This window comes from Citrobacter enshiensis, from assembly GCF_029338175.1.
In the GTDB taxonomy this organism is placed as follows: domain Bacteria; phylum Pseudomonadota; class Gammaproteobacteria; order Enterobacterales; family Enterobacteriaceae; genus Citrobacter_D; species Citrobacter_D enshiensis.
Window position 1 is genome coordinate 1,956,594 of the sequence record NZ_CP119862.1, and the last position, 57,671, is coordinate 2,014,264.

Consider the following 57,671-nt stretch of genomic DNA (forward strand, 5'->3'; position numbering starts at 1 on the left):
CACGTTCGACCAGCGCGGGCAATTTGGCGAAGACGGAAGGGGGATAGCCTTTCGTCGCGGGCGGTTCACCGATTGCCAGCGCGATTTCACGCTGCGCCATCGCATAGCGGGTTAATGAATCCATAATCAGCAGCACATGCTGCCCGCGATCGCGAAAATCCTCTGCGATACGGGTGGCGTAGGCCGCCCCTTGCATCCGCAGCAGCGGCGAAACATCCGCAGGCGCGGCGATCACCACTGAGCGTGCACGTCCGTCGGTGCCGAGAATATTTTCGATAAAATCTTTCACTTCACGGCCACGTTCGCCCAATCAGACCCACGACGAATCACGTCTGCGCGGGTATAGCGGCGCCATCACTGCGAGCAGGACGCTTTTCCCGGACCCCGGAACCGGCAAACAGTCCCATACGTTGACCGCGTCCAACGGTTAACAGGGCGTTGATCGGACGCACGCCGGTGTCCAGCACATGCTCAATCGCTGTACGCTGAAGTGGGTTAAACGGCGGGGTAATGAGCGCGCCCGTTTCGGTGGTTTCCGGAGAGGGGAGGGCACCGTCCAGCGGCTTACCGGCACCGTCCAGTACACGTCCAAGCAGCGCCGGGCCCAGCGGCAATTGCTTACCACTTTGCAGCCCGTCGCCGTGACCATTTCTGGCATAGACGCGGGCGCCCGGCAAAATGCCTTCGACTTCTTCCAGCGGCATTAAAAACAGGCGCTGGCCGTTAAAGCCGACAACTTCGCACTCGACTTCGTTGGTTTCAGTCCCATCCTGACGCTCAAATAATGCAGGTTGCGCCGAGCGGGAGTTGCAGTCCTGTTGCCTCCAGCACCAGTCCGGTGGCGCGGGTCAGCCGACCGTAGCGACGCACGGCAGGCAGTTGTGTCATTTTGGCTTCCGAAGTTGTCCAGCGTGTTCAGCCAGCGGGTCAGGCGGGTAGTCATCAGACGACTCCGGGCGCTGCCAGACGGCAGAGTTCTTGCCAGCGCGTGGCGACGCTGGCGTCAAGGTCGCCTTCATCTGCGGAGACTTTACATCCGCCATGATGCAGGGTGGGATCGCCGCGCAGACGCCAGCCGTGCAGACTGAGGGTCGCGCCGAGCATCTCTTCCACGCGTTTGTAAATCATCGGGATGGACGCGCAGCTGAGGCTTGCCGCTGAACAGCGGCTCCTGTTGTAACAACTGCTGGATCTGCTTAATCAACGCGGCGTTATCTACCACTGGCGTCTGGCCAATCACCTGACGCGCCGCTTCCAGCGCCATCTGCATCAGGCGTGAAGCAATGACGCTGTCCAGCGCATCCAGCGTGTTCTGAAACTCGCTGACCAGTTGCTGCATGCGGGCGTGATATCGGCGCCTGCTGGGAACGGGTCTGCGCCTGGCCCTGTTCCAGACCCTGCGCCATACCTTCCTGATATCCCTGCTCGTGGCCGGACTTTCGACCTTCCGCCAGACCGGCATTATAACCCTGCTCATGTGCCTGGATTTTCAACTGCGCCAGCTGGTGTTCGAGCTGCTGTTCGGCGCTCAGCGCGGGTTCGTCCTCGACAGCAGCAGAGAGCGCATCGTCGTCCTGCTGTGCAGGAACAAATTCCGCAAGCGGCGGGGCAAGATCGTCCGGGGTCCAGATCTTCCACGGCAGTTCGTTAGACATAGGTATCCCTCGCCGCTGCCAATCACCATCTCGCCGGTTTCCGCCAGACGACGCACAATCAGCAGAATCGCTTTTTGTTCGTTCTCTACCTGAGACAGGCGTACCGGACCACGGTTGGCGAGATCGTCGCGCAGGATGTCTGCCGCACGTTGCGACATATTGCGCAGGAACTTCTCGCGCAGCGGCTGTTCTGCACCTTTCAGCGCGATCAGCAACGACTCGGAATCCACTTCCTGCAGCAAACGCTGGATGCTGCGGTCGTCGACATCCACCAGATTTTCGAACAGGAACATTTCGTCGATAATTTTCTGCGCCAGCTCGCCGTCGAATTCGCGTACGGCGGTAATAACCGCTTCTTCTTGCTGGGTTTTCATCAGGTTGATGATTTCTGCCGCCGTTCTCACGCCGCCCATCTTGCTGCGCTTGAGATTCTGACCGTCGAGCAGGCCGTTCAGCACTTCCGTCAGCTCCGCGAGTGCCGCAGGCTGTACGCCGCCGAAGGTGGCGATACGCAGCATCACATCGTGGCGCAGACGTTCGTCGAACAACGCCAGAATATCCGCCGCCTGGCCGCGTTTGAGGTGTACCAGGATGGTGGCGATAATTTGCGGGTGTTCGTCGCGGATGAGGTCGGCGGCGCTTTGTGGCTCCATAAAGTTGAGCGTTTCAATGCCGCTGGCGGTATCGCGGGTTTCGAGAATATCTTCCAGCAGGCTGGCGGCACGTTCTTCGCCCAGCGCTTTTACCAGCACCGAACGCAGGTATTCGTTGGCGTTAATATTCAGCGCCGCAAACTGTTCGGCTTCCTGCTCAAACTCCGCCAGTACGTCCGTCAGCTGGTTTGTTGGAGATCTGGCGGACATTCGCCATTGCCGCACTCAGGGTTTGTACCTCGCGTTGGGAGAGGTGTTTGAACACCTCCGCCGCGCGATCCTCACCAATGGTCATCAGCAAAATGACGCTTTTATCGGTGCCGGAAAGGGTATTATTCATGATCGTTATTCATCCACTGGCGAATGACCAGCGCCACGACGCGCGGATCGTTGTCTGACATTTCGCGAATACGCTGGCTCATCACTTCGGGCGCCCAGGCGCTGATTTGCCCGACGCTGCTGCGTTTGCTCGTCTTTGCTGAGGCGAACCTCGACCGCTTCTTCGGTTTCCTGACGAACCTGCGCCTGTTCCTGCGCCGCTTTGGCTTCTTCAGCCCGGCGGGTCAGTTGCGGACGCACCGCTTTGCGCCACAGGATCCAGGCAACCAACAGTACTAACAGCCAGCGACCGCCAGAGATCAGTTGTTCGATAAAGACCTGCTGTTTCCAGAATGGCAGTTCGCCCGCGTTTTCATCCGTCGCGCTAAACGGCGAGTTCACCACATTCAGCGTATCGCCACGCTTGTCGGAGAATCCCATCGCTTCACGGGTTAACGCCTCAATCTGTTTCATCTGATCGGCTGTCAGCGGCAACGGCTTACCGTCGGGCAACGTTTTATAGTTGACCACCACCGCCACCGAGAGACGCTGTACATCACCGACGTTCATCTTCGTGTGGCTAATGGTACGGTCTACTTCATAGTTGCTGGTTTCATTACGCTGTGTACTGCGCGGCCCCGCAGTGCTGCTATTGCTGGTCTGCTGGGCGTTTTGACCATTCTGCGGATTGGCTGGCGGCGTGCTGATCGGCCCTGAATTTGCCGGCGCCGGCTGATTAGACAGTGCACCCGGAACGCCGCCGGGATACCCGGAACCGACCTGTTCACTGACGTTAAGCTGGCGTGAACGCAGCACCGCTTGCGAATCATCGCCATTCGGACGGTACTGTTCTTCCGTCTGTTCTTTGTTGGCGAAGTCCAGTTGTGCCGTGACCTGCGCGTGTACGTTGCCGTTACCGACGATCGGTGCGAGGATCGATTCGATACGGCGCTGCACGCGGCCTTCCACATCGCTGGCGTATTTCAGCTGCGCGTCGTTGAGATCGCGGCTGCTGGTATTCGACTGGGTTAACAGATGACCCGCCTGATCGACCAGCGTGACATTACCTGGCGGCAGACCGGCGACGGCACTGGAAACCAGATGTACCACGGCGCTAATTTGCCCTTCATCCAGCGCGCGTCCCGGCTCCAGATTCACCGTGACAGAGGCTGAAGGGGATTTTTGTTCACGAACAAACAGCGATGGCTTAGGCATCGCAAGGTGGACGCGTGCGCGTTTCACCGGTCCCAGCGTTTCGATGGTCCGGGCCAGTTCGCCCTCCAGAGCACGCTGATAGTTGACCTGCTCGCTAAACTGGCTGATACCGAACTTCTCCTGATCCAGCAACTCGAAGCCGACGGAACCGCCTTTCGGTAATCCTTGCTGAGCAAGGCGCAGACGCAGTTCATGCACCTTTTCCGCCGGAACTTCAATTCGCACCGCTGCCTTCCGTAAAACGGTAGGGGATGTTCATCTGGGTCAGTTGCGTGACGATGGCGCCGCCATCCTGATCGGACAGATTGCTGAACAGCGTGCGGTAATCGGGTGCTTTTGCCCACAGCACCATCGCAACCACAATGGCAATAGCGGCAGCTCCCGCAACAATCAGGGGAATTCTGGGATTCGCGCGTAGACGGTTAAGCCACTCGAGAGGTTTAGGTAGGGTTGCAGTCGATTGCAGTCGCACTCATCTCGCACCTCGTGACTGATCGTGGACGGCGTTTTTTGCAAAGTGGAACAAGACTCACTCCCGGGTCAGCAAACTCGAAAAATTGACGGTCTCATTATTTGCGGTTTCGAATTTTTCTATGCGCCAAAAACCGAGGTTTTTTATCGTTATTTAGCGCCTTTATCTTATTGACAAGCTGGTAATCTCTGCTGCGTAAAAAATCATCCAGGGGAACAGAATGTCAGCAATACAGGGGATTGAAGGGGTCATCAGCCAGTTACAGGCAACGGCGATGTCCGCGAAAGCGCAAGATGCGCTCCCACAGCCGACCGTGAGTTTTGCCGGTCAGTTACATGCGGCGTTGGACCGTATCAGTGATACATCCACTGCGGCTCGCGCGCAGGCAGAAAAATTCACGCTGGGTGAGCCAGGGATTGCGCTGAACGATGTGATGGCCGATATGCAAAAAGCCTCCGTCTCTATGCAGATGGGTATCCAGGTGCGTAACAAACTGGTGTCAGCATATCAGGAAGTGATGAGCATGCAGGTGTAGCGCAGCGACACTATTATCCCTCTCTTTACAGTGACATTGTTTTTAAGCGCAATAACGGTAGCGTCGATCGGTCTTGATGGACTGACGTCGACGCTCCCGCATCTTCAGGTTGCAGAGATGTCGTGCAACGTCATTCTTTGTTTTGGTATTTCGCATTCGCCGCGTTAATTTTCCCTCTATAGCTCATGTTTTTATTATTTAATATTCATTAAAGTTATGCTTTGGTGAAATATTATCAGAAAAAGTAAAGCCCCGTCAGTGAGTTCAATGACGTGAAGGGTAATGATTTTTCAACTAAAGATGCGAAATGATAAAGGCGAGTTTGAATTAGTGTATTAATGATGTTGTGGAATACGCTAAAGGATAGTTTATTATTATCAAATTAATTTAATCTTCTAATTTAGACCCTCTTCCTAATGTTATCTTAATATAAGCAAGTTAAACATATCATAAACGAATTTACGTCCCTGCCTGTTTCGGGGCGGGTACACCTCTGTTTAGTGGAATAACTATGAATTTGGATAACTTGTTTGCGGAAGAAAAAGCGGCCGGCGATTTTTGCTTCGATGGCCAGGTGGCAGGGTGTTTGACAATATGGTCGAGTCGATTCTGTGCCATTTTATCAGGAGATCCAGCGGATGACCGGGGAGATGGCGGCAAGCTATGCCGTGCCGGGAACTCAGCTGTATGACCTGGGATGTGCCACAGGCACGACACTGGCTTTGCTGGACACCCTGATGCCGAACAGCGTCTCCTTTACCGGGATTGATAACTCTCCGGAGATGCTGGACAAATGCCGGGATAAATTCGAACAGCTGGGATCTTCCCGCGATGCGCGCTTCCTTTGTCATGATCTCAGAGAGATGTCGGCGCTGGATAACGCCTCCGTGGTGACCATGCTGTTGACGTTGATGTTTGTCCGTCCTCTGCATCGCAAAATGCTGCTCTCTTCCATCTGTCAGGGAATGAATTCAGGTGGCGCATTAATTCTGGTCGAAAAAGTGGTTTGTGAATCACCGGAGCTTAATCGTCAGTACATCAATTATTACTACAACATGAAACGTCGCCACGGTTACAGCGAACTGGAAATCAGCCAGAAACGCGAAGCGCTGGAAAATGTCCTCATCCCCTTTACTGAAGCTGAAAATCGACAAATGTTACACGACGCCGGATTCCGTAGCGTCGAGGTATTTTTCCGCTGGTATAACTTCTGTGGAATGGTGGCCATTAAATGATGGTATCTGTTGGTAATTTTCTATTTCGCACCCGCAACACGTTATTTCCTTTTTTATATTTAACGCTGTTTCTTGGTCATACGAGCGCCGTTGATGCACCCACCGCGATGTTGGTTATCGGGGGGACTGATTGTGTTGGCCGGACAAGGAATACGCATTCTGACCGTGTGGGGCTGGATTACATTGTACGCGGGGGGGCGTAATCGTCAGGTGTATGCCGATAATCTGGTGCAGAGCGGATTATTTGAGCACTGCCGCAACCCATTGTACCTCGGCAATCTTTTGCTAATCATTGGGTTTGGCGTGATGGCCAATAACCTGTGGTATCTGACGGTAACGTATGCCGGTCTTTTTCCTGGCGTACGCCTGTATTATTGCTGCGGAAGAACGCTACCTCGAAGGGCGTTTCGGGTGAAACATATCGGCAGTATTGCGCCCGGCCGCCGCGCTTGTTGCCACGTCTGACAGGGTTGCCCCAGACATTGCGCACCTTTTCCTTTCACTGGCGTCGGGGTGATAGTGAAAGAATACAGCACGCTGTGCATTACATTACTGATGCTGGTGGCGCTGAGCGGCAGAGTGTTGAACTCGGATCCGAAAGACTGGATGATTTCAGGGGCGCTTGCGCTGGCCGTGCTGCTGGGTTGCGTGGGGATCCGTACGCTGAAAAAATCCGGGAAACTCAGCGCGAGTTCTGCACGCTGACGGATGATAGAGAGACTCCCGTTGCACGGCGCAACGGGAGAACGTTTTTACTTCTGAATCAAATAGCGAATCGTTGGGCCGTCCTGCTGAATATCGAGCACCGTATAGCCGTGGTTGCGCGCATCTAACGGAATGTTATTAATGGATTGCGGGCAATCGCTGACCACTTCCAGTATTTCCCCTTTTTTCAGCTGTGGCATGGCTTCCAGCGTGGCGACTGCCGGATAGGGACACGGTTCGCCGACCATATCGAGGCGATAATCCGGTACGATGTCTTTCATACAGATTCCTTAGCAGGCGTTAGCCCGGCACGACGGAAAAAACGTTTTTCCCAACCCACGATCAGCATCAGGGCGGCAAACAGCAGCAGGTAAGTGACCAACAATCCGCCCAACGGACCAAAGGTGTTGAGTAAGTTCACTTTATCCCAGTTGGTGGCCAGCGCCGGTGCGAAGTCATCCCAGTAATAAGCCAGCAGGGTGGAACCTATCACGTTGCCTAAACCGACCCACCAGTAGTGCACCTGGCCTTCGACCGCGCGGTACATCCAGCCGGTTTCACAACCGCCCGCCAGCACGATGCCAAAACCAAACAGCAGGCCGCCGATGACCGCGTTTGGACCCGCCCACATGATCTTCGCCTCTACGCCCAACTGTACGTAGCTGAAAATGCCGATAGCGCTGACCGCCATGCCGAAGATGATCGCTTTCGCCATATGGGTACGTCCGGTGATCCACAGATCGCGAAACGCCGAGGTGAAACAGATTTGCGCGCGTTCAATCAGCAGACCGAATCCGACGCCGAACAGCATCGCCAGCCCCAGTTTCGGTTTATCCACTGCCGTCAGCAGCGCCCATCCGATCATCCCGATAAAAACCAGCATGCCCAGACGGAAGCGGCGACGGGCCTGATCCGGCTTTTGCGTCAACGGAGAGGCCGCAGAGACTTTCTGCATTTTTACCGGGATACGAAAAATTGGCAGCAGGGTGAAGCGGGCGCCGAACCAGGAACCTATCGCCGTGGCCAGTGCAAAGAACCAGGCGTGGCAGGAAAACTGCGGAATGCCGGTGAAGAATGCGGCCAGGTTACAGCCCATTGCCAGGCGGGCACCGAAGCCGGCGATGATTCCGCCTATAATTGCTTGCATGATGCGAATACGGCTGCGGGGCATGCGCAATTTGACGTTGTTGGCCCATAACGCTGCGGCAAAACAGCCGCCGAACATGCCGAGGATCATCATACCGTCGATGCGGGTAAGGGGAGAGCCTTCCAGATGAATGATTTTGTAGTAACCCCACTCTTCGGCGTGAACGCCAAACAATTGCAGGATTTGACCGCCCCAACGGGTAAATTCCCCCGTCACTGCCCAGAACGTGCCGGTGATGCCGAAATAATAGGTAGAGAGAATACCTGCTGCGATGACCGCAGGGGCCGGGGCCCAGAATTTAATCAGATACGCGTGCTTGAAGTGTTGCCATGACATGCTTTTTAGCCTCTGAACTCAGAAGGAATATAAAGAAGTGCGGATAGTACACCGATCAGATTTTTTTCCCACGACTAAAAAGAAGTAATACCGACCGGATCAAAGTACGCCGTGTTCCCGGAAAGGCTGGCGACATCAGGGCTTTAATGCCACAATCCCATTTTCTTCGCATGCAGGATGAATGATGAAAAAATTAGCAATCGTTGGTGCACTACTGGTTCTTTCCGGGTGTGCCGAGGTGGAAAATTATAACGACGTGGTGAAGACGCCAGCGCCAGCCGGTCTGGAAGGGTACTGGCAGTCGAAGGGGCCACAGCGCAAGATGATGAGCCCGGAAGCCATTGCCAGCCTGGTGGTGACGAAAGAGGGTGATACGCTGGATTGCCGCCAGTGGCAGCGTGTAATTGCCGTGCCGGGGAAACTGACTATGCTTTCCGGCGAGTTGACCAACGTGACGACCAAACGTGAGATCTACCCGATTGAACGTAGCGGGAGCACGCTGACGTATGATGGCATGACGCTGCAACGTGTGGATCGTCCGACCGCTGAGTGCGCCGAGGAATTACAAAAATCGCCGCTGGCGACGCCGTTGCCCTGACAGGCCAACCCCGGCGGTACCGTGCTGCCGGGGTGGTATTTTATATGGCCTCTTCAATCACCCACACGCTGACGCTTCCCCCGTTGCAGTAAAACGTCGCTGCGCCGTTTTCATCGGTGAGCACGCTTTCCTCACGATTACCGAGAAAATCTCGCCAGGTTTTATTGCCGTAATTCGCCCCTAAGGCGATCGTCTTCTCGCCGTCGTCGCCATTTGAGAGTACCACCACACATCCGGGGTCTTCCTGGGTTCCGCTACGGCTGAACGCGATACAGTTAGGGTGATCAAACCAGAGTGTCTGGATGCCGTGGGCGAAACGCTGACGGGCAAGAATCAGCTCATCAAGTTGCTCAATGACCGGCATATCAATGGGGTAAATTTCCCCGTCGCCGCCCTCGTCTTCATAGTGGGCACCGTATAAGTCGGGATAGAAAACAGACGGTACGCCGTTTTCCCGTAGCAGGATCAGCGCATAGGCCAGCGGCTTAAACCACGGTTCGACGGGGGCTTCCAGCGCCTGCAAGGGTTGAGTGTCGTGGTTGGCGACCAGCGTCACGGCGTGAAACGGATCGGCTTCGACCAGCGTTCCGGTAAAAATCTGGCTCATGTCGTACTCGCGCCCCTGACGCGACGCCTCGTGAAACTTCATTTGCAACGGGGCGTCGAACAGCATGGTTTTCCCATCAACCTGGTTGATATAGGTTTGCAGTTTGTCCACCTCATGCGACCAGTATTCCGCGACGATAAAAAGCGGTTTTGGCGCCACTTCCTGGACGTGCTCGATCCACTCTTTGTAAAACCAGGCGGGAATGTGTTTGACGGCGTCCAGGCGGAAGCCATCGCAATGGGTTTGTTCCATCACCCAGCGCGCCCAGTATTTGATCTCTTCTGTTACCGCGTGATTGCGAAAGTCGATATTTTCGCCCATCAGATAGTCGAAGTTACCCAGTTCGTCATCGACCTGGTCGTTCCAGCCTTCGCCGGTGTAGTCGTTGACGATTTTAAAAATGCCGTCTTCGGTGGGGTTTTCGATATGGTCGATGCCGCTAAAACATTTGAAGTCCCAGATGAACTGCGAATACTGACCGGAGCGGGCAGGGAAGGTGTAGCGCGTCCAGCCTTCACATTCGATGATCTCGTCATCAATCTGCGTGCGATCCTGCTCGTTGACGCGCTGTACGCGGATGGCTTCTTTCTCATCCGCCCCCATTTTGTGGTTGACCACCACATCCAGCAGGACGGCAATGTCATTGTGCTTTAGCGCATCAATCGCGCCCAAAAGCTGGGCTTTGTCGCCGTATTTGGTGGCAATGGTGCCTTTCTGATCAAACTCACCGAGATCGAACATGTCATAGGAGTCATAACCCACGGAATAACCGCCAGAAGCGCCTTTGTAGGCCGGGGGCAGCCAGACCATATTGATACCGATATCGTTGAGTCCGCCAGCGCGTTCAGCCAGTTCAAGCCAGAGCTTGCCGCCCTCAGGGTAATACCAGTGGAAGTACTGCAATAACGTGGGGTTTTTCATCTTCCGTGCTCCAGAAGTCGTTTAGCCGACTTCTGGAGTATGGAAGATAATTGATGCGTGACGAGATTTTATTGTGGCGCGGCAGGGGCGTCGGGAACCAGCAGCATGCCCGAGAGACGTCCATAGGTATGGTTGAGCGATTGCTGGCGCGTCGACTGGCCAATCAGGTTGCTCAGCTCATCCAGGCGCTGTTGCAGCAGGACTTTCAGACGCTGTTCGTTATCCAGCGTCTGTTTGATATAGCCCGCAATCAACTCCTGAACGCTTCGCGTAATCCCCGGTGGAGTTTGTGTTTCCACAACCGTTTCAATGCTTTGTAGATAGGAAACTTCCTGTTCCAGTAACAGATCCCATTCACCCCGCTGCGCAAGTTCCAGCAGCGATTGACTGAGCAGCGCAATGCGCTGCCAACGGTTGATAAACTCCACGGCTAAGGTCATTAACGAGACTCCTGGGAAGATACTTTCGGTGAGATCTGCTTCCAGGCTTCTGCAATATTGCCGAGTAACCCTTCCACTTCTTCAATGGCCTGACTGTCATTACGTAAGTTTGCTTGCAGCAAACGCCGGATCATATAGTCGTACAGTGACGACAGGTTAGTGGCGACGTCGCCGCCGTTCTCCTCATCCAGCCCGGCTTTAAGCCCATTATCGATAATGTTGATGGCTTTGCTTAATGCTTCGCCTTTGGCGACAGTGTCACCCTGTTGCATAAACAAGCGCGCGCGCACCAGCGCGCTGTTGGCGCCGTCAAACAACATTTCGATCAGCTGATGCGGACTGGCGCTCATTACGGCGCTCTCCACGCCGATTTGTGCATAGGCTTTCGTACCGCTGGCGGTATACATGGTTACCTCGTGTTATCAGGAGCTGCTCATGGCAGAAAACTGCTGGCCCAGGTAGTTACTTGTGCCATTGAGTTTGCTCATCATGGTATCCAGCTGCGTAAACTGCGCCTTATAACGGGCGACGGTGTCGTCGATACTGGCGCTTACCGCAAGATACTGTTTGGTCAGCTTTTTCAGTGTCGCATTAATACTGTCCTCGGCGCTGTCGATAATGCCGTCATCGGCGAGGTAGGCTTTCACTTCGGTGGCAATTTTGGTGGTAATACCGGTTTCTTTACCGTCACCGACCAGCAACTGACGCGTTGCCGTCGTATTCTCTTTCAGCGCTTTGTCCAGTTTCTCGTCGTCAATCTTCAGCTTGCCGGTCGTCCCGTCAGTGGTAATGCCGATTTCACTTAAGGTTTTGAACGGACCGTCGCTGCCGCTGTTGGTAAACTGCGCGCGAATACCGGTCTGGATCGTGCGTACCACGCTGTCGCCAATCAGCGCACCGTTGCTCTGATCCTGCGCTTCCGCGCCCGGGTCCACTTCCGTGTATTTCGTCAGGGAGGTAAAGGTATCCATCAGCGAGTTGTACGCATCCACCCAACCTTTAATCGCTTCTGTCGCTTTGTCATTACTTTTGGTAACGGTAAGGCGTGCGTCAGTCACCTCTCTTGGTCAGATTGAGTGTGACGCCCTGCGGCGCATCGGGTGATGGTGTTGCTCGGGCGTTCAATATCGATGCCGTTAACGGTCAATTGCGCATTCTGCGCGCTGACCAGTTGTTTCATATTGGCCGGTGCCGGTTGTGCTGTCGTAGGCCAGCAAATCGTTCAGCTTGCTGTCGCCTTCCACGGAAACGGTCATTTGGTTGTCGGTACCGGTGTCGGACGTCAGCACCAGCTGATAATCGCCTTCTTTCACTTTAACGATGCTCGCGGAAATACCGCTATCGGCATCATTAATCGCATCACGAATACCTTCCAGCGAGGTTTGGTCTTTCGTGAGTTTAATTTCCAGCGGTTCTTTGCGGCCTTTTTGTTCGATTTTGAGGGTGCGGCTTTCTGCGGAGGTATCGCCCAGCGCATCTTTTGTTGAACTGATATCAATACTGGTACTTAACGATTGCGCCTGCGCCAGCTTATTGACGCTGATGGTGTAGATGCCAGGTGCTGCGCCTGCGGTGGTGGTGGCGGTCAGGTCTTCGGTGCTACTGGTCACGGTGGTGCTCTTAAACAGATCGGCATTATTCAGCGTGGTATTGGCGGTCTGGAATTTTTCCAGCGCGCTTTTCAGCGTGCCGTACGCCGTCAGGCGCGCAGTGTTAGCGCTCTGCTGTTGCGTGATCGGCGTTAAACGTCCTTTTTCTGCAGTGGTCAGGTTCGTCAACAATGCATCCAGCGGTAAATTTGAGCCGACGCCCAGTGATGAAATCGAAGCCATGCCTTATTCCTTGTGATTGCAAACAGTAGTTAACCGCGTTATCGGCAATCTGTTGGCAAAGTTTAATAATAGTTTTATGAAAATAATGCGCGGAATAATGGTGAATAAAGAGGGTATTTCGAGGACTAAGAAAAAAGAGGGCAGAAATTAAAATTTTCTAAAGTTCGAATTTAAGGTGCCGATACAAGGGTTACGGTAAGAAACCGTGGGCAACAGAACAGCCCAATAAACATCAAGTTGTAATTGATAAGGAAAAGATCATGGCACAAGTCATTAATACAAACAGCCTGTCGCTGTTGACCCAGAATAACCTGAACAAATCTCAGTCTACTCTGAGCTCCGCTATTGAGCGTCTGTCTTCCGGTCTGCGTATCAACAGCGCGAAAGACGATGCGGCTGGCCAGGCGATCGCTAACCGTTTCACCTCTAACATCAAAGGTCTGACTCAGGCTTCCCGTAACGCTAACGACGGTATCTCCATTGCGCAGACCACCGAAGGCGCGCTGAACGAAATCAACAACAACCTGCAGCGTGTACGTGAACTGACTGTTCAGGCAACTAACGGAACCAACTCCGACAGCGACCTGACCTCCATCCAGAACGAAATCACCCAGCGCCTGAGCGAAATCGACCGCGTATCCGGTCAGACTCAGTTCAACGGCGTGAAAGTCCTGGCTCAGGACAACACGATGAAAATCCAGGTTGGCGCGAACGACGGCGAAACCATCGATATCGAATCTAAAAAAAATCGATACCCAGAGCCTGGGTGTGGCTGACTTCCGCGTGAACGGCGCGCAGAAAGCCACTGGCAGCGACCTGATCTCCAAATTTGGCGCGACCGGTACTGATAACTACACTGCAATGGTTAGTGACGGAACCAAAAAACCTGCTGATGCAGGCTATTCAACTGAATCTAAAAAAATTACTGTTGACGTTAAAAGTCAAACAGTTATGAATGATGGTAAGGCACTGTATGTAAGCGCTACAGATGGTAGCCTGATCGATACCGCTACTGTTGATAACACGAAGTCTGCTTCATATATTAAGGCCGGTTCCACGGCTCCTGATACGAAGGCATCTGGTCTTGCTGCATTGGGTGCCAGCGCTAAAGTTGGTGACAAATTCAGCTTTGATGGTATGGAATTTACCAAAACGGTTGATGGTACTAACCCAGAAAATGGTAATGGTACATTACTGCAAAAGTTGATGGCAAAACGGTTACCTTCACAGTCGATTCTTCTACTGACGCAACAGGTAAAGATGCTGTAGTTAAAACAGACGTTGATTTGTATACCTCCCAGTCTGGTGCTTTAACGACGAATGCAACAACCGCTAACAAAGCGGCTACCGTAACCGATCTGCAGAATGCGAATGCCACCAAAACTGGCAGCACGCTGAAATCAAGCGGTGCAACCTATAACGTTGACGTTGATGGCGTTGTAACCAACGATGCAGACGACAAAACCATGTACATCACTACCGGCACCAACGGTAGCGCTAAACTGGTTAACGAAGACGTAGCAAAAGCAAGCACCAGCACTGAAGATCCGCTGGCCGTTATTGACAGTGCGCTGGCACAGGTTGACGCACTGCGTTCTGACCTCGGTGCGGTACAGAACCGTTTCGATTCTACCATCACCAACCTGGGCAACACCGTCAACAACCTGACCTCTGCTCGTAGCCGTATCGAAGATGCTGACTACGCGACCGAAGTGTCCAACATGTCCAAAGCACAGATCCTGCAACAGGCGGGTACCTCTGTTCTGGCACAGGCCAACCAGGTTCCGCAGAACGTTCTGTCTCTGCTGCGTTAATTCACACTTTTCGCTCAAACCCCGCTTCGGCGGGGTTTTTTACGCCCGGCATTTACACGTAACCCCTAAATAACCCCTCATTTCACCCACTATTCATCCGATTAAAACCCCTGCAGAAACGGATAATCATGCCGATAACTCATTTAACGCAGGGCTGTTTATCGTGAATTCACTGTATACCGCTGAAGGTGTAATGGATAAACACTCGCTGTGGCAGCGTTATGTACCGCTGGTGCGTCACGAAGCATTGCGCCTTCAGGTGCGTTTGCCCGCGAGCGTAGAACTGGACGACCTGCTACAGGCAGGTGGCATCGGGTTATTAAATGCAGTTGACCGATATGATGCTCTGCAAGGAACGGCATTTACCACTTACGCAGTGCAGCGTATTCGTGGAGCAATGCTGGATGAACTACGCAGCCGGGATTGGGTCCCGCGTAGCGTCCGGCGCAATGCTCGCGAAGTGGCGCAGGCGATGGGGCAACTGGAACAGGAATTAGGACGTAACGCGACGGAAACTGAAGTGGCGGAGCGTCTGGCGATTCCTGTGCAAGAGTATCGTCAGATGTTGCTCGATACCAATAACAGCCAGCTCTTCTCCTATGACGAGTGGCGGGAAGAGCATGGCGATAGCGTCGAGCTGGTGACTGAAGAACATCAGCAGGAAAACCCGCTACAACAGCTTCTTGAGAGCAATTTACGCCAGCGCGTGATGGATGCCATTGAGGCACTGCCGGAACGTGAACAACTGGTGTTGACGCTCTATTACCAGGAAGAGCTTAATCTCAAAAGAGATTGGTGCTGTCCTGGAGGTTGGCGAGTCACGGGTGAGCCAGTTGCACAGTCAGGCGATCAAACGTCTACGCACCAAGCTGGGTAAGTTATAGGCGGCGGTTATCGCGCCGCCGAAAAATGCCGCACAACGAATTGACTACCAGGAGTTCTCATGACGGTGCAGCAATCTAAAAGACGGCCACTAAGCCGCTACCTCAAAGATTTTAAACACAGCCAGACGCATTGCGCGCATTGCCACAAACTGCTCGACAGGATCACGCTGGTCCGTTGCGGGCAGATTGTGAACAAAATTGCCATTTCCAGACTGGATTCGCTGTTTGATGACGCCGCCTGGCAGCAGGAGCAAAAAGAGTGGGTCGCTCTGTGCCGTTTTTGCGGTGATCTGCACTGCAAAGAGCAGAGTGACTTTTTCGACATCATCGGTTTTAAACAATTTTTGTTTGAGCAGACCGAAATGAGTCATGGCACGGTGCGCGAATACGTCGTCCGCCTGCGCCGACTCGGCAATCATCTCACGGAACAAAACATCACCCACGATTTGGTGCAGGACGGTTTTCTTGATGAAAGCCTGTCTCCCTGGTTACCCGAAACCAGCACCAATAACTATCGGATCGCGCTGCGCAAGTATGAACAATACAAAGCGCATGCCGTCCCTGGACAGATGCAGAATTCCTGCTGTTCCGCGACTTCTGATATATATTAAAAAAGCATAAGATGTAGCGGAGTCGTTTTTGTGATTAACGGCAAACCCTCTACACTACCGTGATATATAACAACATTCGGGGTAACTATGAAATTAGCACTTCTGGGACGTCAGGCTCTGATGGGTGTGATGGCTGTTGCACTCGTCGCCGGAATGAGCGTGAAGACTTTTGCAGATGAAGGTCTGTTAAATAAAGTGAAAGAGCGCGGTACGCTGCTGGTGGGACTGGAAGGGGACATATCCTCCGTTCAGTTTTCAGGGCGATGACGGTAAGTTGACCGGTTTTGAAGTGGAGTTTGCGCAGGAGTTGGCGAAACATCTGGGGGTTAAAGCCGAGCTGAAACCGACCAAATGGGACGGTATGCTGGCATCGCTGGATTCCAAACGTATTGATGTCGTCATTAATCAGGTGACCATCTCCGACGAACGTAAGAAGAAATACGATTTCTCTACCCCGTATACCGTTTCGGGTATCCAGGCGCTGGTGAAAAAAGGCAATGAAGGCAGCATCAAAACTGCGGCTGACCTGAAAGGCAAGAAAGTGGGTGTGGGGCTGGGAACCAACTACGAAGAGTGGTTGCGCCAGAACGTTGAAGGTGTCGACATCCGCACTTACGATGATGACCCGACCAAATATCAGGATCTGCGCGTGGGTCGTATTGACGCTATCCTGGTGGATCGCCTGGCAGCGCTGGATCTGGTGAAGAAAACCAAAGACACGCTGGCGGTGACCGGTGAAGCGTTCTCCCGTCAGGAATCCGGCGTTGCGCTGCGTAAAGGTAACGACGATTTGCTGAAAGCGGTGGATGCGGCGATTGCCGACATGCAGAAAGATGGCTCGCTGAAAGCGCTGTCTGAAAAATGGTTTGGTGCAGATGTGACGAAATAATCGTCAACATTGCAAAAAAAAGGCGCTTTCACGGGCGCCTTTTTTATTTCATCCGAATGAACGTGCATAATAAAAAGAACATCACAACACAATAAACATCGGAGGCTACATGCCACTGCATAATTTAACGCGCTTTCCACGCCTGGAATTTATCGGCGCGCCAACGCCGCTCGAATACCTGCCGCGTTTTTCTGACTATCTGGGACGCGATATTTTCATCAAACGGGATGACGTCACGCCAATGGCGATGGGCGGTAATAAACTGCGCAAGCTGGAGTTTCTGGCGGCGGATGCGCTGCGCGAAGGGGCGGATACCCTGATCACGGCGGGCGCGATCCAGTCAAACCATGTCCGCCAGACGGCGGCGGTGGCGGCAAAACTGGGACTACACTGCATTGCTTTGCTGGAAAACCCCATTGGCACTACGGCGGAAAATTATCTGACTAACGGTAACCGCCTGCTGCTCGATCTGTTCAATGTTCAAATCGAAATGTGCGCCGCCTTGAACGACCCGGACGCGCAGCTCCAGGAATTGGCAACCCGCGTTGAAGCGCAAGGATTCCGCCCTTATGTGGTACCGGTTGGCGGCTCCAACGCCCTGGGCGCATTGGGCTATGTGGAAAGCGCGCTGGAAATTGTCCAGCAGTGTGAAGGTGCGGTGCAACTTTCTTCCGTGGTGGTGGCGTCGGGCAGCGCCGGGACACATGCAGGGCTGGCGGTGGGGCTGGAGCAACTGATGCCGGAGGTTGACCTGATCGGGGTGACCGTTTCGCGTAAAGTTGCCGACCAGCAGCCAAAAGTGGTCGCCCTGCAACAGGCGATTGCCAAAGAGCTAGAACTGACCGCGTCGGCGGAGATCCTGCTGTGGGATGACTATTTCGCGCCGGGTTACGGTATGCCCAATGATGAGGGGATGGACGCGGTGAAACTGCTGGCGCGTCTGGAAGGCATTTTGCTGGATCCTGTTTATACGGGTAAAGCGATGGCGGGCCTGATTGATGGCATCAGCCAGAAACGCTTCAAAGACGAAGGTCCGATTCTGTTTATTCATACTGGTGGCGCGCCTGCGCTGTTTGCCTACCATCCTCACGTATAACAACCAGGTCGAAAAACGCGAATGCAAGAAAGTATCCAACTGGTGATTGATTCTCTGCCGTATCTGCTCAAAGGGGCGGTGTTCACGCTGCAACTGAGTATCGGCGGGATGTTTTTTGGTCTGCTGCTGGGATTTATTCTGGCGCTGATGCGCATGTCGCCGCTGTTGCCTGTCCGGTGGCTGGCGCGCTTGTTATATCTCCATTTTCAGGGGGACGCCGCTGATCGCCCAACTGTTTATGATCTACTACGGTCTGCCGCAGTTCGGTATTGAGCTGGACCCCATCCCGGCGGCGATGATCGCTTGTCGCTCAATACGGCGGCTTACACTCTGAGAAACGCTGCGCGCGGCGATCTCCTCCATTGACAAAGGTCAGTGGGAAGCGGCGGCGAGTATCGGCATGACGCCGTGGCAAACGCTGCGCCGCGCCATCTTACCGCAGGCTGCCCGTGTGGCCTTGCCGCCGCTGAGCAACAGTTTTATCAGTCTGGTGAAGGATACCTCGCTGGCGGCGACGATTCAGGTGCCGGAACTGTTCCGTCAGGCGCAGTTGATCACGTCGCGTACGCTGGAAGTCTTCACCATGTATCTGGCCGCCTCGTTGATCTATTGGGTGATGGCGACGGTGCTATCGGCACTGCAGAACTACTTTGAAGACCAGCTTAACCGCCAGGAGAAAGATCCGAAATGAGTGCCATCGAAGTCAAAAACCTGGTGAAAAAATTCCATGGGCAGACGGTGCTGCATGGCATCGATCTCGAGGTCTCACCGGGTGAGGTCGTCGCCATTATTGGGCCGAGCGGTTCGGGCAAAACCACGTTACTGCGCAGTATCAATCTTTTGGAAGTGCCGGAAGCCGGCACGATCAAAGTGGGGGATATCACCATTGATACCGCCCGCTCCTTAAATCAGCAGAAGGGATTGATTCGCCAGTTGCGTCAGCATGTGGGTTTTGTATTCCAGAACTTCAATTTGTTTCCGCATCGTACGGTGGTGGAGAACATCATTGAAGGCCCGGTGATTGTCAAAGGTGAATCCAAAGCGGAAGCAACGGCCCGTGCGCATGAGCTGCTGGCAAAGGTCGGGCTGACCGGGAAGGAGACCAGCTACCCTCGGCGCTTATCCGGCGGGCAGCAGCAACGTGTGGCGATCGCGCGTGCGCTGGCAATGCGCCCGGAGGTCATTTTGTTTGATGAGCCGACCTCTGCGCTCGATCCTGAGCTGGTGGGGGAGGTGCTCAATACTATCCGCCAGCTGGCACAGGAAAAACGGACCATGGTGATTGTGACGCACGAGATGAGTTTTGCTCGCGACGTTGCCGACCGGGCGATATTCATGGATCAGGGACGAATTGTGGAACAGGGGCCCGCAAAATCGTTATTTAGCCATCCACAGCAACCGCGAACTCGCCAGTTTCTTGAGAAATTTCTGATGAAATAAATGGTCTTGCGATACTCGCCCGAAATAATCCTCTTTTGGGCGAGTATATTTGAATAAATATGACGCCATCCCGCCTGGTTAATGCATTTTCACCTAATATTGATGGGTATATTGAAATAAAGTTCAAGTAATCCTCTTCCTGACCGATATTTTATTCATATAAACTACATTTATGTGATAGCGTGTTTACTCATTAAAAATGATTATCAATCTCAGAGGTGGTATCCCCTGATATGCAGGAAAATGATTTCTTCACCTGGCGACGGAGTATGCTGAAACGCTTTCAGGAAATGGCGACGGCAGAGGATGTCTATCGCGAATTACAGCACCAGACGTGTCAACTGGAGTTCGATTATTACGCGTTATGCGTTCGTCATCCGGTCCCGTTTACACGGCCAAAAACCTCTCTTCACACGACGTATCCTCAGGCATGGATTGCGCACTATCAGTCTGAAAACTATTTTGCTATCGACCCGGTGCTGAAACCGGAAAACTTCAAACAGGGTCATTTACCCTGGAATGACGCATTATTCACTGATACTCAGACACTGTGGGGATGCGGCACGCTCCCACGGCTTGCGAAAGGGGATCACGCAGTGCTATATGCTGCCGAATCGCGCGCTGGGGTTCCTTTCCGTTTCCCGGTCAAGCGTACGCAATGTTCCCTTTGCCTGTGATGAGGTTGAGCTGAAACTGCAGCTACTGGTCCGTGAGAGCCTCTCAGTGCTTACGCGGCTGGAAGATGACATGGTCACGACGCCGGAGATGCGTTTTAGCAAGCGGGAAAAGGAGATCTTAAAGTGGACGGCCGAAGGGAAAACGTCGTCTGAAATCGCCATGATCCTGTCGATTTCGGAGAACACCGTCAACTTTCATCAGAAGAATATGCAGAAGAAGTTTAACGCGCCGAATAAGACGCAGATTGCCTGCTATGCGGCGGCTATCGGTCTGATTTAAATGTGATTTTTGTGCTCTGGCGCAAAACCGGCTGAAAGCGCTGCCCTCAGCCGGTTTCACATTACTGACGGTAAGCTTGTTTAATTTGCTTAACAGTGTTGGAAAATACCGCTGCTTGCGATTTGTCCTCAATCAGCGCGAGCTGTTTTTCCATTTTAAGAATCACGCGCCCTGCGTCTGCTTGCCCCATTGCCTGCAGCATCAGCGTTAACATGGCTTTCAGGCAGGTGACTTCGTTAGCCAATTCTTGATTATTCTCGGCAGTGGAAAAATCAGGCGTACTCATTTATTTTCCTCGTTGTGTTACAGTGAAAAAGTGCGATGGCAAATGTTAAGGCGGCGGAGTATACCATAAGCCGCGCTAAAAATATCAGTGGTTGTTTTTTGGTCGAAACTGAAGCCTGGGCCATTAAAATAAACAACGCCTTGCAGTGGATATATTTTCCTCACCCATTGTTTATGGCGCGTATTTTACTCGTTAATTATTGTTACAAAGTTGCTTCCTATTTATCATTTAGGCTGAAGGGGCGTGAATTTTTTGTCACTATTCTGAAACTTCAAGAGAGATATAGCCGATGGGAATGGCTGTTTTACGGGGGAAGTTTCCACATTCCGTACAATCTAATTTCCAAAAACGAGAACAAAATCTAAGAGGGGGTGTTTTTTACGTTTCAAAGTTGAGATAAAACCCGCTAATATATGGCCGATTAACTATCAGTAGCGTTATCCCTATTCTGGAGATATTCCTTTGATCAACGTTCTTCTTGGTTGATGACCACTGAACCTGGTGCGCGCAGGGATACGAAGCGCATTCTGGGAAGATTATAAAGGGCATAAAAGTCGTCGGCGAAGCATGTTGCGGTGAGGATGCTGTTAAATGGTGTCGCGCAAATACCGCTGACGTCGTGTTGATGGACATGAACATGCCCGGAATTGGCGGTCTTGAAGGCGACGCGTAAAATTGCGCGTTCAACGGCTGACATTAAAGTGATCATGTTGACGGTCCATACGGAAAACCCGTTACCCGCCAAAGTCATGCAGGCGGGGGCAGCAGGGTATCTGAGTAAAGGTGCGGCTCCGCAGGAAGTGGTGAGTGCGATTCGTTCCGTGTTCTCCGGGCAACGTTATATTGCTTCCGACATTGCACAGCAGATGGCCCTTAGCCAGATCGGAGCCGGTAAAAAACGGAAACCCCGTTTGCCAGTTGTCTGACGCGAGTTTGCAGATTATGCTGATGATCACCAAAGGCCAGAAGGTGAATGAGATTTCAGAACAACTGAATCTCAGCCCTAAAACGGTGAACAGTTATCGCTACCGGATGTTCAGTAAACTAAACATTCATGGCGATGTGGAGCTGACTCACCTGGCAATTCGTCATGGCCTGTGTAATGCGGAGACGTTAACAAGCCAGTGAGCCTTCAGTTTGACGCGAAAGCGTTTTTGAAAACCGTTACCAGCCAGCCCGGCGTTTATCGTATGTATGATGCTGGTGGTACGGTTATTTATGTCGGTAAAGCGAAGGGACCTGAAAAAACGGCTTTCCAGCTATTTTCGCAGCAACCTTGCTTCGCGGAAAACCGAAGCGCTGGTAGCGCAAATTCAGCAAATTGATGTAACGGTCACCCATACGGAAACCGAAGCGTTACTGCTTGAGCATAACTACATCAAGTTGTATCAGCCTCGCTATAACGTGCTGCTGCGTGACGATAAATCCTATCCCCTTATTTTTCTGAGCGGCGATACGCATCCGCGTCTGGCGATGCACCGTGGCGCCAAACATGCGAAAGGTGAGTATTTTGGGCCGTTCCCAAACGGCTATCCGTGCGCGAAACATTGGGCGTTACTGCAAAAAATCTTTCCGATTCGCCAGTGTGAAAACAGCGTTTACCGCAACCGCTCGCGCCCCTGTCTGCAATATCAGATTGGTCGTTGCCTTGGCCCCTGCGTAGCAGGCCTGGTCAGCGAGGAAGAATACGCCCAGCAGGTCGAGTACGTGCGCCTGTTTTTATCCGGCAAAGACGATCAGGTTTTGACGCAGTTGATCGCGCGGATGGAAAACGCCAGCCGCAATCTGGAATTTGAAGAAGCCGCGCGCATTCGCGATCAAATACAGGCTGTGCGTCGTGTTACCGAAAAACAGTTTGTGTCGAATAACGGCGACGATCTTGATGTTATCGGGGTGGCTTTCGACGCGGGAATGGCCTGTCTGCACGTGCTCTTTATACGCCAGGGCAAAGTGCTGGGTAGCCGCAGCTATTTCCCTAAAGTGCCGGGCGGTACCGAAATGGGCGAAGTCGTGGAGACGTTTGTCGGGCAGTTCTATCTGCAAGGCAGTCAGATGCGAACGCTGCCGGGTGAAATCCTGCTGGATTTTAATCTGAGTGACAAAACGTTGTTGGCGGACTCGCTGTCGGAACTGGCTGGACGCCGGGTCAATGTGCAGACGAAACCGCGTGGCGATCGTGCAAGGTATCTCAAGCTGGCGCGTACTAATGCTGCGACGGCGCTGACGACGAAACTCTCCCAGCAGTCGACCATTACCCAGCGTCTGACGGCGCTGGCGACGGTGTTGAAACTGCCGGCGGTAAAACGTATGGAATGTTTCGATATTAGTCACACCATGGGTGAGCAGACGGTCGCCTCCTGCGTGGTCTTTGACGCCAACGGGACCGCTGCGTGCTGAATATCGTCGCTATAACATTACTGGCATCACACCAGGCGATGATTATGCCGCGATGAATCAGGTGCTGCGTCGACGTTATGGCAAAGCGATTGAAGAAAGTAAAATCCCGGACGTTATTCTGATTGATGGCGGAAGGGGACAGCTTGGCCAGGCAAAAGCGGTCTTTGCTGAAACTGGATGTTCCCCTGGTGAGTAAACAGCATCCATTGCTGCTGGGGGTGGCGAAAGGCGCCGATCGTAAGGCGGGTCTGGAAACACTGTTCTTCGAACCGGAAGGGTGAGGGGGTTCAGTTTGCCCCCGGATTCTCCGGCGCTACACGTGATCCAGCATATTCGCGATGAGTCTCACGACCATGCGATCGGCGGACATCGTAAAAAAACGGGCGAAAGTGAAAAATACCAGCACGCTGGAAACCATTGAAGGCGTTGGCCCCAAACGTCGGCAGATGCTGTTGAAATATATGGGTTGGTTTGCAAGGGATTACGTTAACGCCAGCGTAGAAGAGAATTGCAAAAGTGCCGGGTATTTCGCAAGGTCTGGCAGAAAAGATCTTCTACTCGTTGAAACATTGAGGCCTCTGTAGCAACATAGGGGTAATTTCTCTGACAACAGATAGTTACCCGTCACTATGCAATTTAATATTCCTACATTGCTCACGCTGTTTCGCGTCATACTGATTCCCTTCTTTGTACTGGCGTTTTATCTGCCATTCAGTTGGGCACCGTGTTGTGTGTGCGCTCATCTTCTGTATTGCAGCCGTAACTGACTGGTTCGATGGTTATCTGGCGCGTCGCTGGAATCAGAGCACCCGCTTTGGCGCGTTTCTTGACCCCGTGGCGGATAAAGTGCTGGTCGCTATCGCAATGGTCCTGGTGACAGAACACTACCATAGCTGGTGGGTGACGTTACCAGCCGCAACGATGATCGCCCGTGAAATTATTATCTCCGCATTGCGCGAATGGATGGCGGAACTCGGTAAACGCAGCAGCGTGGCCGTCTCCTGGATCGGGAAAGTCAAAACGACTTCACAAATGGCGGCTCTGGCATGGTTGTTATGGCGTCCAAACATTTGGGTAGAGTATGCCGGGATCGCGTTATTCTTTGTCGCAGCCATACTGACGCTGTGGTCGATGCTGCAATATTTGAGCGCTGCACGCGGGGATTTGCTTGATCAGTGATCGTTTCGCCGCAAATTTCAGCAAACGATCGCGAGTGACGAAAAATATCGTTGACTCAGTGCGTCAGGTAAGTAGAATGCAACGCATCGAACGGCAGCACAGATTGCCAGACGATAACAAAATCAAGTGATTAACAAAGTTACTTGGTGATGCGGGAATAGCTCAGTTGGTAGAGCACGACCTTGCCAAGGTCGGGGTCGCGAGTTCGAGTCTCGTTTCCCGCTCCAATTTAAAGACATCGGCAATTGCGGGTGTCTGGCTGAAAAGCCTGAAGAATTTGGCGCGTTAGCAAAGCGGTTATGTAGCGGATTGCAAATCCGTCTAGTCCGGTTCGACTCCGGGAACGCGCCTCCACTTTCTTCCGAGCCCGGATGGTGGAATCGGTAGACACAAGGGATTTAAAATCCCTCGGCGTACGCGCTGTGCGAGTTCAAGTCTCGCTCCGGGCACCATGGGAAAGACAAGTATAATCAAAGCAATAAGCAGTGTCGTGAAACCACCTACGGGTGGTTTTTTTGTGCCTGAAATTCACCTTTCACAGCAGCCTTCCCTGGCATCATTATTCCTGTATATCAATGATTACCTTAACGTAATCAGTTTCGGTGCCCGCTTGCATCTCATTGAGCGAGCGCCGGTTAAAAGCCTCTCAGGTCGTCTACGGGCATGTTCAGGCTGTTCTTTTCAACGATTCGTTGCAGTGTCAGGTTGAGAACTTCGATATTGTTGTCGAAACTGCCGTGCGAAGCATCAATCATGACTTTCGGACTGGTGGGCACCTTGTCAGCCTCAATCACATTCGTACGTCCGCTCCTTTCCAGTCCAGCCTCAACGACTGCACGGTGCCAGTTGCGCAGTGCTTCGCCCGTGCTCGACGAACCGTCCCAGCCTTTGTAGTTTTTGTCGCGTATATTTCCCATTCCCAGCAGCGGTGTGCGCTGGTCGCCTTCCAGGGCATTTGAAACGAAGTACAGTAGCGACTTGCGATAAATTGCCGCCACATTGTCGTCGCGCTCATTGCGATCGGAGAGAAGGTGCAAATACATACGTTTCATCAGCGATGCATGCGGTGCATAGTGGCGGTTGGCAGAATTGCACCGGTACATGCCGGCGCATAGAGGGTGCACTGATTTCAGTTGCTCGCCCAGACCACGTGCCGACAACAGATCGACGAAATGACCGAGGATGATGCTGCCCGCCGAGTGACCGATGATGTGGAGTTCCAGGGCGTTGCCCCAGGTCGCAGCAAGCGTTTGCAGTGCTGTCACCAGCAGGTCGCCTGCGCGGCCCGAGAAGCAGCTAAATTCTGCGTTCTCCTTCATCTCGCTCCAGACGGGTTTGGCGACCGGCCTACCTATGGTCTGCTCAAGTAGCATGTCGGAGGCATCGGTCAACGCCTCGCGAATTCCCCCTGCTCGCGACGGTTCACGACGGAAGGTGGTCGGAGAAAATGTCGCCAATAGATTCCAGAATCCCTGTTTTCCACACGAGGAATAACGGGTAGCAGTCGTTGCCAACGAAGTAGCGTCCCATCGCCCGCGCCCGCTCAATGGAACCGGCTTCGTCGTTGAGCCCACCATGAGCATAGATAACCAGACGCTTGGTTTCCGTGTTATGGGTTCGGAACCAGCGATCGGGCAACACGCAACCCTGATACATCAGCGTGCGCGTCATCTCGTCTTGTGTGAGGTAGCGAGTCACACGTCCATTGTTGCCTATTACAATGCTGTGCTCGTAAGCGGTCGTTTCATCCCACCACAGCTCTTTATTGGCCATTCCTGCAAGCGTGGCAGAGGACCGCTTGCCAGTGGCGAGTTGCCCTGGCACCACACCGGGTACGCCCAGCGCGGCAACCCAGGCATCCATCGCATTGGTCAGCCAGTCGGCATAACTCAGCACCGCGAAACCACCGCAACCCCAGTTTTCTCCCCAGGAGTTTTGCACGATAAAGCCATCGCGGTTGAACCCCACCAGTGCAAAGGCATGACCATCGGTTTTTGAGGGCTTGCCGTTGAAGGCGATGATGGGAAAGTGAGGCATGATCCGTGAGTGGCTTTTTCACTTCCGCACTGTCTGCCAGCCTTCGTGCGTGAAGGCGGAAACGTAGATCGCACCGACTTCATGGATAGCGGCCTGCATGTCCGTGATGCTTTTGATGTCTATGCGATAGTAGACACCCAGTGTCGTATTGGCTGAGCGCTCCGCGTAGCCGTACTTGGGTGGCTCGTTCTCCTGCGCCTGATAGGGCCAGTCAGGCTCCAGACACACGCCGTGGTGAAACCAACCTTTGAGCGCGCCACGGCAGCTCGAGCCGTCGTAATCCTCACCTGCATATTCGTCGTATCGCCGGGCAAAGTTGTAAAGCATGCGGGGGGCTCACTGAATCGGAGCGCCGTTGGAAAACCAGCTTTGCGCCAGCGTAGATAATTCACGACACAGGCCAGGCCAAAGCCCGTACAGGCTCCCTCCTGACCCTGATCGAGGATCAGTTTCGCCTTTGTGTAGACGGTCAGTCGCGTTGCGATGTCCGCATCGCTCGGAAACAGATCCGGTAAACTCACCGGTGGCGGTGTGTAGGTACGATCGCGCAGATCAACCGGATCCTTTGACGCATTGAGTACGGGTCCCGAGTCGAGTGCGGAGACGGGGATCGCCGCCGTGGCGCTCTTGCGCTTGCCCGCTTTCGGAGGCTCGCTACTCGTCATCACCTTCCTGGTCTCGCCGGCGTTTAGGCATGACGGCTGGCATGGCAGCCCGCAAGCGTGAAAACGCTTTTGAAGCGATCCAATCCGTGCGAGCCGCCATTCACCAGCCTGCGCGCCTTCCTGTAGGTCCGGTGGCGTGGCTGTCAGTGCGGTCGTTAACTCCTTTTTGCGATCGGCGAGGAACAAGGCCAACAATACGGCCGCCACCTCGGGCGCATTGGCGAGGTCAGGGGAGGCGGTAATGTCCACACCAATGCGGGGAGCGTATTCTTCGTAGTTCGCGCGCCCGGTGAGCTGCACGAAACCGCGTCCGCGAAACCTGGCGCCATCTCCCGGTTTGATATTGCCAAGACTCTTACCTGGTTTTGTCCCTGCGTCGTAGGCGCTGAATGCCGGTAACCCTGGCGTGGTGTTGAACTGCGAGGGGTATTCGGAAATAGGGACGAAGCCTTCGGTTTCCGCACGTATGGTCCCCAGCGCTGCGAGAATTAACGGGGCCGTCGTGAGTCCTTCACTGGTGAGCGCTGCTGTCACATACGGCAGATACCGCAACACGTTGGATGGCTTGGTGGCCGGGAACAAGTTTTGCACATCATCTGCCCGCAGGCCCGAGGGAGGGAGCGTTTATCAGACCCAGCAGGCCTCTGGCAGTAGGGGCCAACAATACCATCGGCAAGGATACCGATATTCGACTGCCAGTGGCGAACTGCGGCCACAAGCGTCTCATCGAACAGGTCATTCTTCGCCTGCAGGTCGAACATTTGTGCATCCGACCCCAATGTCGCAGCCAGACACTTGCGGAGTTGAACAACTTCCGGCCCGGATGAGTCTTGCAACAGCAATTTAACCATGACTTTCCCCTCAAGTAAAGTGAGTACTTTGCGTCGATATCAAGGTCGTGGAACCGTGATGTTGATATCGACTGTAGTGCAGCGCATCACTTTCAGCCAAATGACGTTAAATGCTGACGTCAATTGACGCTGGTCCAGACTTCAAGAACACCCGGTGAAACTCTGGCGGTATATCCATCGACAAAGGCGACACTCAGCTTAATGAAGCCTGGCCATTCCGCCGTTGCGTTGTACTCTGTGGCTAATTGTTTGGCGAGCTCCGCATCTTCTTTATGAAAATAACGTACCTGATTGATTCCTACGGCCTGGGCTGTACGTTCACGCTCCTGCGCGCGGCCTCCGGAATATTCCAGTGACGCTTTTCAAGCGCTGTTGAAACGTCTATTACCGCCTGTCGTGCTAGTGTCCCGGCAAATTGGACAGATACTGTATTGCGCGAATCCGGAAAAGGAAGGTTCTGTTTATTGCTGTTTTGCTCTTCTTTCCTGGGAGCTTCCACTATTGTTGTCGGGATGGATTTACCCAATGGACATCCCTGAGACCAGGGCTCGACAAAACATTTCGCCTCGACCACAAATACGGCGGGGGTGCGGAGCAGTGCCTGCATCCAGAACAGAGAAACCGTGATCAGTAAAAGGGTTGTGACATACCAAAGGATGATGCGGGGAAGGATACTGCCATCGAGGACTTTAAAAAAAATAACGATACCTGCAGCCAAAATTAAAAATATGATTAAAGAGTAAGTGAGCTCAGAGAAACTCATTTCACTTATCTTGCCATAAGAACCCGTAATCCAGGTAAAACTTAAGAGCAAAAGAAGAAAGACCGAAATCACCAGTCCCAATCGTGCGTCCTGGTGTTGAATATTAGTGAGTAGCCATTTAACAGGGGGGATACCGAAGCGCAAATTGTGTTGATCGGTGTTATCTGATTTATCCGTCATGTTTTTTATCTCTCAGTAAAATCAAATGTTGTTAATCATTTTGATAGATAAAAAACGTCTGAAAGGTAAGTGTGGCGTATGGTTTATTATTTTAATATCAACCATATTGATTATGGATGAACCTGGCAGCACGTTTGGATGCAGGTATTTGCGAATTGTTTAAAAATATAAAACAGTTGCAGGTGTGAGTATATCCGTGATGATAAACACCTAATGCGTGATTTGCATTGCTAATAGCATGTCGAAATAAAAAGACTATTACTTTTATATTTGGGCGCTCAACAGCGAATCGCCACGGATACTCCAGACATTTCAGATTGGCCTATGATGATGATCATGACCCGGTAGACGATGCTACCGGGTATTACTGTCTGTTTCTGACACTCAGCTATCGGTTTAAACGGTCCCCCAGTTAATCGCCACGCCAATCAGCAGCATGATGACGCAAATGACAAACCAGATGGCGATCACCGGTGCCACAAAGCGCAACCATTTGCCATAAGGCACACCGGCAGTGGCTAATACTGCCATCAGAACACCGGAGGTTGGGTTCATACAGTTAACAATACCTTCGCCGAGCAAGACCGCCTGGACCATCACTTGACGCGTCAGACCAAGGTTATCGCCAAGCGGGGAGAAGATCGGGATCAACAGTGCTGATTCGCCGGAACCCGAAGATATCCCGAAATGAATCAACGCTGCACTGATAAACATCCCGAGGGTCGCCGCATGTATCGGCACTGGCTCCAGCAAATTGGATAAGCTCCCGACAATCGGGTCCAGCACGTTGCCTTGCTGCAACACCAGTGAAATGGCTGCGGCCATACCGACGATAAATGCGCCTTTTACCAGCTTCGAACAGCCCGTGAGAAAGGTATTCGCAATATCCGATCCGGACAGGCGGCCAATGAGTCCTACTATTATCGTCAGCAGGATAAACATCGCCGACATCTCATTGGTGCCCCAATGGAATTGTATCGTCCCGGCTATAAACAGGATCAGTGCCAGCACGGTGGTGGCTAAAATCCATTTATGGCGCCCCGTCACGTTCAACACGTCTTTGCCTGAAGTTTCCTGAGTGGGGCGCAAAAAGCCCAGCTGCCGGGTACGGCGTATTGACCAAATCAAATAGGCGGCAGCAGTAATGATAAACAACAGGCAGGTGATGCTACGCAACAACATGCCGGAAAAGAGCGGTAACTGCGCCAGATGCTGTGTGAGTCCCGTCGTCGCAGGATTGAGGATCGCCACATTAAAGCCCGCGGCGCAGGTCAGATAGACTAACGATGCCCCCAGTATTGGCGGCAAGCCCATCGAACGCGCGATCAGCAACCCAATGGGCACAAACGCGACCACGGCATTCACCACGACGCCAGTGGTACCGAGAAGGCCGAAGATAGCGGCAAAGATCAGCACGAGCCATTTGTCGCTGAGTTTCGTGCTGTGTGATAAAGAGTTAAGCGCGGTAGCAATGGCACCGGTTTTTTCGATAACGGCTAGCACGCCACCCGTAAACAGAATCAGAAAAATAATCGACGCTTGTTTTACCATGCCTTTGGCAATCGCCGTGAAGATTTCCAGCGGATAGACGCCACTTTGCGCAACGGCATGCAGGCTGCCTTTCACCGCAAACTTGATACCGTCACGCGTTTCATAATCATAAACGCCAGCGGGAATAATCCAGGTCGCGACGGCGGCAAGCACCAGGATAATAAACAGCAACAGATAGGGGCTTTGCCCTTTATCCTGCAAGGAGACCGGAGGTGAGTACGAATCAACGTGGGATTGCGTCATGGTTTCCCCCCTTCAGCAATGATCCCCGCCACTAATGCCGCACGTAGTGGCACATCGGCGATGTTGATATGTTCATGCTTAGCATGGATCCCGGAACCGGTCGCACCAAGGCCATCCAGCGTGGGTAAACCGAGCGCGGCAGTAAAATTGCCGTCGCTGCCGCCGCCAACGCTCTCGCCGTCCACGGTGAAGCTTAGTGCTTCTGCTACATGCTGCGCCCGTGTCAATAACGTGCGGGCTGCGGGCGTCTGGCGCATCGGTGGACGACCCTGACCACCGCTGACCTGCAGCGTGATGCGCGGGTCGTAGGGGCGCAATTGGCAAATCGCTTCATGAATACTCGCGGCTTCTTCCTGCGAAGTGACTCGAGTGTCTATGCCGAGATAGGCGCGATCGGCCACCACATTGAAGCGGCTGCCGCCGTTGGCGATCCCTACGTTGACGGTAGTGCCACGCTCAGGCGCATTGAGGCTATTCAGATAGAGAATGTGCTGCGCCATCTCTTGTATTGCGCTGGCGCCTTCTTCTGGATTATTCCCGGCATGCGCCGCCAGCCCGTGGATGGTTATTTCATAGTGTCCCGTGCCTTTTCGCGCGACTTTAAGCGCGCCGCTGCCCGCGACGGCTGGTTCAACGACTAACACCTGCGCGGAACCGCGCGCATGTGTTTCAATCCATTCACGCGAGCTCGGGCTGCCCAGCTCTTCGTCACTGTTACACAGGAATACGATACGCTGGTGTCCGAGTAAGTTGAGCTGTTGCAACGCGCGCACCGCCCAGATGGCCTGCACCAGCCCGGATTTCATATCGAGAATACCCGGCCCATATAATTTACCGTCTTCCTCGCGAAGGACCAGCACACCCTTGTCCCATACCGTATCGAAGTGACCTATCAGCGTCGTTTGCGGCCCATCGCTACCAAGAGTGAATTTACGGTGGTTGCCGTAATGTAGTTGCTCATCGATTTCCGCCTGTACACCTAAACGCTCCCGAAAAATGTCCTCCAGAACCCGGCCACACGCATCAACGGCAGTTTTATCATGTGATGGGGATTCTGCCAGTACCAACCGTTTAATATCATTCAGGATGTCTGATGCGTGTTGTTGCAGGTACGTTTTTATATTTTTCATGTATTTTTCCGTCTGTCTTGGTTGTAACAGGCAGTATGCGCAGAATTGGCATTGTAAAAAATGAGGAGTGATGATTATTATTGTTGCCCTGTGAGCAACGAATAAGCCAAAAATATGGACGTTCTCCACCTATCCAGAAAAATCCATCGGGTATTTGTATGAAGTTGGCGTACATGGCGGTATTCGACGTGCAGCCGATGCGCTGGGAATTAATCCCTCGGTAGTGAGCCGTCAGTTATCCGAACTGGAAAGAACGTTACAACTGCCGTTACTCGAACGACGTGGCCGCAACGTGGTATTAACGGATGTCGGGAAATTGCTGGCAGAAGATTATGCGCTGACGGTGCAACGTCGCAAACAACTCGAACGTCAGTTACAGGATTTGCGCCATATGCGCGGTGGGTCGGTGAACTTGCGCGTCGGTCAGGGCATGGTGGAGGAGGTGGTCAGACATGTCATCAGTGAATTTTCCCTGGCGTATCCTGCGGTCTTCGTCAACATTCAGTCGGGCGATATGCAAACCACCCTCACGCTATTGGCTAAAGGGGAGGTGGATATGTCGGTGAGTTTTGGTCCGTCCGCGCCACCGGGTTTGAAGTGTAACAGTTTCCGGCGTGGACCGATTTGCGCCATTGTACCGCCCAATCATCCTGTCGCCGCTTTCCCCGTTGTCACTGCCGAAGAATTAACGCGCCACCGCTTAATCGTCATGAGCGAAGATTTTGGTATACAGCGCTATTTGAACGCCATTTTTAAAAATGAGGGGCTTATTTTTACGCCCGCATACCGCTGTAATCTGTTTACCAGCGCTATCGCCTTATGCCAGACCGGACAAGGGGTGGCATTTATGACGCCGCAAACATTGAAAAGCATTCAATTTCGCGAGCAATTGGTGGCTGTCCCTATTGATCATCGTATTGCTCGTGAAAGTTTGTGTCATTTGTTGCGCTCTAATGATCACCGTATGACGCCAGCGGCAAATTATCTGTGGCGTTTATTAAATAGTTATTTTGCCGGGTTACCCTAACGGTAATATTGATGGGGATTACGCTCACGAACGCCATAAACCGCGACGTTGCGGTTATCTGCGAATGGGCATAGTTGTCATGAACCCTCCGCGGGCGGGATTATTCATAAATCCGTTACGGGCGGGATTGTTCATAAATCCATCACGTGCAGGGTTGCCGATGAAGCCATCGCGGGCAGGATTTCCGCTGCGCATACCAAAGCTATCAATGATGACGGGATCAACGATGACGACGTGGTGAGAACCAAAGGGGCGGATCTTCCTGTTTTGTGCGTTAAGCGTAAAACCGATGTCTCCACCGAGACTGTTTAGACCATTACCGGTAATCACCGCGATGCGTAATTCTCGCTCCCTTTCCGCCTGGTGCTGCAGGGCGCTGGCTGCGGCATAAGAGGAGGCCATCAGAAGTAGCGCAAGGGCGATGGATGAAGACGCCCGTAGCAGTTTCATGATTAATCCTCATTTAAAGTGTGGTTAATAAAGTATAGCTTTTTGCTGGCACGACACTCGGTTTGGGCGGTTCAAATAAGCACTATACTGACAAATGACAGCAGGTGATGGTTCCTGTTTGCTGACCACCTTAAGGCAGGAGACGGTCATTAGCGGCTTAATCTCTCCAGCGGTAATGTGTGCGACATTACTCTTCTTTAGCGGTATGACGCATCCGGCGGAAAATGTCGCCGTGGCATCTGCTTTTTCGCAAAACGTAAAGACGACCAACCTGATCGATCTCTCCCAGCAACAATTCGAACACATTCAATCTTACCAGGTACTGTTGCGCTCCTCGTCACCTCAGGATGAAAGCAAAGTTATTCGCTATAGCTATCGCAAACCGGGATTTGTGAGGATGGATTTTACCCGGCCACACCCCGGCGCGGTTCTTACCTATAACCCGGTCAGTCGTAAAGTGAAGTTATGGCCCTTTGGGTTGGGGACATTTCCGGTGTTGAACCTTTCCCCGACAGATTCATTGATACAAGACGATCACGGTCACCGGGTGGATCAATCAGACATCGGCGTATTGCTGAGCAATATTCGCCGGTTACAGCACGATGGGACAACCGTGACTGTCGGTGAAGAGACGCTGGCGGGACGCGCCACATTACATCTGTCCGTGACGGGACCCAAAGGTGTGAGTGTCGATGACGTTAATCGGTATGAGATTTGGTTAGATAAATCTCATGGACTCCCGGCCAAAGTTGTCAGCTACGACCGGCAGGGAAAACTGCTGGAAACCGTCCTGATGGATGCCATGGTGATCAACATTCAGTTCCCCGCTGATTTTTTCACACCGTAATGGGAGTTTAGGTTTATGGCTGAATACCAGTTTACTACCACCTGGCGGGTTGAAGCGTCGGTACAGGAGGTGTGGGACGTGCTCTCACATCCTGACCACTGGCCTGAGTGGTGGGCAAGTCTGGAGCGGATCATTGAAATCGAAAAAGGGGATATTCAGGGGATCGGGGCGTTGCATCGTTATACCTGGAAAGGGGGCCTTACCTTATCGATTAACCTTCGACATCCATGTATTGAACATCACCCCTTTTTATCTGCTGGAAGGGGAAGCCAGTGGTGAAGTTGAAGGGCGCGGAGTGTGGTCATTTTCAGGTAATGGGATGGAAACGATTGTCAGGTATGACTGGAATATTCGGACCAACACCCGGTGGATGAACTATCTTGCGCCCCTGGCGGCTCCCGTTTTTCGCTGGAACCATCTTACCGTGATGCGCGATGGTGCAAAGGGGTTGGCCCGAAAATTGGGCAAAAATGTCGAAATGTACTGTGTCGACAACGGGTAATACACGATCGTATTACCCTTTTTTGACATCACCTTACTCTGTTTTTGGGTTGGACAGCCCTTCGGCTTTTGCTCTGTCCAGCACACCTGCAACGATCCTATCGCACCGTGCGCCATCAAACGCGAAGGTGTCGTTCAGTGCGATATCCATTTGGCTGGCCAGTCCCTCACGGAGCAGGCTGCGGGCGCGAAAGAAACGGGTTCGCACCGTCGCTTCGGGGATATCCAGCGCGTGAGAAATCTGTTCCACGCTCAGTTCCTCGACCGCCCGGAGCATGAAGACCGTACGAAAAGCCTCGGGCAGTAAGTCGATACGGGCTTCCAGAAGTTGGCGCATTTGGGTTTGCATCACGGCATAGTCCGGGTGATGTTCAGGATTATCGCTTAACGATGCCTGGATGTCAGAGTCAATGGCATTCATGGCAGCATCCAGGGGAATTACGGAAGCGGTTTTTCGCCTCAGACGTCCCAATGATTCATTCACCACAATACGCACCAGCCAGGTTGAAAGCGTGGCCTCAGAACGAAACCCCTTCAGTGCGCGCCAGGCGTTCAGATAGGCTTCCTGCAGCGCATCTTCGGCCTCCGCATCGTTCTTTAAAATGCTGCGTGCGGTCCGAAACAGGAGTCGGTTGTGGCGACGCATGATTTCCGTAAATGCCGACGTATCCCCCAATGCTGCTCGTGAGACGAGATCAGGATCGGGGGTATGGGCCGACAGCAGGCCAGATGACTGAGATTGTGTATTCGGCATAGTGTCTCCCGTGTTCGGTACCTGTTTTTCGCGGCGACAGTGGATACCGCGTTAGTAACCGTAAAACGTTTCACTGCGCACGTTGTCCTCATCGATGCCGGACATCGTGAGCGTTTGGCGCATGGCCTCAACCAACGCGGGTGGACCGGAAACGTAGAAGGCCGGGTTATCCAGCCCTGTGACAACCTGCTTAATCCAGTCACTGTCGATGATCTGCGTTGCGCCATCCCAGGATTGGGTCGAATGCGCCATATCCGTCATGGTCGCCATTAACTGAAATCGCTGATTCTGCTGCTCCAGCTGCTGTAACTCCTCCAGAAAGGCTGTGTCTTCGGGGTGATGATTGCTATACAGCAGGATCAATTGCTGCGGCGTTTGCTGTTGGGCTGCGTGGCGTAACATGCCCATGAAGGGAGTGATCCCGATCCCCCCGGCGATGAGAACAGCCGTGCGTTCTGTATTTTTGGGTAAGGTGAATGATCCAAAAGGGCCATTGATCTGAACTTCAGTCCCAATGGGCAAGGCACACAACGTACGTTTAAAAACGCTCTCGCCGATGCGAGTCGCGACCACCAGTTCGTCCTCCTCGGGTGCAGTGACAATGGAAAAGGTGTGGCGGGTATCCGATGACCGGGTGTCAGTTTGATGTCCCGGCAGAATGAGATCTATGGCTTGCCCCGGTTTGTGGCTGAACCCGACGGGTTTTTCGAAGTGGAAGGCCATAGTGCCTTTTGCAATCTGGCGGCATGCAGTCAGATGAACGTTATACTCGGCCATGATGAAACTCCGGTGTTAAGCTGATGAAGGTGTTTTTACCCTGAACAAAACACCTTCTCTCAGCACCTCAGCGTCGATCTTAGGGATAATGACCTTGTGATTATTTTACGGATGGGGGCGGATTCTGGTTACTGGAGCGCCCTACGCCATGATGATAGACGAGCGTTCCGCCAAGCCAGCCTCCCGCCATCAGGCAAATAAATCCTGCGGCATCTAACAGTAAAGATAGCGTGTCCGGCTCCTGCAGGCGCATATTCTCAAGGCCCGTCACCAGACGGGTACAAAACAGCGCGAAAGCAACGCACATCAGGCCCATGTGCCACCAGACCATCCGCATCGGCGCGCCTTCTGGCACATGAGACAGCTCGAACATGCCCGCAATCATGGCGATTAACGCCATCAAACAGCCAATGGCAAGCAGCCCGCCAGACCAGCGCCAGGCCGTCTCACCAAACCACAGCCCGGCAACATCGGCGGCAACGGCCAGTGACCAGCAGGCGATGGGAAAATGGACCAGCGCCGGATGAAGCGGATGACGGGACATCACAGGAACACGCTAACCAGCGTGAGAAAACCCACGACAGCGACGCTGGCATGAACGGCCACGATGGCTTTCGGCGGTAACTTTTTGCGCAAATGGAACGACGCCAGAAAGAATCCGCCCAACGCTGCCGCCAGTAGCAAGGCAAAGGCGATGAAGACTTGCTGCGGCGCATTGCCTGAATAAGCATCAGGAGGCAGCAAAATCAGCCCCGTCGCGCCTACATCCGGCAGTGCAAAAGCGACAGTAACCAGGGGGGCAAATTTGTTGCGTAGCACATGTGCGGCCAGCACCAGTCCACCGAGTGCGCCGATGGCAAAAACGAGGATTGCGTAATTGAGCATGTGTTTCTCCCAGAGAAGCTGAGGATAGTGCTGCTCGTCATTGCCCGGGGCGTAAGGCAATCTCTCCGGTATTGACGGATCGTTTTTTTAATCTGTCAGGCAGACAGATTTGCTTCATTTCTTACCATTAGATGGCGTGAGGTTCGGTTGCGTTCCCGAAAAGAGAATTTTGTGAGTGCGTGTATGGCGGGCTGAGCAATGGTGTCAGAACGCCATAGAGCGATAATCAGGGTTACTCTTCAATAATCAACGCATTAATCGCAGAGGAGAAATGTTTTTGCATTGCCAGGGCCGCACCTTCAGCATCTCTCTGACAGACTTTGTCCAGGATTGCCTGGTGCACGTCAATAATTTGCTGACGACGGTCATGGATATCATGAGCATGCAAACCTGCGGAGATCGATTTTTCCAGCGGCACCCGAAGTGCCTGTAAGAGCAGGGCGTAGAGAGGGTTGCCGGACGCCTCGGCTAAAATCATATGAAAGCGTGCATCATGATAAATAAAAGACTGATGATCGCCGAAGACTTCACTTATCTTAGCCATCTCTATGCGTAAACGGGAAAAATGGTCTTCTGTACCATTTTGCGCCGCCAGCACAGCACTGTGAACTTCAAGGGTGCTGCGCAGTGAAAGTATCTGGCTTGCTGAAATCTGTTGCGTCACGACAGAATAGTTGAAAATCGTTTCCAGCGCCGCAGAGTTCAGTGATTGCACTCGCGGATATTTACCGCTGCTGATGTCCCAGATGCCAAGAATCGACAACGCCTGAAATGCCTCCCGCACTACACCCCGACTGACCCCCAGCGTTTCGGTCAATTGTTTTTCACTGGGCACTCTGGCGCCGGGTTCAAGCTGTTGCGTGGTGATGACATTGAGGATGTAGTTACGGACCTGTTCGGAGAGCGTGCTTTTCTCAATGATGGGTTTACTCATGTTCATGCGGCAACTCTCCCTCTCTTCGTAAGCGGTCGTTCCGTATCCATCTGGGACAGGATGTTCGGGCTGAAATTCTGCATATGTTATCGACTCATCTTCACTATTACCAACAACATGCCAGTGTAAATTTTTGCTGAGTCTGTCACATCATGGCGATCTGGGTATTTTCTGATCACTTGATCCTGGCTAACCTGTCCTACAGGTAGACAGTAAGGTTGTTTTAATTTAACCACACAGGAATGAATTATGCACTCAGAAGAAAGGCAATTTTTTGAAAAGATAAAGAACAATCTCAGTACCGCTCTGCTGGGTGATGTCATGGACGCCATTGGTCTACAGAATCAATTCCTCAACCCACGACTGCAGCCACTGGAAAAACAGATGCGCATCGCCGGGCGTGCGATGCCGGTGCTGGAGGCGGACTACGCGACTTTCCCCGGTTCGCATTCCAACGGCCCCCTCGGCGATAAAGCGTTTGGCGTGATGTTTGAGGCGCTGGACAGCCTACAAGAAAACGAGGTGTATATTGCCAGCGGTTCGTCCCCGACGTATGCCTTATGGGGGGGATTGATGTCGACTCGCGCTGTTCACCTTAATGCGGCAGGGGCAATTCTTAACGGCTATTCACGGGATAAGCACGAGATCCTTGAACTCAATTTCCCTGTCTTTTCCCTGGGTTCTTATTCTCAGGATCAAAAAGTTCGCGGAAAAAGTTCTCGATTATGGGGTTCCGATTACGATTGATGGCGTAATGATAACGCCAGGCGATCTTATTGTGGCAGATGAAGAGGGCGTACTGGTGATCCCGAGACGGGTCGAGCAAGAGGTTTATCGGTCTGGCGTTGGAAAAAGGCGTAACGGAAAACAAAGTTCGCGATGCCATTCGTGGTGGCATGGGTGCTGTTGAAGCATGGAATCGCTTTGGTGTGATGTAAATACCCTTCGATCTTGATGATATGAGGACATCAGTATGCTCAAAAGTAAACGCTGGAGTATTGTTTTCCTACTCTCGCTAGGTGGGGCGATCAATTACATGGATCGCTCTGCCTTTGCTATCGCAGCCCCCATGTTTGCTAACGACTTGCAATTAACGCCAGGTGAATTAGGCATTATTTTTAGTAGTTTCTCTATCGGCTATGCGCTTTTTAACTTCGTTGGCGGTTATGCCTCTGACCGTTTTGGTCCCAAAATGGTCTTTGCCGTCAGTATGGCATTTTGGTCATTCTTCTGCGGGTTGATTGGCGTCGCCGTCGGATTTACCTCAATGCTCATCATCAGGGTATTGTTTGGTGCCGGGGAAGGGCCGTTTGCGTCGACCTTGAATAAAATCGTCAGTAACTGGTTTCCCCGTCGTGAAGTCGCCAGCGCCATTGGCGTCGCCACTGCAGGCAACCCGCTTGGCGGTGCGCTGGCAGGACCTATCATGGGATCGCTGGTGCTGATTATCGGCTGGCGAATGGCGTTTGTTGCGATTGCCTGTTTAGGCATTGTTTGGCTGCTGTTTTGGATAAAAATTGCGAAGGACAAGCCGGAAGAACACAAAACCATCAGCCGTGAGGAATTAGCCTTAATTCAGGAAGGACAGCAGGAGCAAAGCGATAATAATCAAGAGACTGAAAAAGTATCCATGCCGCTCTCTTTTTATATCAAGCAGCCTACGATACTGGCAACGGCATTTGCATTTTTTGGCCTGAACTACATTCTCTTTTTCTTTCTCTCATGGTTCCCAAGCTATTTGTCGAACTCACAACATCTCAGCCTGAAGGACATGAGTATTGTGAGTGTGATTCCGTGGCTGCTGGGTTCTGTCGGGATGGCGGCTGGTGGCTTCCTGTGTGATTACGTACTGCGTAAAACCGGGCGTCCTCTGTTTTCCCGTAAAATAGTGCTCGTGACTTGCCTTGGTGCTTCGGCGATTTTTGTTATGTGCGTTGGCAATGTTTCCAGTGCCGCAGGGGCGGTATCCCTGATGGCATGTGGCATTTTCTTCCTCTATTTATCCGCAACAACGTATTGGGCTATTTTGCAAGATACCGTCGCACGCCAAAATATGGGCGCAGTAGGAGGTATGGTTCATGCAACAGCGAATATTGCCGGAATATTAGGACCTATTGTGACGGGTTACATTATTCAATGGACAGGGGCTTATAATGCGGCGTTCTTTATTGCTGGGGGTATTGCCGTACTTGGCGCACTTGCCGTGGCTGTCTTTGTTAAACCCATTCCGATGCAGCGCGAAAATGTTGCCGATGTAATCAGACAAGAATGATAATTTCTTTCCACCGGAGATTCAGAACATGAAATTAGGCTTTGGACTGTACCGCCACATGCTGGATGACGAGCATTTCGCCTTTGCCAGACAATGTGGTGCGACGCATATTGTCGTTCATATGGTTGATTATTTTCATCAGAATGCGCGTTTTTCCCGTAGCGATCAGCCGGTTGGTGATACCGGCGGTTGGGGTACGGCGCAGGCAGATGTCTGGACAACAGAAGAATTGTTAGATATTCGCGCCAGAATGGCGAAATACGATTTAACCTTTTTTGCTATTGAAAATTTCGACCCTTGCCACTGGGATGACATCTTATTTGACGGTCCCCGGAAAGCAGAACAAATCGAGACGGTGAAACAGATCATCCGTAATGTCGGTGCTGCGGGTATCCCTGTTTTTGGTTATAACTTTAGTCTGGCGGGCGTCGCCGGAAGAATTCAGGAAAATAAGGCGCGCGGCGGAGCCAAAACGGTCGGCTTAAACGGCGTAAACGAACAAACCGAAAGTCCGTTACCGGCCAGTATGGCGTGGAATATGGTGGTGGATGAAGATGCTGAGGGTATAAGAGCACCGGTGACTAAAGAGCAACTCTGGCAACGGCTGGAAGCGTTCCTGAAAGAGATTGTGCCGGTGGCAGAAGAAGCCGGTGTGAGACTGGCCCGCGCATCCTGACGAATCCGCCGCTTGAATTCGTGCGTGGACAACCGAGACTGGTTAACCAACCGCATCTCTATCAAGACTTGCTGGATCTGGTTCCCAGCTCCTCTAATGCGCTTGAGTTTTGTCTGGGCACCATTGCCGAAATGTCAGAGGGCGATGTCTACGAGGCGGTAGAACAGTATTCTCGTCAGGACTCTATTGCGTATATGCATTTCCGTAACGTAAAAGGGAAAGTTCCTCACTATCACGAAACCTTTATCGACGAAGGGGACATTGATATGGCGAAGGTATTACGGATACTGAAAGAAAATAACTTTGATGGCGTATTAATTCCGGATCATTCGCCACAAATGACCTGTCCTGCGCCATGGCATTCAGGAATGGCCTACGCAATGGGATACATGAAAGCCTTAATGCAAGTTTTATGATGACCTTTGCGTAAAGAATAAAATGTCGATAAGAGGGGATGACTGACATTCAACACAAAACCGTGGAAACATGAATTTTTAGGCGTCGTACAGTCAGACCTTTTTTAATAAAAAATAGCCGCTTTTTACAGCGGCTATTGTTATTTAGCTTCGAAATCTCTATGCACCGCCCAGATACGCTTTTCGCACTTCGGGATCGACCAACAGTTCCTGACCGCTGCCGCTAAGGCGAATTTCGCCATTGACCATCACATACGCGCGATCCGAAAGTTTAAGCGCGTGGTTGGCGTTTTGTTCGACTAAAAAAAGCGTCATCCCGGCCCGTGTTAACTCGCGCAGCGTCTGGAAAATTTGTTTCACCACCAGCGGCGCTAATCCCAGACTCGGTTCATCCAACAGCAGTAATTTGGGGCGACTCATCAGTGCGCGGGCAATAGCCAGCATCTGTTGCTCGCCTCCCGAGAGCGTCATGGCGCGCTGATTGCGCCGCTCCTCAAGGATGGGAAAGAGGTGATACATCCGTTCTTTATCCTCTTTATGGTAACGGTCGCCGATAGGAATACTCCCCATCAGGATATTTTCTTCGACCGTCATGTCCGGGAAGATTCGCCCGTCCTTCCGGGACCTGAGCAATCCCATTAGTGGCGATAAAGTGGGTGGATTTGTGGCTGATATCGTCATTACGGTAAAAAATCTGCCCGCGCGCGATGCGTGGTTGCCCAAAAATGGACATCAGCAAGGTCGATTTTCCGGGCACCGTTGGCGCCAATCAACGAGACGGTTTCTCCTTCATTTACCGTTAGCGAAATCGCTTTCAGCGCCTGAATCGGGCCATAAAAAACGTCCACATGGCGAAACTCCAGCAATGGCTGACTCATCCGGCAAGCTCCTCTTCATCTGTCCCCAGATAGGCGGCGATCACGCTGACGTTGTGCTGGATCTCCGCGGGCGCCCCCCGGGCAATCACATCGCCATGATCAAGCACGATAACGTGATCGGAAATCTCCATGACCATGCTCATATCATGCTCGATCAACAACACGGTAACGCCATGCCGTTCACGCAGGACGCGCACAATGCTGCTGAGCGCCTCGGTTTCCACCGGGTTGAGTCCGGCTGCCGGTTCGTCGAGACAAATCATCTCCGGTCCCGTGCACATGGCGCGAGCAATTTCCAGCCTGCGCTGTTGGCCATAGGAGAGGGTCCCGGCCAGGCGGTTTGCACAATCCACAAGGTTCACCACCTCCAGCCAGTAAAAGGGCGCGGTCGTGAGCGCCCTGATTTTCGGCTTTTTGATACGCCGGTGTGTTAAATATTCCGGCAATCAGGTTGCGGTTCGCCTGCATATGCTGGGCCACCATCAGATTTTCGATCACCGACATTTCGCGAAACAGGCGGATGTTCTGGAAGGTTCGCGCCAGTCCGGCACGGTTGACCAGATGTGTGCCGCCGAACATTTTGTAGTAGATGCGTGAGGCCAGACGGCCAGGATTGAAAAAATCAGTGGCGTGGATTTTTTGCCCTTACACCTGAATCACATCGGTGGTTTTGGCGCGGGTTATTAAACACAATCGCCCCCGCCGAAGCCTGATTAAAATCCGGTCAGGCAGTTTGAACACCGTGGTCTTACCGGCACCGTTTGGACCAATCAACGCCGTGATTGAACCCCGGGTAACCTCCAGATTGACATCGTTGAGCGCTTTTATCCCGCCAAAGTGCATCATCAGATTTTCAACACGTAAAATGCTGTCAGTCATGGCGCGACCCCTTTGCGAATAGCGAAACCGGCGCGGCTGGTGCGGACCAGCCCACGGGGACGCCAAATCATCATTAACACCATTAAGACGCCAAACAGCAGTACCCGGTATTCGGCAAAATCCCGGAGTAACTCGGGGGCGACGGTCAGAACAAAGGCCGCCAGCACCACACCGAGCGTGGAGCCCATCCCGCCGAGTACGTACGATGGCAAGAATGAGCGCAGACTCGAAGAAGGTAAACGAAGTCGGATTAACAAACCCTTGATAAGTCGCGAAAAAGACACCGGCAATCCCGGCCGTCGAAGCCCCCATCATAAAGGCGGAAAGTTTGACTAATACATGGTTTAAGCCCAGTGAGCGGCAGGCAACCTCATCTTCGCGAAGCGCTTCCCAGGCCCGGCCAATGGGCATTTTGGTTAAGCGATGTTGATGAACAGCACCAGCAACACCACCAGAACCAGGACCGTGTAGATAAAAATAAACTTCAGGTTAGGGTTGTACGTCAGACCGAAAAACTCATGAAACGGCACGCCGCCGTCCTTCGCCCGCCGGCCAAACTCAAGGACCAAAAAGCGTGGGGGCAGGCACGGACACTCCATTGGCCCACCGGGTTAAAACTCAGCCAGTTGTTCAGGATCAGACGGATAATTTCACCAAATCCCAGCGTCACAATCGCCAGATAATCCCCGTGCATTCGCAATACCGGAAACCCCAGTAGCGCGCCAGCCAGCGCCGCCATAGCAGCGCCAATGGGCAACATGACCCAAAAACCGAGCCCCAGATACTGATATCCCAGCGCCAGCCCATAAGCGCCAATGGCGTAAAAGGCCACGTAACCCAAATCCAGTAATCCGGCGAGCCCGACCACAATGTTCAGGCCCAGTCCCAGCAGCACGTAGATCAGCCCCAGAATCGCCACCGTCAGCAGATACTTGGTCGCCACAAAGGGGAAGGCGATAGCCAGCAGCATCAAGCCAGGAATTACCCAGCGCATGCGGGAGGCGTAACCCACCGGGCGGACGTACACACCGTCGTCAGCGCCTTCAAACCGGCTGGCAAACTTCTGCCCGATCTGAGTTTGCAGCGCCAGGCTGACGAGAAAGCGTCCTGCCATGACCACGGCAACCAGCCATGCCACGCGGGTCGGGGCAAGCGTGAAACTGTAGCCTTTTAAAACCACCCCCACGATGGGGCCAAACACAATCAGCGCGCACAGTCCGGCTAATACGGTGTCGACCAGGCATTTTTTAATATCAATTTCTGATTTCACGACGGCCTCTGTCATCTCTGTCATCGTTTTGCCCTACCACCTTCACGACCATTGGGACGTCCCAACAGCCCCTGCGGGCGGAAGATCAGGATGACCACCAATAATGCAAAGGAGAACACGTCCTTATAATCGGAGTTAACGAGCCCGGCGAATTGCGCCTCTGCGACACCAAGCAGCATGCCGCCGAGCATGGCGCCGGGAAGTGAACCGATCCCGCCCAGTACCGCGGCGGTAAACGCCTTGATGCCGATGATAAAGCCAGCATAAAAGTCAAACGTACCGTAGTTCATGGTCACCAGAACGCCCGCCAGCCCCGCCATCGACGCGCCCATCACAAACACCAGCGAGATAACCCGGTCAGTGTTAATGCCCAGAATGGAGGCCATGCGCCTGTCCTGCTGCGTCGCGCGACAAATTCGTCCCAGTCGCGTGTACTGGATAACCCAGGTCAGGACCGCCATACCGACAAACGCCGCCAGCAGAATAAAGATTTTGGTCCAGGTGATTTGCACCATTCCGTCGCCGACATTGAAACGCAGCACGCCGCTCATCAGCGTCGGGATGCCTTGCTGGTTGGGCCCCTGACTGATTTGCACATAGTTTTGCAAAATGAGTGACATACCGATGGCAGAGATGAGTGGCGCCAGACGGGTTGAATTTCGCAGGGGGCGATAGGCAATACGTTCGATGACCCAGCCGTAGACCCCCGTTATCACGATAGTGAAGATCAGGGTGCCAAAAATCAGCAGAGGGAAAGAGTGAATGCCAAAGTAGGAGAGCAGGCCCAGGCCAATAGCACAGAGGTACGCGGAGATCATGTAAACTTCGCCATGCGCGAAATTGATCATGCCGATGATGCCGTAGACCATGGTGTAACCGATGGCAATCAGGCCATACACCGCTCCCAACGTCAGACCGTTGATCATCTGTTGTAAGAAGAAAGCATCCATTTGAAATTCCCGCCAGTGGTAAGGCAACCGGCTCGCACAATCCGGTTGCCTTCAGGGTTGCAATGCCTCACCCGAGAGGGGAGCGAGAAGTCAGAACCGACCTGACGGTATTAGAGTTGGTGATATTTACCTTTGTCATCCCACTGGTAAACCACATAATCAGACACTTTCAGATCGCCTTTCTCATCCCAGGATTTGGGGCCCATCACCGTGTCAACGGAGTGTGATTTCAGCCATTCGCCCGCTTTGGCGTTGTCTTTTCCTGCGGCGCCGTAGGCGGCAGCAATGGCCTGAATTGAGGCATAGGCATACAGGGTGTAGCCTTCCGGTTCAAAACCGCTGGCGCGGAATTTCTCAATGACCGCTTTGCCTTCCGCAATGGTGCGAGGATCTTTACCAAAGGTCATTAACACACCATTGGTATACTGCGCGCCACCGGCAGCCGTCACCATCTCCTCCGTCACCACACAGTCGCCGGAGAAGAATTTAGCCTGTACTCCTTGCTCGCGCATTTGACGCACCAACGGACCCGCTTCCGGATGGCAACCGCCAAAATAGACAACGTCCGGCTTCAGCGCGCCGATTTTGGTCACCAGGGCATTGAAATCTTTTTCACCGCGCGACAGTCCCTCATACAGGACTTCTTTGGTGCCCCGTTTTTGCAGTGCGGCTTTCGTTGCGTCGGCTAAGCCCTGACCGTAGGTATCTTTGTCGTGAATGACGGCGATCTTTTTCGCTTTCAGGACGTCCAGCATGTAGTTTGCCGCCGTGACGCCTTGCTGATCGTCACGACCACACATGCGAAGCATGCCTTTCATTCCGCGTTCGGTAATCAGTGGGTTGGTTGACCCCGGGGTTATCGTCAATACTCCGGCTTCATCATAGACTTCGGACGCTGGCATGGTGGAGGAAGAACAGAAATGACCGACCACGGCAGAGACTTTGGATTCATCGACCAGGCGGTTTGCCACCGCGACGGCCTGCTTCGGCTCACAGGCGTCGTCGCCCTGCACCAGCACAATTTTCTCACCTTTAATACCGCCTGCCGCATTGATATCCGCTGCCGCCTGCGATGCCCCTTTCCAGTATTGCGCTCCATACGTGGCATTGGGACCGGTAAACGGCCCGGCCACGCCAATCGTGATATCTGCCTGCGCATAAAATGCGGTACTTAAACAACCCATAACGGCAATCTGCAGAGGTAACTTAATCATTTTAATAGACATTTGGATATTCCTCAGTACTGTTCAATACCAGGCGCCGGGAGGCGCGGGGAAAATCATAAACTTCGTCATTTATTGCGTTATCAAGCGGGCCGCGTACGGCTGTCATTTTTTAAGCAAAAACTCCGCCAGGTTGATAAATATCGACATTGTTATCTGACAGACGTAGCAGTGCGATGTGAAATACGACGTCGCAATTTCATCAGGTCAGTGTCAATCGTTATCTAAGGAGGAGGTTGCCTTCACGTGGCAGACTGGGATGCGTGGTATCCAAACCGTCCAGAATCTTAAACATAGCTGCAGAAAAGTCAGGCTGCGCACCTTGTCGGTGCAAAAATGCGGAGAGGATCACTTGAACGATGCGCAAGGCTCAGGAAGGCCGGGCTTCTGAACTCCCCGTTTTGTTTAGAATAATCCCCGTCTACCCTGTAAGATGAGCCCAGGCAAGCGTATTTCACTGAGGATTAGCGTTATGAACACGGGACCATTGAACGAAAGCGAACTGGAGTGGCTGGATGATGTACTGACGAAGTACAACACCGAACACGCGATTCTGGATGTGTCAGAGCTGGATGGTCTGCTGACGGCGGTTACTCAGTTCTCCACGTGAGATTGAGCCGGAGCAGTGGCTGGTGGCAGTATGGGGAGGACCGCAATATGTGCCGCGCTGGTCATCGGAAAAAGAGATGACGCGCTTTATGAATCTTGCGTTCCAGCATATGGCTGATACCGCCGACAGACTGAACGAGTTTCCGGAGCAGTTTGAACCTTTATTTGGCCTGCGTGAAATTGAAGGCCATGAGCTGACGATTGTCGAAGAGTGGTGTTTTGGTTATATGCGCGGAGTGGCGCTTTCTGACTGGTCAGCGTTGCCCGATTCGCTGAAACCGGCGCTGGAGGCGATTGCGTTGCACGGTACGGAAGAGAACTTTGCCGTGGTAGAGAAGATGACGCCAGAGGCATTTGAAGAAAGCGTAGAGGCTATCCGGATGGCGGCGCTGGATCTTCATGCCTGGTGGATGGCGCATCCGCAAGAAATTCTGCCGCAGGTACCTGTGAAAGTGGAAGCCAAACCAGGGCGTAACGATCCCTGTCCTTGCGGCAGCGGCAAAAAGTATAAGCAGTGCTGTCTGCACTGATAGTACGTTAAGCTCAGACGGCGCTTAAACCGCAGTTTAAGCGCCATCTTCTGCATTCAACCTGGTTCAGGGCAGCAGTCCCGCCGCGATAGAGAACTGAACCCCGATCACCACAATCCCGCAAAGAAACACCAGACCTAACGCCACTGAGCCTCCCTTCACGCGGTATCCCGCCTGAGGATTATGCTTTCGGCTTTGCCATGTCAGCAAAGAAGGGATCAGCAACGCCAGTACCGCCAGCGCTACACCGGCATAACCCAGCGCCATGACAAATCCGCGCGGATAGAAGAGGGCAAACGCCAGCGGCGGCAAAAAGGTAATCGCGCCAGTTTGCAGGCGTCCGCCAGCGGTATTGCGACGCTGGAACAGATCCGCCAGGTAATCAAATAATCCCAGCGCAACGCCGAGGAACGAGGTCGCCAGTGCCAGATCGGCGAACAGGTGTACCGCCAGCTCAACGTGAGGTGAGGCAACCACTTCCCTTAATGCCTGAAGCAGACCGTTTAATCCGGCGTGATCGGCCAGCAGCCCCATAAATGTTGAGGAGTCGATACTACCGAGGGTCGCGAGCTGCCAGAAGATATAGGCGATCAGCGGGATTGCGCTGCCGGTGATAAACACCCAGCGCAATTTGCGAATATTGCCGTCCATATAGCTGACAATGCTGGGCACGCTACCGTGAAAACCAAACGAGGTAAAAATCACCGGAATGGCGGACCATGCCAGCCCTTGTTGCAGCGGCAGGGTGAGAAGATTGACTTTGTGGATATGCGGCATCAGCAGCGCCAGCATCACCACCAGGAAGATAATTTTGGCGCTGAACAGAAAACGGTTGAACAGATCGACAAGCGACGTTCCAACGCAGACCACGCCACCGGCAACAAAGGTGAACAGCAGTACGCCAGCGGCTGGCGACATTTCTGTGCCAGTCCAGTCGTTGATACTGGAGGCGAGCAACTCACCGGCGCCGCTAATGTAGGCCGCTGTCAGGGCATACATTAAAAACATCATGCTAAACCCGGTCACCCACTGACCGTAGCGTCCCAGATACCGTTTTGCCAGCGTACCCAGCCCCGTATCTGCCGGAACATGTTGATACACTTCGAGAAGTAACAGCGCGGTGTAACACATCAGCGCCCACAGCCCAATCAATAACGCCAGCGTGACGCTGAAACCCACACCCGCTGCCGCCAGCGGCATGGCCAGCATACCTGCACCGATTGTGGTTCCCGCCACGATAAAAACACTTCCCAGAGTTCTATTCTTCACGCTTTCCTCTGTCCCAGAGATAATCAATAGTGGTATCTGCGGCGCAGGGTAAGGCATTACGCGATTTTCGTCAAATCGGCGTTACAATGAGTGTGAAGTTTTATTTACATTTTTTTATGGGTGTGGGAGGACCCGCATCATGCCAGTGGCCAAAGGATGTAAACCTGCGTTAGCGCAAAGCAGAATACCCCGCTTCATTTTAGGCTAGGCGCTTTATTGAGGAGGATGTATGGATTCGATTCACGGCCACGACGTGCTTAACATGATGATTGCATCAGGCGAGCAATACACACATGCCAGTCTTGAGGCGGCGATCGTTAAGCGGTTTGGCGCGCAGGCGCGTTTTCACACCTGTTCAGCAGCAGAGATGACGGCGGCTGAACTGGTGGCATTTCTGGCGGCGAAGGGGAAATTTATTGCGAAGGATGACGGTTTTACGACGCACGAAAGCAAAATCTGCCGTCATTAAAAGAGTCCGGTGAAGTGGGCAGAAAACCCGCTTCACCGGAGCGAAATTAATTCTGCGTATCCAGGGTCGACAGTTCTTTGTCGATGAAGTAAAGACCTTCACCGCTTTTACCTGCCAGCGTCAACTTATCAATGACCGATTTAAATAACTTCTCTTCTTCATGCTGTTCAGCCACGTACCACGGCAGGAAGTTAAAGGTCGGATAATCCTGGTTGGTCATCGCCGCGTGAGCCAGTTCGTTAATTTTCTGGGTGATCAATTGCTCGTGTTCGTACGTAACACGGAACAGTTCATCCAGTGATGTATATTCAGCTGAAAGGAGAAGCGACGGTATTAATCCGCGGCAGACTACCGGTATCGGTCAGATAATCGAACAGGACGCTGCATATGCGTCATCTCTTCCTGAGCGTGACGGCGCAGGAACGCGGCAGCACCTTCAAAGCTGTTATAGCTGCACCACGCACTCATTTGCTGATAGAGCAGAGACGAATATAACTCGAGGTTCATCTGTTCATTCAGTTTTTCGATCATTTCTGTTTTCAGCATTGTTCTGCTCCACACATGTTAATGATATGTCGATGTGGCGCCACTATAATTTGTTATTTAATTATTTGCAAAAGGTAAAATAATAAAATCAATTATTAAAAATGCGAATGGGAATAAAACGCATTAACGCTATTAAATTAAAAATACAGAAATGTCGGCATAATAAAAGGCCAGTTATTAATAAACTGACCTGGATGTTCAATAATAGGTTGGCGGTTGTAGAGGGGATCGCCATGCCCTGGCACTGATACGATAAGGTTATTTTCGTATTCAGGCACAGAGAGCCCGCATAAACACTGCAGGTGGAGACTGGCTGGCCGAATCCGACGGCGTTAGCGTAGCCCATTTGCTGGCATTCACGCGTGGCGGTCCCTTTCGCGACATAGTCGTCAGTGCGTGCCGTTTGCAGCATCGCCTGATTCCAGGTGAGGCGAACAATCCCACTGGTGGCGTTGACTTCGCTGACGTTTGCTTGTCGGGTGATGGTGCATCCCGCCAGCATTAACAGCGAGAGGGCAAGAAAAAGGCTCTTCATGATATCGCTCTGAAAGTTCGGTGATACGCTATCCTATCTGATACCCCCTCCGTCCAATGGCTTGAATAGCCTGAGGATCACCCGTGTTTAATGGCAACGAGCGGGGGAATGAACAAAAAATGCCCCACAGGCAGGAAAAGCGTGAGCCTGTTTTTGTCTTTTAAAACCACCTTTCATTAAATTTGAAAATACGTTCATTGCGTAGTAATGTGGCGTCAATTTCAAAGACTCACGTCGGGGTTTATCGCGACGCATCCGGGAGACACAGTATGAAAATTGCACTGATGATGGAAAACAGCCAGGCAAGCAAAAATGCCATCATTCATAACGAACTCAAGGCCGTCGCGGATGAGAAGGGATTTCCCGTCTTTAACGTGGGCATGAGCGATGAGAATGACCATCATCTGACTTATATTCATCTTGGCATTATGGCCAGTATTCTGCTCAATGCTAAAGCGGTTGATTTTGTCGTGACCGGTTGCGGCACGGGTCAGGGGGCGCTGATGTCCCTGAACATCCATCCGGGCGTTATTTGCGGATACTGTATCGATCCGGCTGATGCGTTTCTGTTTGCCCAGATCAACAACGGCAATGCGCTTTCTCTGCCTTTCGCGAAAGGTTTTGGCTGGGGTGCCGAGCTGAATGTGCGTTTCATCTTTGAAAAAGCGTTCACGGGCCGTAAAGGGGAAGGCTACCCGCCGGAGCGTAAAGAGCCGCAGGTTCGCAACGCAGGCATTCTGAACCAGGTGAAAGCGGCCGTGGTAAAAGAGAACTATCTGGATACCTTGCGTGCTATCGATCCTGAGCTGGTGAAAACCGCTGTGTCGGGTCCGCGTTTCCAGCAGTGTCTTTTCGAAAACGGCCAGGACAAAGGCAATCGAAGCGTTCGTGCGTGAAATCCTGGCGTAAGATAGTGTGATGGCATAGGGATCGGATAGCGCAACGCGTTTATCCGGTCTGCAAGATGCTACATGTCGGCCCGGCCAGCGTTGAGCGACCGGGCGACAGTAATGTGTTTTTGTTCGATTCCGTACTTCCTCTATTGCGGGCTAACGTCTGCGTAACAAGCATCCTGCGAGATCCCAGCCCCTGTCGCCAATCATCGGTTGTTATCAAAAAAAATTATAAAAATTTACCAAAACCTGCAATGAAATAACCTTCTGATTTCTAGACTAAAAACATAAAAATCGAAAGGATTTACACATTTTCATGTGTGATCTACGTCACATAAATATTGATTTTTGTGACGGATGTCATATTATATTGCTCGTAGACAATAAACCTGAACAACAATCAAACGGAGCAATGCTATGAAACTGCGCAAAATTCTGAAAAGCATGTTCGAAAATTATTGCAAAACATTCAAAGATGTACCGCCAGGCGGTATGTTCTGATAAAAAAACCTGCTACGGCAGGTTTTTTTATACCTGTATTTCTGCTGCGTTTACGCTGCTATCGTTTCTGCTCCTGAATAGGTACTATGGCGGACCTTCTATAAGGAGCTCACTATGTCCCAAACACTGAACGCCGATCAGGAACTGGTCTCTGACGTTGTTGCCTGCCAACTGGTTCTCAAACAAATTCTGGACGTTCTCGACGTGATCGCCCCCGTCGAAGTTCGCGAGAAAATGAGGCCACCCAACTGAAAAACATCGGATTTTTCAAGCCATCCTGCCGCAGCCGATCCCGTGACGAGGCGCGCTATCCAGAAAGCTATCGCCTTGAGTCGGAGCTGAAATTCACGCCGCAGGGCGAAGCACACTAAATAAATCAATGTGTTAGATTGCTGAAGAATGTTTATTACGCCTCCTGAATCAGGGGGCGTAATCGTTTCTGAATCATTGGGGGAGTCGGTGTGATGCCTACGGTTGCCCGGCCTGCGGTAGAGGTTCTTACAGGCCAGACGGGAGATTATGACGTTATTCCGACGCTATACCGCCATTAATGGTGCTGGTGGTTGACGACATTGAGTAAGTGCTTGTCTGTTTGCGCCATGCACAAACCCGCACGTCGGGCGCTTCGAACCTCATCGAGGATCGTTTGCAATAACACGCCATCATGGCTGCTGTTCTTTTTTCAGGTCGTGGAGAAAATCAAGCGTGAGGGCGTCATTCAACGCTTTTGCTTCGCGGGTTAAACTCGACAAGGTGCTGGAACGTTGCTGATAATCGTCGAGTGTTTTCTGAAATAACTCTTCAAGTGACGTTAACTCATTGCCGGGAATATCAATCGCTTTAACGATGGGGTTAGCGCCTGCGCTCTTCATAAAATTAAACATGCGCATCATTTGGGTGATGTTACTTTGCGCCTGGGTGCGCAGAAACATCGCAGTGCCCGTCAAACTGTTTTCCGCACACCACTCGCTGAGGCGAAGGTAAAGATTGGATGCGTTAAACTCAAGATTCATCTGAGCGTTGAGTTTGTGAACCATTCCAGCTGCAGCCATGTCAATATCCTTATTTCCAGAAAAGGGAATGTGCGTAACCAGCATCAGCGCAAAAGGCCGCTGCCAAACTTAACATCTACGCACAAGTGAAACTGTTAGCAGAATAAATCCGTTCTGCCGGTCCTTTATGTGATCACGCAGTCAATTCCGTTGATGATCGAAATAAGCATACCGCCTGCATGGATATAAGAAAATCCTTATAGTGAAATGTTTAAAGTTTTTTACATATTTTTCTTAAAAATTGGTTGTGAAGCAGAAATTTTAGAAATTATGCATCATCGACGCAACGCCATGATTTTACACTGGTTAAAGTGGATGTTATTTTTTGAAACGTTATTTCATGTCACAAAATGGAATAGTTCCAGAGGGTACTATTGGTTCAATGATAATTATCCATTATGGCTGTTTCGGGAATTGTTAGATGAAGCTGTACTGGCTGCTCTCACACCAGGGCTGAAGTTTGCGCCAGACCATTTTTAGAAACGTGAAAACGTAAAGCCAATGACCCTTTCGTCATCGACTGTTTGAACTGCACGGATACACGGATACAAGAGAGGAGTAGTGAATGAAAAAGGTAGCTGTTCTGTTGGCCCCTGGATTTGAAGAGGCAGAGGCCATTGTTACCATCGATATTTTGCGTTCGACTGCATATCGAAGTTGAAACATTAGCCTGTGCGGAGTCTCGCGCCGTGGTGAGTTACCACAACATTCCTGTGGTGGCGGACAGTACGCTGACGGAACGACTGGACACGCTTTTTGACGCAGTGGTGTTGCCTGGCGGCCCCCTGGGCAGCGTGAATCTGGCCGCCAGTGCTGAAGTGATCGATTTTGTTTCCCGTCATGACGCGGCAGGCAAATTTGTTTGCCCGGTCTGCTCTGCGGCGGCCCGTGTTCTCGGGGGGAATGGCTTGCTGAAGGGACGTCGCTACGTCTGTTCCGGTGAGTTGTGGGAGAATGTAACCGATGGCGAATACGTGGATGCGCCGGTTGTTGAAGATGGCAATCTGATCAGCGGTAAAGGGTTAGGCCACATATTTGATTTTGCATTGACGCTCAGCACCCGTTTGCTTGGCGACGACGTTGCGGTTCGCGATCATGCGGACCATATTTACTATCGAGGGTAGATAAAACGTTCCCGAATACACCCGTATTCGGGAACAAGGATTCGCTGGCTGACCTTATGGACTAATCTGCTACATCTCTTTTTATTTGTCTGACAAATTCCCATTTTCTTATGTCATTTCCGCCTGAATTTATGCACGCAATTACTGTAATTCTGTGATGTGATGCCGCTCTCCTATGGAGAATCAATTTCCCGCTAAAACTTATTCCAGCACTGGCATTAATCGTCGATATAAATGGTAATGCCTTGTTTTTCGTCTGAATTACAAAAACTCGTTCGTTTTTACCCTACATAAAAGAACGCTAAAGCTGGAGTTAACCATGCACAAATTCACTAAAGCGCTGGCGGCCATTGGCCTGGCTGCCGTTATGTCACAATCCGCTATCGCAGAAACCATGAAGCTCGGTTTTCTGGTGAAACAGCCAGAAGAACCCTGGTTCCAGACGGAGTGGAAATTTGCTGATAAAGCCGGAAAAGATTTGGGCCTTTGAAGTGATCAAAATTGCCGTCCCTGATGGCGAGAAGACCCTGAATGCCATCGACAGCCTGGCCGCCAGCGGTGCGAAAGGGTTTGTCATTTGTACACCGGATCCGAAACTCGGCTCGGCCATCGTCGCCAAGGCGCGCGGTTACGACATGAAAGTCATCGCGGTGGATGACCAGTTTGTTAACGCCAAAGGCAAGCCGATGGATACCGTTCCTCTGGTCATGATGGCGGCGACCAAAATTGGCGAACGTCAGGGGGAAGAGCTGTACAAAGAGATGCAAAAACGCGGCTGGGATGTGAAAGAGACCGCGGTAATGGGCGATCACGGCGAATGAGACTGGATACCGCGCGCCCGTCGTACCGGTGGGCTCAAATGGACGCGCTGAAAGCCGTTGGCTTCCCGGAAAAACAGATCTACCAGGTGCCGACGAAATCCAATGACATCCCCGGTGCATTTGATGCCGCGAACTCCATGCTGGTTCAGCATCCGGAAGTGAAACACTGGCTGATTGTCGGTATGAACGACAACACCGTACTGGGCGGCGTGCGCGCAACGGAAGGCCAGGGCTTTAAGGCCGCCGATGTGATCGGTATCGGTATCAACGGCGTGGACGCAGTCAGTGAACTGTCGAAGGCGCAAGCGACCGGTTTCTACGGTTCGTTGCTGCCAGACCCGGACGTACATGGTTATAAATCCAGCGAAATGCTCTACAACTGGGTGACCAAAGGCGCGGAACCGCCAACATTCACCGAAGTGACTGACGTGGTGTTGATCACGCGTGACAACTTCAAGGAAGAACTGGCCAAAAAAGGGTTAGGCGGTAAGTAATCGGCAGTAGAAAACACGCTCTGTCGCTGCGGCGGCAGAGGGTTTGATTAACGACTAACGACCCAGATTCACGGAGACGTTATGCAACAGTCTACCCCGTATCTCTCATTTCGCGGCATTGGGAAAAACCTTTCCTGGCGTCAAAGCGCTAACGGATATCAAGTTTTGACTGTTATGCCGGTCAGGTGCATGCGCTGATGGTGGAGAATGGCGCCGGGAAATCAACACTCTTAAAAATTCTCAGCGGTAATTACGCGCCTACCACGGGTTCTTTGGCGATTCTCGGGCAGGAGGTCACGTTTGCTGACACCACTGCCGCATTGAACGCCGGTGTCGCTATTATTTATCAGGAATTACATCTCGTGCCGGAAATGACCGTCGCGGAGAATATCTATCTTGGTCAGTTGCCGCATAAAGGCGGAATTGTAAACCGATCGCTGTGCTTAATTATGAGGCCGGGTTGCAGCTAAAACATCTGGGTATGGACATTGATCCTGACACCCCGCTGAAATATCTCTCGATCGGGCAGTGGCAGATGGTGGAGATCGCCAAAGCGCTGGCGCGTAATGCCAAAATTATCGCCTTTGATGAACCGACCAGTTCACTCTCAGCCAGAGAGATTGAGAACTTATTCCGCGTCATTCGTGAACTGCGTAAAGAAGGCCGCATCATTTTGTACGTTTCGCACCGTATGGAAGAAATTTTCGCGCTGAGCGACGCCATTACCAGTGTTCAAAGATGGCCGCTACGTCAAAACATTTGCCGACATGCAGCAGGTGAACCACGATGCGTTAGTGCAGGCGATGGTAGGGCGCGATCTCACGGCGATATTTACGGTTGGGAATCCAGGCCCTATGGTGCAGAGCGTCTGCGTCTGCATGAGGTGAAAGCGCCAGGTGTAAGAACACCGATCAGTTTGTCGGTGAGCCAGTCGGCGAAATTGTCGGGCTGTTTGGCCTGGTTGGCGCCGGACGCAGTGAGCTGATGAAAGGGTTGTTCGGCGGCACGCGTATCACCGGAGGTCAGGTGTATATCGATGAAAAACCAATTGATATCCGCAAGCCTGCCAATGCCATTGCGGCGGGCATGATGCTCTGCCCGGAAGACCGTAAAGCTGAGGGGATCATCCCGGTGCATTCTGTACGCGACAATATCAACATCAGCGCGCGTCGTAAGCACGTCCGGGGCGGGTGCCTTATCAATAACCGTTGGGAAGAGACTAACGCCGACCACCATATTCACTCACTTAACATTAAAACACCGGGCGCGGAGCAACTGATCATGAACCTCTCCGGGGGGAATCAGCAGAAGGCAATCCTGGGGCGCTGGCTGTCGGAAGAGATGAAAGTCATTTTGCTTGATGAGCCAACACGCGGCATTGATGTGGGCGCAAAACACGAAATCTATAACGTTATCTACGCCCTGGCGGCGCGGGGCGTTGCTGTGCTGTTTGCCTCCAGTGATTTGCCGGAGGTTCTGGGCGTCGCCGACCGTATTGTGGTGATGAGGGAAGGGGAGATCGCCGGTGAATTGATTCACGAACAGGCGGATGAACGGCAGGCTCTGAGCCTTGCTATGCCAAAAGTCAGCCAGGCAATCGCCTGAGTAAGGAGAGTATGATGTCTTCTGTAACTACATCGGGATCTGGCGCACCTAAGTCGCCGTTTAATATTGGGCGCATTTGGGATCAGTACGGAATGTTGGTTGTGTTCGCGGTACTGTTCCTGGCCTGCGCTATTTTTGTGCCGAACTTTGCCACCTTTATTAATATGAAGGGGCTGGGGCTGGCTATCTCCATGTCAGGCATGGTGGCCTGCGGGATGTTGTTCTGTCTGGCATCCGGCGATTTCGACCTCTCTGTCGCCTCCGTCATTGCCTGCGCCGGGGTGACGACCGCTGTGGTCATCAACATGACCGAAAGCCTGTGGATCGGCGTGGCGGCAGGACTGCTGCTCGGCGTGCTGTGTGGTCTGGTGAACGGTTTCGTGATTGCCCGCTTAAAGATCAACGCCCTGATCACCCACCGCTTGCCACGATGCAGATTGTGCGCGGGCCTGGCGTATATCATCTCTGACGGGGAAAGCGGTCTGGTATGAAGACCGAGCGTTCTTTACCCTCGGCTATGCGAACTGGTTCGGGCTGCCTGCGCCGATTTGGTTAACGGTCGCCTGCCTGGTCATCTTTGGTCTGCTGCTGAATAAAACCACCTTTGGTCGTAATACGCTGGCGATTGGCGGGAATGAGGAAGCGGCGCGCCTGGCCGGGGTTCCGGTCGTTCGCACCAAAATCATCATCTTTGTGCTCTCGGGGTTGGTTTCTGCCGCAGCTGGGATCATTCTGGCATCGCGTATGACCAGCGGTCAGCCGATGACCTCGATTGGTTATGAGCTGATTGTGATTTCTGCCTGTGTACTTGGGGGCGTATCCCCTCAAAGGGCGGAATCGGA

General features: G+C 52.4%; 41 protein-coding genes, 3 tRNA genes and 27 pseudogenes (2 of these 71 cut by a window edge). 37 read left to right on the top strand and 34 right to left on the bottom strand.

All coding sequences use genetic code 11. The annotated features are described in order from the left end of the window. The 4 pseudogenes from fliI to fliF all read right to left on the bottom strand — a co-directional run. Positions 1 to 943 (bottom strand): annotated as a pseudogene (gene fliI / locus P2W74_RS09435) (flagellar protein export ATPase FliI); it reaches 438 nt to the left of the window's first position. After that, positions 943 to 1,655, bottom strand: a pseudogene (fliH, locus tag P2W74_RS09440) (flagellar assembly protein FliH). The pseudogenes fliI and fliH overlap by 1 nt, the downstream one beginning before the upstream one ends. Beyond that, positions 1,648 to 2,648, bottom strand: a pseudogene (gene fliG / locus P2W74_RS09445) (flagellar motor switch protein FliG). Before fliG ends, fliH begins: the two co-directional pseudogenes overlap by 8 nt. Further along, positions 2,641 to 4,317, bottom strand: a pseudogene (gene fliF / locus P2W74_RS09450) (flagellar basal-body MS-ring/collar protein FliF). Before fliF ends, fliG begins: the two co-directional pseudogenes overlap by 8 nt. A gap of 216 nt (positions 4,318 to 4,533) precedes the next feature. Between fliF and fliE the strand changes: the two are divergent. The 4 genes from fliE (at position 4,534) to P2W74_RS09470 (ending at position 6,788) form a co-directional block, all read left to right on the top strand. Next, positions 4,534 to 4,848 (top strand): flagellar hook-basal body complex protein FliE, encoded by a 315-nt coding sequence (fliE, locus tag P2W74_RS09455; RefSeq protein WP_203360837.1) that lies wholly within the window; start codon positions 4,534 to 4,536, stop codon positions 4,846 to 4,848. Between the two features lie 611 nt (positions 4,849 to 5,459). Further along, positions 5,460 to 6,083 (top strand): carboxy-S-adenosyl-L-methionine synthase CmoA, encoded by a 624-nt coding sequence (cmoA, locus tag P2W74_RS09460; RefSeq protein WP_276294780.1) that lies wholly within the window; start codon positions 5,460 to 5,462, stop codon positions 6,081 to 6,083. Positions 6,084 to 6,215: 132 nt separating this feature from the next. After that, positions 6,216 to 6,548 (top strand): methyltransferase family protein, encoded by a 333-nt coding sequence (locus P2W74_RS09465; protein WP_276294781.1) that lies wholly within the window; start codon positions 6,216 to 6,218, stop codon positions 6,546 to 6,548. Between the two features lie 48 nt (positions 6,549 to 6,596). Next, a complete protein-coding gene (locus tag P2W74_RS09470) occupies positions 6,597 to 6,788 on the top strand; it encodes a hypothetical protein (protein WP_276294782.1) in 192 nt (63 codons plus the stop codon). A 47-nt stretch (positions 6,789 to 6,835) separates the two neighbouring features. Here the strand turns inward: P2W74_RS09470 and yedF are convergent, their stop codons facing one another. Both yedF and yedE read right to left on the bottom strand, forming a co-directional pair. Next, positions 6,836 to 7,069, bottom strand: coding sequence for a sulfurtransferase-like selenium metabolism protein YedF (gene yedF, locus P2W74_RS09475; protein WP_162383177.1), 234 nt, complete (start codon positions 7,067 to 7,069; stop codon positions 6,836 to 6,838). Then, positions 7,066 to 8,271: a selenium metabolism membrane protein YedE/FdhT gene (gene yedE / locus P2W74_RS09480; RefSeq protein ID WP_276294783.1), complete on the bottom strand. Its 1,206-nt coding sequence runs from the start codon at positions 8,269 to 8,271 to the stop codon at positions 7,066 to 7,068. The genes yedF and yedE overlap by 4 nt, the downstream gene beginning before the upstream one ends. 184 nt (positions 8,272 to 8,455) lie before the next feature. Between yedE and yedD the strand changes: the two genes are divergently transcribed. Then, positions 8,456 to 8,869 (top strand): lipoprotein YedD, encoded by a 414-nt coding sequence (yedD, locus tag P2W74_RS09485; RefSeq protein WP_276295159.1) that lies wholly within the window; start codon positions 8,456 to 8,458, stop codon positions 8,867 to 8,869. A 40-nt stretch (positions 8,870 to 8,909) separates the two neighbouring features. Here yedD and amyA read toward each other — a convergent pair whose 3' ends face one another. From amyA to fliD, 4 genes and pseudogenes are all read right to left on the bottom strand, one after another. Beyond that, entirely contained in the window at positions 8,910 to 10,397 is a 1,488-nt protein-coding gene (amyA, locus tag P2W74_RS09490; RefSeq protein WP_276294784.1) for an alpha-amylase, read from the bottom strand. Positions 10,398 to 10,465: 68 nt separating this feature from the next. Next, positions 10,466 to 10,837: a flagella biosynthesis regulatory protein FliT gene (gene fliT, locus P2W74_RS09495; RefSeq protein ID WP_276294785.1), complete on the bottom strand. Its 372-nt coding sequence runs from the start codon at positions 10,835 to 10,837 to the stop codon at positions 10,466 to 10,468. Further along, on the bottom strand, positions 10,837 to 11,244 hold the full coding sequence (gene fliS, locus P2W74_RS09500) for a flagellar export chaperone FliS (RefSeq protein WP_162383270.1): 408 nt from the start codon (positions 11,242 to 11,244) through the stop codon (positions 10,837 to 10,839). Before fliS ends, fliT begins: the two co-directional genes overlap by 1 nt. 15 nt (positions 11,245 to 11,259) lie before the next feature. Then, positions 11,260 to 12,669 (bottom strand): annotated as a pseudogene (gene fliD, locus P2W74_RS09505) (flagellar filament capping protein FliD). A 260-nt stretch (positions 12,670 to 12,929) separates the two neighbouring features. Between fliD and P2W74_RS09510 the strand changes: the two are divergent. The 8 genes and pseudogenes from P2W74_RS09510 to sdiA all read left to right on the top strand — a co-directional run bounded on the left by P2W74_RS09510 (position 12,930) and on the right by sdiA (position 20,360). Beyond that, a pseudogene (locus P2W74_RS09510) lies at positions 12,930 to 14,483 on the top strand (flagellin N-terminal helical domain-containing protein). Positions 14,484 to 14,646: 163 nt separating this feature from the next. Then, positions 14,647 to 15,367: pseudogene (locus P2W74_RS09515) on the top strand (RNA polymerase sigma factor FliA). A gap of 59 nt (positions 15,368 to 15,426) precedes the next feature. Further along, entirely contained in the window at positions 15,427 to 15,978 is a 552-nt protein-coding gene (fliZ, locus tag P2W74_RS09520; RefSeq protein WP_276294786.1) for a flagella biosynthesis regulatory protein FliZ, read from the top strand. 87 nt (positions 15,979 to 16,065) lie between these two features. Then, positions 16,066 to 16,867, top strand: a pseudogene (tcyJ, locus tag P2W74_RS09525) (cystine ABC transporter substrate-binding protein). A gap of 109 nt (positions 16,868 to 16,976) precedes the next feature. After that, positions 16,977 to 17,963 (top strand): D-cysteine desulfhydrase, encoded by a 987-nt coding sequence (gene dcyD, locus P2W74_RS09530; RefSeq protein WP_276294787.1) that lies wholly within the window; start codon positions 16,977 to 16,979, stop codon positions 17,961 to 17,963. Between the two features lie 21 nt (positions 17,964 to 17,984). Then, positions 17,985 to 18,654, top strand: a pseudogene (gene tcyL, locus P2W74_RS09535) (cystine ABC transporter permease). Beyond that, positions 18,651 to 19,403, top strand: a complete 753-nt coding sequence (gene tcyN, locus P2W74_RS09540; RefSeq protein ID WP_276294788.1) for an L-cystine ABC transporter ATP-binding protein TcyN — start codon at positions 18,651 to 18,653, stop codon at positions 19,401 to 19,403. The pseudogene tcyL and the gene tcyN overlap by 4 nt, the downstream one beginning before the upstream one ends. Positions 19,404 to 19,636: 233 nt before the next feature. After that, positions 19,637 to 20,360: pseudogene (sdiA, locus tag P2W74_RS09545) on the top strand (transcriptional regulator SdiA). 61 nt (positions 20,361 to 20,421) lie between these two features. On the opposite strand, the gene P2W74_RS09550 reads toward sdiA, so the two are convergent. Together P2W74_RS09550 and P2W74_RS09555 are read right to left on the bottom strand one after the other, a co-directional pair. Beyond that, the gene (locus P2W74_RS09550; protein WP_276294789.1) at positions 20,422 to 20,646 is read right to left on the bottom strand and encodes a DUF2594 family protein; all 225 of its coding nucleotides are present in this window, start codon (positions 20,644 to 20,646) and stop codon (positions 20,422 to 20,424) included. Beyond that, positions 20,633 to 20,770, bottom strand: a complete 138-nt coding sequence (locus P2W74_RS09555; RefSeq protein WP_459560538.1) for a hypothetical protein — start codon at positions 20,768 to 20,770, stop codon at positions 20,633 to 20,635. Before P2W74_RS09555 ends, P2W74_RS09550 begins: the two co-directional genes overlap by 14 nt. A gap of 338 nt (positions 20,771 to 21,108) precedes the next feature. On the opposite strand from P2W74_RS09555, the pseudogene uvrY reads away from it, so the two are divergent. The 7 genes and pseudogenes from uvrY to P2W74_RS09590 all read left to right on the top strand — a co-directional run bounded on the left by uvrY (position 21,109) and on the right by P2W74_RS09590 (position 24,674). Continuing rightward, positions 21,109 to 21,774: pseudogene (gene uvrY, locus P2W74_RS09560) on the top strand (UvrY/SirA/GacA family response regulator transcription factor). A 66-nt stretch (positions 21,775 to 21,840) separates the two neighbouring features. Then, entirely contained in the window at positions 21,841 to 23,043 is a 1,203-nt protein-coding gene (gene uvrC / locus P2W74_RS09565) for an excinuclease ABC subunit UvrC (protein ID WP_276294790.1), read from the top strand. Next, positions 23,015 to 23,464: pseudogene (locus P2W74_RS09570) on the top strand (hypothetical protein). The gene uvrC and the pseudogene P2W74_RS09570 overlap by 29 nt, the downstream one beginning before the upstream one ends. Before the next feature lie 208 nt (positions 23,465 to 23,672). Continuing rightward, positions 23,673 to 24,222 (top strand): annotated as a pseudogene (pgsA, locus tag P2W74_RS09575) (CDP-diacylglycerol--glycerol-3-phosphate 3-phosphatidyltransferase). Positions 24,223 to 24,373: 151 nt separating this feature from the next. Continuing rightward, a tRNA-Gly gene (locus P2W74_RS09580) sits at positions 24,374 to 24,449 on the top strand. A gap of 52 nt (positions 24,450 to 24,501) precedes the next feature. Next, positions 24,502 to 24,576 (top strand) — tRNA-Cys (locus P2W74_RS09585). A gap of 11 nt (positions 24,577 to 24,587) precedes the next feature. Then, positions 24,588 to 24,674 (top strand) — tRNA-Leu (locus P2W74_RS09590). Between the two features lie 183 nt (positions 24,675 to 24,857). On the opposite strand, the gene P2W74_RS09595 is transcribed toward P2W74_RS09590, so the two are convergent. The 7 genes from P2W74_RS09595 to P2W74_RS09625 all read right to left on the bottom strand — a co-directional run bounded on the left by P2W74_RS09595 (position 24,858) and on the right by P2W74_RS09625 (position 31,642). Then, entirely contained in the window at positions 24,858 to 25,679 is an 822-nt protein-coding gene (locus P2W74_RS09595; RefSeq protein ID WP_276294791.1) for a hypothetical protein, read from the bottom strand. Continuing rightward, positions 25,645 to 26,259, bottom strand: coding sequence for a C1 family peptidase (locus tag P2W74_RS09600; RefSeq protein ID WP_276294792.1), 615 nt, complete (start codon positions 26,257 to 26,259; stop codon positions 25,645 to 25,647). The genes P2W74_RS09595 and P2W74_RS09600 overlap by 35 nt, the downstream gene beginning before the upstream one ends. 18 nt (positions 26,260 to 26,277) lie before the next feature. Next, positions 26,278 to 26,586, bottom strand: a complete 309-nt coding sequence (locus P2W74_RS09605) for a C1 family peptidase (protein ID WP_276294793.1) — start codon at positions 26,584 to 26,586, stop codon at positions 26,278 to 26,280. Between the two features lie 868 nt (positions 26,587 to 27,454). Further along, positions 27,455 to 27,775, bottom strand: coding sequence for a peptidoglycan-binding protein (locus tag P2W74_RS09610; protein ID WP_276294794.1), 321 nt, complete (start codon positions 27,773 to 27,775; stop codon positions 27,455 to 27,457). A gap of 298 nt (positions 27,776 to 28,073) precedes the next feature. Next, positions 28,074 to 28,718 (bottom strand): hypothetical protein, encoded by a 645-nt coding sequence (locus tag P2W74_RS09615; protein ID WP_276294795.1) that lies wholly within the window; start codon positions 28,716 to 28,718, stop codon positions 28,074 to 28,076. Positions 28,719 to 29,114: 396 nt separating this feature from the next. Continuing rightward, entirely contained in the window at positions 29,115 to 30,512 is a 1,398-nt protein-coding gene (locus tag P2W74_RS09620) for a YfcC family protein (RefSeq protein WP_276294796.1), read from the bottom strand. Beyond that, positions 30,509 to 31,642 (bottom strand): M20 family metallopeptidase, encoded by a 1,134-nt coding sequence (locus P2W74_RS09625; protein WP_276294797.1) that lies wholly within the window; start codon positions 31,640 to 31,642, stop codon positions 30,509 to 30,511. Before P2W74_RS09625 ends, P2W74_RS09620 begins: the two co-directional genes overlap by 4 nt. 154 nt (positions 31,643 to 31,796) lie before the next feature. Between P2W74_RS09625 and P2W74_RS09630 the strand changes: the two genes are divergently transcribed. Then, a complete protein-coding gene (locus P2W74_RS09630) occupies positions 31,797 to 32,669 on the top strand; it encodes a LysR family transcriptional regulator (RefSeq protein ID WP_276294798.1) in 873 nt (290 codons plus the stop codon). A 54-nt stretch (positions 32,670 to 32,723) separates the two neighbouring features. On the opposite strand, the gene P2W74_RS09635 is transcribed toward P2W74_RS09630, so the two are convergent. Next, the gene (locus tag P2W74_RS09635; RefSeq protein WP_276294799.1) at positions 32,724 to 33,119 is read right to left on the bottom strand and encodes a hypothetical protein; all 396 of its coding nucleotides are present in this window, start codon (positions 33,117 to 33,119) and stop codon (positions 32,724 to 32,726) included. 175 nt (positions 33,120 to 33,294) lie between these two features. On the opposite strand from P2W74_RS09635, the gene P2W74_RS09640 reads away from it, so the two are divergent. Next, positions 33,295 to 33,966, top strand: a complete 672-nt coding sequence (locus P2W74_RS09640) for a sigma-E factor regulatory protein RseB domain-containing protein (RefSeq protein ID WP_412767239.1) — start codon at positions 33,295 to 33,297, stop codon at positions 33,964 to 33,966. Between the two features lie 15 nt (positions 33,967 to 33,981). After that, positions 33,982 to 34,468, top strand: a pseudogene (locus P2W74_RS09645) (SRPBCC family protein). 33 nt (positions 34,469 to 34,501) lie between these two features. On the opposite strand, the gene P2W74_RS09650 reads toward P2W74_RS09645, so the two are convergent. The 5 genes from P2W74_RS09650 to P2W74_RS09670 all read right to left on the bottom strand — a co-directional run bounded on the left by P2W74_RS09650 (position 34,502) and on the right by P2W74_RS09670 (position 37,823). Then, positions 34,502 to 35,221 (bottom strand): RNA polymerase sigma factor, encoded by a 720-nt coding sequence (locus tag P2W74_RS09650; RefSeq protein ID WP_276294801.1) that lies wholly within the window; start codon positions 35,219 to 35,221, stop codon positions 34,502 to 34,504. 51 nt (positions 35,222 to 35,272) lie between these two features. Beyond that, positions 35,273 to 35,998 (bottom strand): FAD-dependent oxidoreductase, encoded by a 726-nt coding sequence (locus tag P2W74_RS09655; RefSeq protein WP_276294802.1) that lies wholly within the window; start codon positions 35,996 to 35,998, stop codon positions 35,273 to 35,275. Positions 35,999 to 36,098: 100 nt separating this feature from the next. Beyond that, positions 36,099 to 36,542: a DUF2231 domain-containing protein gene (locus P2W74_RS09660; protein WP_276294803.1), complete on the bottom strand. Its 444-nt coding sequence runs from the start codon at positions 36,540 to 36,542 to the stop codon at positions 36,099 to 36,101. Beyond that, the gene (locus P2W74_RS09665; RefSeq protein ID WP_276294804.1) at positions 36,542 to 36,943 is read right to left on the bottom strand and encodes a hypothetical protein; all 402 of its coding nucleotides are present in this window, start codon (positions 36,941 to 36,943) and stop codon (positions 36,542 to 36,544) included. The genes P2W74_RS09660 and P2W74_RS09665 overlap by 1 nt, the downstream gene beginning before the upstream one ends. A gap of 172 nt (positions 36,944 to 37,115) precedes the next feature. Next, positions 37,116 to 37,823 (bottom strand): FadR/GntR family transcriptional regulator, encoded by a 708-nt coding sequence (locus P2W74_RS09670; RefSeq protein WP_276294805.1) that lies wholly within the window; start codon positions 37,821 to 37,823, stop codon positions 37,116 to 37,118. A gap of 243 nt (positions 37,824 to 38,066) precedes the next feature. On the opposite strand from P2W74_RS09670, the gene P2W74_RS09675 reads away from it, so the two are divergent. From P2W74_RS09675 to P2W74_RS09695, 5 genes are all read left to right on the top strand, one after another. Beyond that, complete coding sequence (locus P2W74_RS09675) at positions 38,067 to 38,564, top strand: RraA family protein (RefSeq protein WP_276294806.1); 498 nt, start codon at positions 38,067 to 38,069, stop codon at positions 38,562 to 38,564. A 7-nt stretch (positions 38,565 to 38,571) separates the two neighbouring features. Then, positions 38,572 to 38,727 carry a hypothetical protein gene (locus P2W74_RS09680; RefSeq protein WP_276294807.1) on the top strand — a complete coding sequence of 52 codons (156 nt, stop codon included), beginning with the start codon at positions 38,572 to 38,574 and terminating at the stop codon, positions 38,725 to 38,727. Between the two features lie 63 nt (positions 38,728 to 38,790). Further along, positions 38,791 to 40,089: an MFS transporter gene (locus P2W74_RS09685; protein WP_276294808.1), complete on the top strand. Its 1,299-nt coding sequence runs from the start codon at positions 38,791 to 38,793 to the stop codon at positions 40,087 to 40,089. Between the two features lie 28 nt (positions 40,090 to 40,117). Continuing rightward, complete coding sequence (locus P2W74_RS09690; protein WP_276294809.1) at positions 40,118 to 40,765, top strand: mannonate dehydratase; 648 nt, start codon at positions 40,118 to 40,120, stop codon at positions 40,763 to 40,765. Between the two features lie 20 nt (positions 40,766 to 40,785). Then, positions 40,786 to 41,181, top strand: a complete 396-nt coding sequence (locus P2W74_RS09695) for a mannonate dehydratase (protein WP_276294810.1) — start codon at positions 40,786 to 40,788, stop codon at positions 41,179 to 41,181. Between the two features lie 159 nt (positions 41,182 to 41,340). Here the strand turns inward: P2W74_RS09695 and P2W74_RS09700 are convergent. The 5 genes and pseudogenes from P2W74_RS09700 to P2W74_RS09720 all read right to left on the bottom strand — a co-directional run bounded on the left by P2W74_RS09700 (position 41,341) and on the right by P2W74_RS09720 (position 46,342). After that, positions 41,341 to 42,059 (bottom strand): annotated as a pseudogene (locus tag P2W74_RS09700) (ABC transporter ATP-binding protein). Continuing rightward, positions 42,056 to 42,938: pseudogene (locus tag P2W74_RS09705) on the bottom strand (ABC transporter ATP-binding protein). The pseudogenes P2W74_RS09700 and P2W74_RS09705 overlap by 4 nt, the downstream one beginning before the upstream one ends. Continuing rightward, positions 42,935 to 44,223: pseudogene (livM, locus tag P2W74_RS09710) on the bottom strand (high-affinity branched-chain amino acid ABC transporter permease LivM). The pseudogenes P2W74_RS09705 and livM overlap by 4 nt, the downstream one beginning before the upstream one ends. Positions 44,224 to 44,228: 5 nt before the next feature. Beyond that, positions 44,229 to 45,158, bottom strand: a complete 930-nt coding sequence (locus P2W74_RS09715) for an ABC transporter permease subunit (RefSeq protein WP_276294811.1) — start codon at positions 45,156 to 45,158, stop codon at positions 44,229 to 44,231. A gap of 110 nt (positions 45,159 to 45,268) precedes the next feature. Then, the gene (locus P2W74_RS09720; RefSeq protein WP_407649484.1) at positions 45,269 to 46,342 is read right to left on the bottom strand and encodes a branched-chain amino acid ABC transporter substrate-binding protein; all 1,074 of its coding nucleotides are present in this window, start codon (positions 46,340 to 46,342) and stop codon (positions 45,269 to 45,271) included. Between the two features lie 511 nt (positions 46,343 to 46,853). On the opposite strand from P2W74_RS09720, the pseudogene P2W74_RS09725 reads away from it, so the two are divergent. Beyond that, positions 46,854 to 47,520, top strand: a pseudogene (locus P2W74_RS09725) (YecA/YgfB family protein). A 66-nt stretch (positions 47,521 to 47,586) separates the two neighbouring features. Here P2W74_RS09725 and tyrP read toward each other — a convergent pair. Further along, positions 47,587 to 48,789: a tyrosine transporter TyrP gene (tyrP, locus tag P2W74_RS09730; protein ID WP_276294813.1), complete on the bottom strand. Its 1,203-nt coding sequence runs from the start codon at positions 48,787 to 48,789 to the stop codon at positions 47,587 to 47,589. A 229-nt stretch (positions 48,790 to 49,018) separates the two neighbouring features. On the opposite strand from tyrP, the gene P2W74_RS09735 reads away from it, so the two are divergent. Beyond that, positions 49,019 to 49,258 (top strand): YecH family metal-binding protein, encoded by a 240-nt coding sequence (locus P2W74_RS09735; RefSeq protein ID WP_276294814.1) that lies wholly within the window; start codon positions 49,019 to 49,021, stop codon positions 49,256 to 49,258. 46 nt (positions 49,259 to 49,304) lie between these two features. Here P2W74_RS09735 and ftnA read toward each other — a convergent pair. Next, a pseudogene (gene ftnA, locus P2W74_RS09740) lies at positions 49,305 to 49,804 on the bottom strand (non-heme ferritin). A gap of 223 nt (positions 49,805 to 50,027) precedes the next feature. Next, positions 50,028 to 50,339 (bottom strand): annotated as a pseudogene (locus tag P2W74_RS09745) (YecR-like family lipoprotein); the annotation flags it as partial. Between the two features lie 269 nt (positions 50,340 to 50,608). Here P2W74_RS09745 and P2W74_RS09750 point away from each other — a divergent pair. The 3 genes and pseudogenes from P2W74_RS09750 (at position 50,609) to P2W74_RS09760 (ending at position 52,075) form a co-directional block, all read left to right on the top strand. After that, positions 50,609 to 51,248, top strand: a pseudogene (locus P2W74_RS09750) (RpiB/LacA/LacB family sugar-phosphate isomerase). A 401-nt stretch (positions 51,249 to 51,649) separates the two neighbouring features. Then, positions 51,650 to 51,733: a stress response protein AzuC gene (azuC, locus tag P2W74_RS09755; protein ID WP_004136622.1), complete on the top strand. Its 84-nt coding sequence runs from the start codon at positions 51,650 to 51,652 to the stop codon at positions 51,731 to 51,733. Between the two features lie 114 nt (positions 51,734 to 51,847). Next, a pseudogene (locus P2W74_RS09760) lies at positions 51,848 to 52,075 on the top strand (DUF2766 family protein). Between the two features lie 205 nt (positions 52,076 to 52,280). Here P2W74_RS09760 and P2W74_RS09765 read toward each other — a convergent pair. Further along, positions 52,281 to 52,785, bottom strand: a pseudogene (locus P2W74_RS09765) (non-heme ferritin-like protein). 565 nt (positions 52,786 to 53,350) lie between these two features. Here P2W74_RS09765 and P2W74_RS09770 point away from each other — a divergent pair. The 4 pseudogenes from P2W74_RS09770 to araH all read left to right on the top strand — a co-directional run. Beyond that, positions 53,351 to 53,909: pseudogene (locus P2W74_RS09770) on the top strand (DJ-1/PfpI family protein). A gap of 319 nt (positions 53,910 to 54,228) precedes the next feature. Then, a pseudogene (locus P2W74_RS09775) lies at positions 54,229 to 55,224 on the top strand (arabinose ABC transporter substrate-binding protein). An 81-nt stretch (positions 55,225 to 55,305) separates the two neighbouring features. Beyond that, positions 55,306 to 56,829: pseudogene (gene araG, locus P2W74_RS09780) on the top strand (L-arabinose ABC transporter ATP-binding protein AraG). A 14-nt stretch (positions 56,830 to 56,843) separates the two neighbouring features. Further along, positions 56,844 to 57,671: pseudogene (gene araH / locus P2W74_RS09785) on the top strand (L-arabinose ABC transporter permease AraH) (it continues 164 nt past the right edge of the window).

Excerpts from the sequence above, each read along its gene's own strand:
- P2W74_RS09720 (WP_407649484.1), bottom strand. The coding sequence starts at position 46,342 with ATGGGTTGTTTAAGTACCGCATTTTATGCGCAGGCAGATATCACGATT.
- P2W74_RS09655 (WP_276294802.1), bottom strand. The coding sequence starts at position 35,998 with ATGGCCGAGTATAACGTTCATCTGACTGCATGCCGCCAGATTGCAAAA.
- P2W74_RS09660 (WP_276294803.1), bottom strand. The coding sequence starts at position 36,542 with ATGTCCCGTCATCCGCTTCATCCGGCGCTGGTCCATTTTCCCATCGCC.
- P2W74_RS09625 (WP_276294797.1), bottom strand. The coding sequence starts at position 31,642 with ATGAAAAATATAAAAACGTACCTGCAACAACACGCATCAGACATCCTG.
- uvrC (WP_276294790.1), top strand. The coding sequence starts at position 21,841 with ATGATGCTGGTGGTACGGTTATTTATGTCGGTAAAGCGAAGGGACCTG.
- yedE (WP_276294783.1), bottom strand. The coding sequence starts at position 8,271 with ATGTCATGGCAACACTTCAAGCACGCGTATCTGATTAAATTCTGGGCC.
- fliT (WP_276294785.1), bottom strand. The coding sequence starts at position 10,837 with ATGACCTTAGCCGTGGAGTTTATCAACCGTTGGCAGCGCATTGCGCTG.
- P2W74_RS09635 (WP_276294799.1), bottom strand. The coding sequence starts at position 33,119 with ATGAAACTGCTACGGGCGTCTTCATCCATCGCCCTTGCGCTACTTCTG.
- yedF (WP_162383177.1), bottom strand. The coding sequence starts at position 7,069 with ATGAAAGACATCGTACCGGATTATCGCCTCGATATGGTCGGCGAACCG.
- P2W74_RS09550 (WP_276294789.1), bottom strand. The coding sequence starts at position 20,646 with ATGAGTACGCCTGATTTTTCCACTGCCGAGAATAATCAAGAATTGGCT.
- P2W74_RS09610 (WP_276294794.1), bottom strand. The coding sequence starts at position 27,775 with ATGGTTAAATTGCTGTTGCAAGACTCATCCGGGCCGGAAGTTGTTCAA.
- P2W74_RS09620 (WP_276294796.1), bottom strand. The coding sequence starts at position 30,512 with ATGACGCAATCCCACGTTGATTCGTACTCACCTCCGGTCTCCTTGCAG.
- P2W74_RS09555 (WP_459560538.1), bottom strand. The coding sequence starts at position 20,770 with ATGGCCCAGGCTTCAGTTTCGACCAAAAAACAACCACTGATATTTTTA.
- P2W74_RS09690 (WP_276294809.1), top strand. The coding sequence starts at position 40,118 with ATGAAATTAGGCTTTGGACTGTACCGCCACATGCTGGATGACGAGCAT.
- fliZ (WP_276294786.1), top strand. The coding sequence starts at position 15,427 with ATGACGGTGCAGCAATCTAAAAGACGGCCACTAAGCCGCTACCTCAAA.
- yedD (WP_276295159.1), top strand. The coding sequence starts at position 8,456 with ATGAAAAAATTAGCAATCGTTGGTGCACTACTGGTTCTTTCCGGGTGT.
- P2W74_RS09605 (WP_276294793.1), bottom strand. The coding sequence starts at position 26,586 with ATGCTTTACAACTTTGCCCGGCGATACGACGAATATGCAGGTGAGGAT.
- P2W74_RS09615 (WP_276294795.1), bottom strand. The coding sequence starts at position 28,718 with ATGACGGATAAATCAGATAACACCGATCAACACAATTTGCGCTTCGGT.
- dcyD (WP_276294787.1), top strand. The coding sequence starts at position 16,977 with ATGCCACTGCATAATTTAACGCGCTTTCCACGCCTGGAATTTATCGGC.
- P2W74_RS09735 (WP_276294814.1), top strand. The coding sequence starts at position 49,019 with ATGGATTCGATTCACGGCCACGACGTGCTTAACATGATGATTGCATCA.
- P2W74_RS09650 (WP_276294801.1), bottom strand. The coding sequence starts at position 35,221 with ATGCCGAATACACAATCTCAGTCATCTGGCCTGCTGTCGGCCCATACC.
- tcyN (WP_276294788.1), top strand. The coding sequence starts at position 18,651 with ATGAGTGCCATCGAAGTCAAAAACCTGGTGAAAAAATTCCATGGGCAG.
- P2W74_RS09670 (WP_276294805.1), bottom strand. The coding sequence starts at position 37,823 with ATGAACATGAGTAAACCCATCATTGAGAAAAGCACGCTCTCCGAACAG.
- P2W74_RS09715 (WP_276294811.1), bottom strand. The coding sequence starts at position 45,158 with ATGGATGCTTTCTTCTTACAACAGATGATCAACGGTCTGACGTTGGGA.
- amyA (WP_276294784.1), bottom strand. The coding sequence starts at position 10,397 with ATGAAAAACCCCACGTTATTGCAGTACTTCCACTGGTATTACCCTGAG.
- azuC (WP_004136622.1), top strand. The coding sequence starts at position 51,650 with ATGAAACTGCGCAAAATTCTGAAAAGCATGTTCGAAAATTATTGCAAA.
- P2W74_RS09600 (WP_276294792.1), bottom strand. The coding sequence starts at position 26,259 with ATGCCTCACTTTCCCATCATCGCCTTCAACGGCAAGCCCTCAAAAACC.
- P2W74_RS09640 (WP_412767239.1), top strand. The coding sequence starts at position 33,295 with ATGTGTGCGACATTACTCTTCTTTAGCGGTATGACGCATCCGGCGGAA.
- P2W74_RS09680 (WP_276294807.1), top strand. The coding sequence starts at position 38,572 with ATGATAACGCCAGGCGATCTTATTGTGGCAGATGAAGAGGGCGTACTG.
- fliE (WP_203360837.1), top strand. The coding sequence starts at position 4,534 with ATGTCAGCAATACAGGGGATTGAAGGGGTCATCAGCCAGTTACAGGCA.
- P2W74_RS09675 (WP_276294806.1), top strand. The coding sequence starts at position 38,067 with ATGCACTCAGAAGAAAGGCAATTTTTTGAAAAGATAAAGAACAATCTC.
- P2W74_RS09685 (WP_276294808.1), top strand. The coding sequence starts at position 38,791 with ATGCTCAAAAGTAAACGCTGGAGTATTGTTTTCCTACTCTCGCTAGGT.
- fliS (WP_162383270.1), bottom strand. The coding sequence starts at position 11,244 with ATGTATACCGCCAGCGGTACGAAAGCCTATGCACAAATCGGCGTGGAG.